This window comes from Jatrophihabitans sp. (assembly GCA_036389035.1).
Lineage (GTDB): Bacteria > Actinomycetota > Actinomycetes > Mycobacteriales > Jatrophihabitantaceae > Jatrophihabitans_A.
This window is the reverse complement of the sequence record DASVQQ010000001.1, coordinates 115,344-173,014: the sequence shown is the minus strand read 5'-3', so window position 1 is coordinate 173,014 and position 57,671 is coordinate 115,344. Positions and strand designations below refer to the sequence as shown.

General features: G+C 70.7%; 36 protein-coding genes (2 of these 36 cut by a window edge). 19 read left to right on the top strand and 17 right to left on the bottom strand.

Going from position 1 to position 57,671, the window contains the following annotated elements; translation table 11 throughout:
• Positions 1 to 532 carry the beginning of an AMP-binding protein gene (locus tag VF557_00675; GenBank protein HEX8078701.1) on the bottom strand. It extends 1,067 nt beyond the left edge of the window, so only the first 532 of its 1,599 coding nucleotides appear in the window; the start codon lies at positions 530 to 532; the stop codon falls past the left edge of the window.
• Between the two features lie 302 nt (positions 533 to 834).
• Between VF557_00675 and VF557_00670 the strand changes: the two genes are divergently transcribed.
• The 6 genes from VF557_00670 (at position 835) to VF557_00645 (ending at position 6,693) form a co-directional block, all read left to right on the top strand.
• Positions 835 to 2,121, top strand: coding sequence for an SGNH/GDSL hydrolase family protein (locus VF557_00670; protein HEX8078700.1), 1,287 nt, complete (start codon positions 835 to 837; stop codon positions 2,119 to 2,121).
• Positions 2,122 to 2,207: 86 nt separating this feature from the next.
• Complete coding sequence (locus tag VF557_00665; GenBank protein ID HEX8078699.1) at positions 2,208 to 2,531, top strand: hypothetical protein; 324 nt, start codon at positions 2,208 to 2,210, stop codon at positions 2,529 to 2,531.
• Positions 2,532 to 2,541: 10 nt separating this feature from the next.
• A complete protein-coding gene (locus tag VF557_00660; GenBank protein HEX8078698.1) occupies positions 2,542 to 3,483 on the top strand; it encodes an alpha/beta hydrolase in 942 nt (313 codons plus the stop codon).
• Complete coding sequence (locus tag VF557_00655; protein HEX8078697.1) at positions 3,480 to 4,571, top strand: alpha-hydroxy acid oxidase; 1,092 nt, start codon at positions 3,480 to 3,482, stop codon at positions 4,569 to 4,571. The genes VF557_00660 and VF557_00655 overlap by 4 nt, the downstream gene beginning before the upstream one ends.
• Positions 4,568 to 5,899, top strand: a complete 1,332-nt coding sequence (locus VF557_00650; GenBank protein HEX8078696.1) for a PLP-dependent aminotransferase family protein — start codon at positions 4,568 to 4,570, stop codon at positions 5,897 to 5,899. Before VF557_00655 ends, VF557_00650 begins: the two co-directional genes overlap by 4 nt.
• Positions 5,896 to 6,693 (top strand): methyltransferase domain-containing protein, encoded by a 798-nt coding sequence (locus VF557_00645; GenBank protein ID HEX8078695.1) that lies wholly within the window; start codon positions 5,896 to 5,898, stop codon positions 6,691 to 6,693. The genes VF557_00650 and VF557_00645 overlap by 4 nt, the downstream gene beginning before the upstream one ends.
• Here VF557_00645 and VF557_00640 read toward each other — a convergent pair.
• The 8 genes from VF557_00640 to VF557_00605 are packed head-to-tail and all read right to left on the bottom strand — an operon-like array spanning position 6,683 to position 13,952.
• On the bottom strand, positions 6,683 to 7,651 hold the full coding sequence (locus tag VF557_00640; GenBank protein ID HEX8078694.1) for a transketolase C-terminal domain-containing protein: 969 nt from the start codon (positions 7,649 to 7,651) through the stop codon (positions 6,683 to 6,685). The genes VF557_00645 and VF557_00640 overlap by 11 nt on opposite strands.
• 59 nt (positions 7,652 to 7,710) lie before the next feature.
• Positions 7,711 to 8,706, bottom strand: a complete 996-nt coding sequence (locus VF557_00635) for a thiamine pyrophosphate-dependent dehydrogenase E1 component subunit alpha (protein HEX8078693.1) — start codon at positions 8,704 to 8,706, stop codon at positions 7,711 to 7,713.
• Positions 8,699 to 9,619 (bottom strand): aminoacyl--tRNA ligase-related protein, encoded by a 921-nt coding sequence (locus VF557_00630; GenBank protein HEX8078692.1) that lies wholly within the window; start codon positions 9,617 to 9,619, stop codon positions 8,699 to 8,701. Before VF557_00630 ends, VF557_00635 begins: the two co-directional genes overlap by 8 nt.
• On the bottom strand, positions 9,613 to 10,377 hold the full coding sequence (locus VF557_00625; GenBank protein HEX8078691.1) for a 4'-phosphopantetheinyl transferase superfamily protein: 765 nt from the start codon (positions 10,375 to 10,377) through the stop codon (positions 9,613 to 9,615). The genes VF557_00630 and VF557_00625 overlap by 7 nt, the downstream gene beginning before the upstream one ends.
• A complete protein-coding gene (locus tag VF557_00620; GenBank protein ID HEX8078690.1) occupies positions 10,374 to 11,330 on the bottom strand; it encodes a hypothetical protein in 957 nt (318 codons plus the stop codon). The genes VF557_00625 and VF557_00620 overlap by 4 nt, the downstream gene beginning before the upstream one ends.
• 7 nt (positions 11,331 to 11,337) lie before the next feature.
• Positions 11,338 to 11,607 (bottom strand): phosphopantetheine-binding protein, encoded by a 270-nt coding sequence (locus VF557_00615; protein ID HEX8078689.1) that lies wholly within the window; start codon positions 11,605 to 11,607, stop codon positions 11,338 to 11,340.
• Positions 11,608 to 11,641: 34 nt separating this feature from the next.
• Complete coding sequence (locus tag VF557_00610) at positions 11,642 to 12,571, bottom strand: 3-oxoacyl-[acyl-carrier-protein] synthase III C-terminal domain-containing protein (protein HEX8078688.1); 930 nt, start codon at positions 12,569 to 12,571, stop codon at positions 11,642 to 11,644.
• A gap of 13 nt (positions 12,572 to 12,584) precedes the next feature.
• Positions 12,585 to 13,952, bottom strand: a complete 1,368-nt coding sequence (locus tag VF557_00605) for a condensation domain-containing protein (GenBank protein HEX8078687.1) — start codon at positions 13,950 to 13,952, stop codon at positions 12,585 to 12,587.
• Between the two features lie 267 nt (positions 13,953 to 14,219).
• On the opposite strand from VF557_00605, the gene VF557_00600 reads away from it, so the two are divergent.
• The 5 genes from VF557_00600 to VF557_00580 are packed head-to-tail and all read left to right on the top strand — an operon-like array spanning position 14,220 to position 18,952.
• Positions 14,220 to 14,546: a hypothetical protein gene (locus tag VF557_00600; protein ID HEX8078686.1), complete on the top strand. Its 327-nt coding sequence runs from the start codon at positions 14,220 to 14,222 to the stop codon at positions 14,544 to 14,546.
• Entirely contained in the window at positions 14,543 to 15,739 is a 1,197-nt protein-coding gene (locus VF557_00595) for a glycosyltransferase (protein HEX8078685.1), read from the top strand. Before VF557_00600 ends, VF557_00595 begins: the two co-directional genes overlap by 4 nt.
• Complete coding sequence (locus VF557_00590) at positions 15,732 to 16,751, top strand: ATP-binding cassette domain-containing protein (GenBank protein ID HEX8078684.1); 1,020 nt, start codon at positions 15,732 to 15,734, stop codon at positions 16,749 to 16,751. Before VF557_00595 ends, VF557_00590 begins: the two co-directional genes overlap by 8 nt.
• The gene (locus VF557_00585) at positions 16,748 to 17,563 is read left to right on the top strand and encodes an ABC transporter permease (GenBank protein HEX8078683.1); all 816 of its coding nucleotides are present in this window, start codon (positions 16,748 to 16,750) and stop codon (positions 17,561 to 17,563) included. The genes VF557_00590 and VF557_00585 overlap by 4 nt, the downstream gene beginning before the upstream one ends.
• Positions 17,564 to 17,569: 6 nt before the next feature.
• Entirely contained in the window at positions 17,570 to 18,952 is a 1,383-nt protein-coding gene (locus VF557_00580; protein ID HEX8078682.1) for a condensation domain-containing protein, read from the top strand.
• A 74-nt stretch (positions 18,953 to 19,026) separates the two neighbouring features.
• Here the strand turns inward: VF557_00580 and VF557_00575 are convergent, their stop codons facing one another.
• The 6 genes from VF557_00575 to VF557_00550 form a co-directional block, all read right to left on the bottom strand.
• Positions 19,027 to 19,578: a hypothetical protein gene (locus VF557_00575; GenBank protein ID HEX8078681.1), complete on the bottom strand. Its 552-nt coding sequence runs from the start codon at positions 19,576 to 19,578 to the stop codon at positions 19,027 to 19,029.
• Between the two features lie 109 nt (positions 19,579 to 19,687).
• Positions 19,688 to 20,443: a GAF and ANTAR domain-containing protein gene (locus VF557_00570; protein HEX8078680.1), complete on the bottom strand. Its 756-nt coding sequence runs from the start codon at positions 20,441 to 20,443 to the stop codon at positions 19,688 to 19,690.
• Positions 20,444 to 20,561: 118 nt separating this feature from the next.
• Positions 20,562 to 21,437, bottom strand: coding sequence for an LLM class flavin-dependent oxidoreductase (locus VF557_00565; GenBank protein ID HEX8078679.1), 876 nt, complete (start codon positions 21,435 to 21,437; stop codon positions 20,562 to 20,564).
• A 462-nt stretch (positions 21,438 to 21,899) separates the two neighbouring features.
• On the bottom strand, positions 21,900 to 23,474 hold the full coding sequence (locus VF557_00560) for a DUF3352 domain-containing protein (protein HEX8078678.1): 1,575 nt from the start codon (positions 23,472 to 23,474) through the stop codon (positions 21,900 to 21,902).
• A gap of 273 nt (positions 23,475 to 23,747) precedes the next feature.
• Positions 23,748 to 23,939: a hypothetical protein gene (locus VF557_00555; GenBank protein ID HEX8078677.1), complete on the bottom strand. Its 192-nt coding sequence runs from the start codon at positions 23,937 to 23,939 to the stop codon at positions 23,748 to 23,750.
• Positions 23,940 to 24,143: 204 nt separating this feature from the next.
• Positions 24,144 to 25,091, bottom strand: a complete 948-nt coding sequence (locus VF557_00550; protein HEX8078676.1) for a hypothetical protein — start codon at positions 25,089 to 25,091, stop codon at positions 24,144 to 24,146.
• 411 nt (positions 25,092 to 25,502) lie between these two features.
• Between VF557_00550 and VF557_00545 the strand changes: the two genes are divergently transcribed.
• A complete protein-coding gene (locus VF557_00545) occupies positions 25,503 to 26,621 on the top strand; it encodes a hypothetical protein (GenBank protein ID HEX8078675.1) in 1,119 nt (372 codons plus the stop codon).
• A gap of 29 nt (positions 26,622 to 26,650) precedes the next feature.
• Here VF557_00545 and VF557_00540 read toward each other — a convergent pair whose 3' ends face one another.
• Positions 26,651 to 28,519 carry a condensation domain-containing protein gene (locus VF557_00540; GenBank protein ID HEX8078674.1) on the bottom strand — a complete coding sequence of 623 codons (1,869 nt, stop codon included), beginning with the start codon at positions 28,517 to 28,519 and terminating at the stop codon, positions 26,651 to 26,653.
• A gap of 269 nt (positions 28,520 to 28,788) precedes the next feature.
• On the opposite strand from VF557_00540, the gene VF557_00535 reads away from it, so the two are divergent.
• From VF557_00535 to VF557_00525, 3 genes are all read left to right on the top strand, one after another.
• Positions 28,789 to 29,046 carry a phosphopantetheine-binding protein gene (locus VF557_00535; protein ID HEX8078673.1) on the top strand — a complete coding sequence of 86 codons (258 nt, stop codon included), beginning with the start codon at positions 28,789 to 28,791 and terminating at the stop codon, positions 29,044 to 29,046.
• Between the two features lie 60 nt (positions 29,047 to 29,106).
• Entirely contained in the window at positions 29,107 to 30,717 is a 1,611-nt protein-coding gene (locus VF557_00530) for an acyl-CoA ligase (AMP-forming), exosortase A system-associated (GenBank protein HEX8078672.1), read from the top strand.
• A 62-nt stretch (positions 30,718 to 30,779) separates the two neighbouring features.
• Positions 30,780 to 31,997, top strand: a complete 1,218-nt coding sequence (locus VF557_00525; protein ID HEX8078671.1) for a pyridoxal-dependent decarboxylase, exosortase A system-associated — start codon at positions 30,780 to 30,782, stop codon at positions 31,995 to 31,997.
• On the opposite strand, the gene VF557_00520 is transcribed toward VF557_00525, so the two are convergent.
• Complete coding sequence (locus VF557_00520) at positions 31,931 to 33,340, bottom strand: condensation domain-containing protein (protein ID HEX8078670.1); 1,410 nt, start codon at positions 33,338 to 33,340, stop codon at positions 31,931 to 31,933. The genes VF557_00525 and VF557_00520 overlap by 67 nt on opposite strands.
• A gap of 420 nt (positions 33,341 to 33,760) precedes the next feature.
• On the opposite strand from VF557_00520, the gene VF557_00515 reads away from it, so the two are divergent.
• From VF557_00515 to VF557_00500, 4 genes are all read left to right on the top strand, one after another.
• Entirely contained in the window at positions 33,761 to 42,277 is an 8,517-nt protein-coding gene (locus VF557_00515; GenBank protein HEX8078669.1) for an SDR family NAD(P)-dependent oxidoreductase, read from the top strand.
• Positions 42,278 to 42,319: 42 nt separating this feature from the next.
• Entirely contained in the window at positions 42,320 to 47,839 is a 5,520-nt protein-coding gene (locus tag VF557_00510) for a type I polyketide synthase (GenBank protein ID HEX8078668.1), read from the top strand.
• Positions 47,840 to 47,935: 96 nt separating this feature from the next.
• Complete coding sequence (locus VF557_00505; GenBank protein HEX8078667.1) at positions 47,936 to 52,750, top strand: beta-ketoacyl synthase N-terminal-like domain-containing protein; 4,815 nt, start codon at positions 47,936 to 47,938, stop codon at positions 52,748 to 52,750.
• 8 nt (positions 52,751 to 52,758) lie between these two features.
• A protein-coding gene (locus VF557_00500) for an SDR family NAD(P)-dependent oxidoreductase (GenBank protein ID HEX8078666.1) crosses the window boundary here: on the top strand, positions 52,759 to 57,671 show its 5' portion. It continues 4,624 nt past the right edge of the window; only the first 4,913 of its 9,537 coding nucleotides appear in the window; its start codon is at positions 52,759 to 52,761; the stop codon falls past the right edge of the window.

Here is a 57,671-nt window from a genome sequence, read left to right as displayed (position 1 = left end):
TCTGGGCGTAGAAACCCTGCTTGTGATGCACCAGCTTGGGGGTGCCTGTGGTGCCGCTGGTCTGCAGGAAGGCTTCCGGCTGGGGCGTGGAGGTCGCTGCGGATGGGGTGGCTGTGGAGGGAGTTGCGGAGCCAGTTGGTCGCGGGCTGCTCAGGTCCGTTCCGGCGCCGATGCGATACACCGGGACCGAGGGTAATGCCGCGGTGATCTCACGGCCCACCTCGCTGGGACTTCGGGTGTCGTAGATGAATAGGTCAGGTTTGGTCAGTTTCGTGAATTCCACCATTTCACGCCGAGAAGTCACCGGCGCAATCCACATGGAACGGCAGCCGAGCAGGTGCAGCGACAAGTGCAGTATCGGGCCCTCGACCGAATTGGTGACCATGACCAGCGCCGCGCTGCCCGGTTCGACCCCTTGGTCCACCAGGGTCGCGGTCATGTCCAGCACCGCCTGACGCAGCTCGGTGAAAGTCAACCGCCGGGTGCTGTCAACCAGGGCCTGCCGGTCCCCGAACTCCTCGAAAAGCCGCAAAGCTGCCTGTACATAGTTATCCGATTCGCCGGATCCGGGCAGCATGGCACCTCCGCGCGCGACGTCGTTTTGCGCGCCTGACTCTACGAGAAATAGTTGGTCCGGGTACGTCAGACATGAAAATAATTGTTTTTTCACATTGCTTGACTATAGAAGACCACCCGGTCTACGTTTCGTCACCATTGACCAGGCGCGCCGTCTGTTCCACATTCGGGGGTTCTAGCGCAGCGCCGTGTGGAGGTTGAAGTCGTATGCATATGTTTCCGTCCAAATTGAAGGCAACCGCAGTCACGAGCACCCTGGTGCTGGTTGGCTCCCTGGCGGTGTTGAACGGCTCCGGCGGTTTCGCCTCGGCCAGCTCACCGGCCGCCTCACCGCAACCCGTCCAAGGCCGGCAATGGGCCAACACCTGGATGGCGGCGACCACCCATGGCAACCTCGCCGGCTCGACGAATGCCGGTTTCAACAACCAGTCGGTACGGCTGATCGTGCACACCACGGTCAGCGGCTCGCAGCTGCGCATCAGGCTGTCGAACGAGGACGGTGACCAGGCCGTGGCGGTCGGCAACGCCACGGTCGCCAAGCCTGACCTGAGCACGCCCTCGGTCGCCGACATCGACCCGTCCTCGCTGCGCCAGTTGAGCTTCAACGGCCGGTCCTCGACGGTCATGAACAAGGGCGCTGAGTTGCTCAGCGACCCGGTCGACCTGGCTGTCGAGCGCGAGCAGGATCTGGTCGTCACGGTGTACTTCCCGACGCCGACCGGGCCCACCACCTTCCACGGCACCTCGCGCCAGAACAACTTCGTCGGCGCCACAGATCTCACCCAGGACGTCAGCGGGGCCGGGTTCACCATCACCCGCACCTGCTGCTGGTTCTTCATGTCCGGCGTGGACGTGCTGCGCCACACCAACTACGGCCCGGTGGTGGTGCTCAGTGACTCTCTCGGCGATGCCAACGGCAGCACCCTGAACGCCAACAAGCGCTGGGCGAACCTGCTGTACGCCCGGCTGGCCGAAGCCCGCGGCAACAACGCGCCGGCGGTGCTCAACGCCAGCCTGGCCGGCAACCGCCTTAACCATGAGGGCACCGAGCCCGGCGCCGCCGGCTTCCCAGGCTTTCCCGAGCTGGGCACCAACGCCCTGGCACGGCTGGACGACGACGTCTTCGACCTGATCGGGCCCCGAACCGTCATCACCCACCTGGGGATCAACGACATCTGGATGTCCGACGACTCGGCGGACGCGATCATCACCAGCCTGCGCCAGCTGAACCAGCAGATCAAGGAGCGCGGCATGCGCAGCCTGGTCGCCACCATAACGCCGTACAAGGGCAACGGCGGCCCCGGCGTCTGGACGCCGGCCAAGGACGCCACTCGGCAAGCCGTCAACGCCTACCTGCTCAGCAGCAGCGAGTTCGACGGCGTGATCGACTTCGACAGCGTGCTGCGCGACCCGGCAGATCCGGCGCGGCTGCTACCGGCCTATGACTCGGGAGACCACATCCATCCCAACGACCTGGGTAACCAGGCGATGGCGGACGCGATCTCATTGTCCGCGCTGCTTCGGGGTCCGGATTCGGTACCGTAACCCGGCAGGACACCGTAACCTGTGGAGGTCCTCAGTTCACGACCGGCGAAGCGGGCGGAGCCGACTGTCTGAAGGGATTCAGCGCCGTGACCGCCGATGCGATCCTTGCCGAGTTGCTGACTGAGCCCGCTCGGGCCGATCCGTATCCGCGGTACCGGGCCCTGCGGGAACTGGGGCCGATCGCGCCACTGACTCAGGGGGTAGCCGGGGCGACGCCGTTCGCGGCCGTCGCCACCGGCTACCCCCTCGTCGACGAGGTGCTGGTCTTCACACCACGCCGGCTGGCGGCGATCGAGCCGGTGGTCGAAGAGGTCGTGCAGCGGCTGCTGGACCAGCGGCGTCGGCGCCGCCGTGGCGACCGTGGACTCTTCCTTCGTGGCATGAGTTCCGTGCCGGTAACGCTGAGCTGAGGCGGCGCGAATGCCCCTGGACCCGCAGGTACGACAATGGCGCGAGCGCCGGATCGCCGATCAGGTGCGCCCGCTGTACACCCAGACCCTCGCCGAGGCGCGGGCGGCCGATCTTGCCGAGATCCAGGCCGGCGGCGGAGACCCTGAACCGGTTCACGAGGTGCTGGACCTGCAGCTGCCCGCGACCGGCGGCCCGTTGCCGCTGCGGCTGTACCGACCCGCCGGCCCGGCCCGGCAACCGGCACTGGTCTACTTCTTCGGCGGCGGTTGGACGCTGGGCCAGATCGACACCTGTGACGGCATCTGCCGCACGCTGGCAAACGCCGTGGGGTGCGTGGTGATCGCCGCCGGCTACCGGCTGGCGCCGGAGCACAAGTTCCCGGGCGCGGTCAACGACTGCTACGACGCCGTCAGCTGGATCGCCGAGCACGCCGAGGAGCTCGGGATCGACCCGGGACGGCTGGCGGTCGGCGGCGACAGCGCCGGCGGCAACCTGGCCGCGGCCGTCACGCTGCTGGCCAGGCAGCACGGCGGCCCGCCGCTGGCAGCGCAACTGCTGGTCTATCCCAACACCTGCTACGACGCCGACACCCCGTCGCTCCGGCAGAACGACGACCCGAGCATGTTCAACCGTCGCTCGGTGGACTGGTACTGGGGTCACTACCTGTCCTCACCGGATGACGGCACGAACCCGCTGGCCTCGCCGCTGCTGGCCGATGACCACTCCGGCTTGCCGGCCGCGCTGGTGATCACCGCCGAGTACGACCCGCTTCGCGACGAGGGCGAGCAGTACGCCCACCGGCTTCAGGAAGCCGGCGTGCCCACCGAGCTGTGCCGTTACGACGGCATGATGCATGGCTTCTTTCTGATGTACCCGATGCTCGAAGGCGGTCGGCGGGCCGTGGATCACGCCGTGGGCTTCTTGCGCGCGCAGTTCGGGCTCGACCGGTGACCGGCCCGGCGCCGGTGTCGCTGCTGGATTTCGAGGCCCGCGCGAAGTCGCTGCTGACGCCGGAGGTCTGGGATTTCATTGCCGGCGGCAGCGGCTTCGAGATCACCATGCGGGCCAACCGCCAGGCGCTGGATTCGGTCTCGGTCTACCCGCGAATGCTGGGCGGCGCTCTGAGCGGGACCGAAACAAACCTGCTGGGCACCCCGATGTCGATGCCGATCGCGGTGGCCCCGATGGCCTACCAGCGCCTGGTGCACCCGGCCGGTGAGGTCGCGATGGCCGAGGCCGCCTGCCAGGCAGGCATTCCGCTGATGCTCAGCGCGCTGAGCAGTTGCCCGGTCGAGGAGGTGGCGCGCACCGGTGCCAAGATCTGGTTCCAGCTGTACTGGATGCGCGAGTGGCTCGCGCTGGAACAGCTGATCGAGCGAGTGGAGGCGGCCGGCAGCACCGCTCTGGTGGTCACCCTTGACGTGCCGATCATGGGTCGGCGGCTGCGCGATGTCCGCAACCAGTTCGCGTTGCCCGCCGAGGTGGTGGCCGCCAACCTCACCAATGGCCGAGCCGGCACAGCGCATCGGGCCCGGGCCGGAGAGTCCGCGATCGCCGCGCACACCCTCGAGCTGATCGGGTCGGGGCCGACCTGGTCAGATCTGGAACAGCTTCGGAGCCGAACGAGCTTGCCCCTGGTGGTCAAGGGGATCCTCGATCCGCGTGACGCGGCGCGCGCCGTCGGGATCGGCGCCGACGCGGTGGTGGTGTCCAATCACGGCGGCCGTCAGCTCGACGGGGCGCCGGCGAGCGTCACCGCGCTGGCCGCTGTGGTGGCCGAGGTGGGCCAGCAGTGCCAGGTGCTGCTGGACAGCGGTATCCGCAGCGGCATGGACGTGCTGCGCGCGCTTGCGCTCGGGGCGTCCGGGGTGCTGGTCGGCCGGCCGCTGCTGTGGGCGCTGGCGGTAGGCGGGGCTGCCGGAGCGGCGCAGGCCCTGTCGCTGCTGAGCACCGAGTTCCGTGAGTCGCTGATCCTGGCCGGTTGCCCGGACCTGGCCGCCGTCCGGGACCTTCGCACCGACCAGGGAGTGGCCCGATGAGCACCACCGCCGACAGCCTGCGGCTGGGCCAACTGCACACCGCCCAGCTCTTCGGCGCCCTGGAGGATCCGGCGCTGAACTCGATGAACTTTCTCAACGAGATCTCCCACCGGTACCCGGACGCGGTGTCGCTGGCAGCCGGCCGGCCGGTCGAGCAGTTCTTCGAAACCGACGCCCTGCAACGTTACCTGCGCAGGTTCTGCCAGTACCTGGAAGCCGATCTCGGCTACTCCGAGGAGGAGGTGCGCCGCACGCTGTTCCAGTACGGCCGGACCAAGGGAGTGGTGCACGGCCTGATCGCGGCGAACCTTGCCCAGGACGAGGGGATCTCGGTCGACCCGGAGGCGATCGTGGTCACCGTCGGGTGCCAGGAGGCGATGTTCCTGGTGCTGCGGGCGCTGCGCACCTCGCCGTCGGACGCGCTGCTGGCGGTGACCCCTACCTACGTCGGGCTCACCGGCGCCGCCCGACTGGTCGAGATGCCGGTGCTGCCGGTCGCGGCCGGCTCCGGCGGGGTGGACCTCGACGACCTGGAGAACCAGATCCGGCAGGCGCGAGCCAGCGGTCTGCGGCCCCGTGCCTGTTACGTGATGCCTGACTTCGCAAACCCGTCCGGCGTCAGCATGAGCCTGGCCGATCGCCGGCGACTGCTGGCGATCGCGGCCGCCGAGGGCATCCTGTTGCTGGAGGACAACCCGTACGGGTTGTTCTCCCATGCCGATGAGCAGCGTCAGCCCACCCTCAAGGCCCTGGACGAGCATCGAAGCGTGGTCTACCTCGGTTCGTTCGCCAAGACGGCGATGCCCGGCGTCCGGGTCGGTTACCTGGTCGCCGATCAGCCGGTACTCGATTCCGTGGGCGGCCGAAGCCTGCTCGCCGACCAGCTCTCCAAGATCAAGAGCATGCTGACGGTGAACACCTCACCGATCACCCAGGCCATCGTGGGCGGCAAGCTGCTCGAGAACGACTGCAGCCTGCTGCGCGCCAACGAGCGCGAACGTGCCGTCTACACCCGCAACATGCGGCTGATGGTGGACGGCCTGGCGCAGCGGTTCCCCGATCCGGAACGGGGTGTCACCTACAACGTCCCGGTCGGTGGGTTCTTCGTGGTGATCACGGTCCCGTTCGGCGTCGACGACGCCTTGCTCGAGCGCTCGGCGGCCGAGTACGGCGTGCTCTGGACGTCGATGCACCACTTCTACGAGCCGGGTGTCGAAGTGAACGCGCTGCGACTGAGCTGCAGCACCGTGACCCCGCAGCAGATCGAGATCGGGCTCGATCGGATGGCGCGGCTCATCAACGACGAGCTGCGGGCCAGCCAGCGATGAGCGAGGCCGGTTCGCGCGAAGCCGACCAGCCGGATCCGTTCGCCGACTGGAACTGGGAAGACCCAGCCGGGCTCAACCAGGTCATGGACGAGTTCACGGCCAGCCTGGCGACCGCGCACACGTTGGAGAGGGTGGCCAGCGCGCCCTACAGCGCGGCCCAGCTGGCCACGCTCGGCATCACCGGAATCGAGTTCGCCGCGTTCCGCACTACTCATTCCGCGGGCCTGGGCGCTGATCTGGTGGGCCTGCGCGCTCCGGGGGCGAGCACCGAGCCAGGCCACATCTACCGGGTCGACAGCGAGTGCTACTTCACTCAGCTCGACATCGCCGAGCCACTGCCGGTGGCCGACGCCGCCCTCGACTGGGTCTACGCCGAGCACCTGATCGAGCACGTGTCGCTGCCGACAGCGGTGCACTGGCTCACCGAAGTGCGCCGGGTGTTGGCACCGGGTGGCGTGCTGAGGCTGACGACTCCGGATCTGGCCAAGTACGTCGCCGGGTACCTCGACGGCGACCCGTTCTTCGCCAAGCACCGCCGGCGGGTCGGGCAGGCCATCCGGGTCGCCCCGGCGATGCCGGCCCGCAAGGCCTTCATGTTCAACCAGCTCTTCTACCTCTACGGCCACCGCTGGCTCTATGACCTGGCGGAGTTGCGCCACGTGCTGGGCGAGGCCGGCTTCGCGGCTTCCGAGGTCCGGCTCTGCGGCTATCGCAGCGGATCGCGCGACGACATCGCCGAGCTGGATCAGAAATTTCGAAGCGATGAGACCATCTACCTCGAGGTCAGCCCTTGAGCACCGCGCTGATGGCGCTGGTCAGCTGCTGCCGGGTGGGCAGCAGGCCGGCGTCCAGGTCGGGCGAGGCTCCCACGATCGCGGCATCGGGCCGGCTGATCCGCCGGGGTGCGGCCACCAGGTGCATCTGCTCCGCCGCGGTGGCCAGCACCTCCGCTCCGAGACCGGCGAACCGGTTTCCGTCGTCAAAGACGACCAATCTGCCGGTCCGCTGCAGCGACTCAGCCAGGGCTGCCCAGTCGAAGGGATAGATCGTCCTGGGGTCGAACACCTCCACCGACACCTCACCGGCCAGCTCGTCGGCCACCGCGATCGCGTCATGCACGAGCTGTCCGACCGCGACCACGGTGACGTCGGTGCCGCTGCGGTGCAGCCGCGCCTCTCCCAGCGGAATCGGCAACAGGTCGGCGTAGTCGACGTCCTCCCTGACGCCCATGCAGGCCAGCGGCCCGAAGAAGATCACCGGGTCGTCGTCGCGGATCGCGGTGATGAGCAGGCCGTAAGCGTCGGTGGGCGTTGCCGGCATCACGGTCTTGACACCCATGTGCGCGAACAGGCTGTAGGGCTGGTCCGAGTGCTGTGCCCCCCAGCCGGTCCGCACCCCGGACGCCGGCATCAGGTAGGTCACCGGCACGCTCGTCTGGCCGCCGCTCATCAGCCGGAACTTGTTCGCCTGGTTGGTGATCTGCTCGAACACCAGCAACAGCAGGAACGGGATCTGGAACTCGACCACCGGCCGCCGGCCGGCCATCGCCGCGCCGGTGGCGAAGTTGGTGAAACCCTGTTCGGACAACGGCATCTCCAGCACCCGTTGTGGTCCGAACCGTTGCAGGAAGCCTGCGGTGACGTTGGTCAGCGCGAAGTTCATGTCCTCGCCCATCACGAACACCGACTCGTCGGCATCCATCTCATCGCCTAGGGCCCGGTTCAGCGCCTTGAGGTAGGACAGTCTGGGCATCGTCGCACCGTTTCATTCATGGGCCGGCCGCGAAGCCGGTCCGGACGCCGCAAGCGTCATCAGAGGGCACCGGCGCGCGGCTGCGGCCCGGTGGTGTAGGTGTATTCCTGCGCGTCGGCCGGGTCGAGCCTGGCGCCGTCCAGGGCGAACCGAACCGCCTCGTCCAGCACGGCCTCCACGTCGGCATCGATCTCCGAGCGAACCTGTGGCGACACCCGGCCGGCCGCGATCTCCAGCGGGTCGCGGCACCGCCAGCGAGCCAGCTCATCCTCGCTTCGGTAGTCCAGCCGGACCTTGAACTCGAAGGTGTGGTGGCCGAAGTAGCGGTAGGTGTCAGCCTCGATCAACGTAGGGCCGTCTCCGGCGCGAGCTCGCCGGACCGCGCCGGTCATCGCCGCCAGCACCACCTCGACATCCTGGCCGTCGACGGTGACCGACGGGATTCCGAAGGCCTCGCCGCGCCCGGTGATCGTGCCGGCGACCGCGGCGCCCACCGGAAGGCTCGTCGCGTACTGGTTGTTCTCGCAGATGTAGATGACCGGAAGCCGCCAGAGCGAGGCGAGGTTGAAGCCTTCGAGCAGGGCGCCCTGGCTGACCGCGCCATCGCCGAAGAAGCAGGTCACCACCTGGCCGGTGCCGGCCTGGGCGACCGACCACGCGGCGCCGGCGGCGATTGCCGCGCTGTGCCCGACCGTGCCGGTGGCGTTGTAGATGTTGCGGGTGAAGTCTGACGGGTGGAAGGACCCGCCGCGACCCCGGTCGATCCCGTTGGCCCGGCCCAGCAACTCGGCAAGAAATGTCGACGGGTCGCTGCCCTTGGCCAGGAAATGGCCGTGGCCACGATGACTGCTGAACATGATGTCCTCGCCGTCCAGCGCGGCGGCCACTCCGGTGGCCACCGCCTCCTGCCCGATGCACGGGTGGATGCCGCTGACCAGGTCACCGGACTTCACCAGGTCCAGGCAGCGCTCCTCGAACCGGCGGATCAACCGGATCGTGCGGTACAGCGAGTCACGCCGGCTCTGCTCCAGCTCGATGTCCTGGCACTCAGTCATGTTCGGCTCCCTCGCCGACGAGCGCGGATCGGACCTCGGTCGGCCATCGGTCCATTCGCGGCCCGTGCGCATTGATCAGGGCCAGCGCGAGCCGCTCCATGCCGAAGGCCATGCAGGCGGTGTGCCCGACCTCGCCCTCGACGGTGAAGCCGAAGGTCTCGCCGAAGTGGTCCTTGTGGTAGTTGGCCGACGCCACTGCCTGAACCCTGTCGGCCGACACCGCGACCTTCAACTCGTACTTCAGTTCCTGCACGCGCTGCGCTGCCTGGTACAGCTTGCGGCCGGGACCGAAGAACGGGTCATCGGCCACCTCGACGCTGACCTGCAGCCCCAGCGCCGTCAGCCAGTTCCGCACCCGGTCCAGCCACCGGCCGCGCCAGCGCACGCTCTGCTCGGCCGTCGCGACAGTCACCAGCTCGACCATCCGGAACGAGCGCAGCCGGCCCACCTCGCTGGTCGCCTCCTGCCGGAAGCAGTTCGCCGCCACCGCGAACCTGGCCGGCTCGGCAAGCGTTGCCCCGGTCAGCATGGCGTACACCGGGTAGCAGGCTGCCGGCAGCAGCACCAGGTCGCTGATCCGCTGCTCGGCATGCCACGGGCCGCCCTGCTCGACCAGCGGCGCCAGCTGGGCCCATTGCCTGCCGTCACCGGCATAGCTGTGCACCGTGCCGAGCAGCTGCGGAAAGGTCTTGACATAGCCGGCCCGCTCGATGACGTGGCGCGAGATCACCGGTGGAATCGCCAGTCGTCGAAAGGGCTCGCCGGCCGCCAGCGCGGCGATGCCGTGGCGCAGAGCCAGGATCACGTCCTCGAAGGAGCCCGGGTACAGGTACACCCCCGCGACGCCGGTCGGCAGCGGCAGGCCGTCGTCAGCTGCTGGGTTCTCGGTCAGGTCGAGCCGGTTTTCTAACATGTGGCCACCGCCATTCGGTCAGGGTCCTGCCAGCCGGTGAGGTCGGCGGTGGGCGCCCACCAGTACTGCGCCAGTGGGAAGTCGAGGTCGCCGGCCACTGCCACCGCCGCTGAGTACCCGGCCGGCGCGGGCACATCCCGCACCGTGCAGGGCTCTATCAGCTCACGCGGATCGCTGACCTGGAAGCAGCCGGCCCCCGCGCCGGGCAGCCCCGCCGACAACCGCAGGCTGGGCACCAGCCGGCTGCCGGCCATCTTCACGCAGGCTTCCTTGCGGCACCACAGGCCGGTGAACCGGGCCGCCCGCTCGCTGTCGCCGACGGCGGCCCGGACGTAGCCGGCCTCGTCAGCGGCGTAGTACCTGGCAGCCATCCGGACCAGGTCGACGTCCGAGCGCCATCGCTGGATGTCGATGCCGACCGGCGGCCCGGCGGTCACCGCCAGCGCGGCCAGCCCGCCGGAGTGGGAGAGGTTGCAGCGCAGCGCCGTCGCCGGATGTGCCAGCTCAGGCTTGCCGTGGCTGCCGACCGACCAGCGCAGCGACGCCGCCGGCACGTCGAGCAGGTCGGCGAGGATCAGCCGCACGACACCGTGCGTGACCACGAACTCGACGTGCTGCTGCCGGTGGGTGAAAGATCCGGCCCGGTGTGCCTGTTCGGTGTCGAGCAGGCGAACGAGTTCAGCTGTGACGCTGTCCGGCTGCGCGGCGGTGAAGAACCAGACCGCCACGGTGCCCGGGTCCGGCAGCCGGTACGTCATCGCACGCCGCCCGACACCCGCGCCGCGCTCGCCGCGGCGACAACGGCGACGTCGGTGAAGTCGGCCGCGCAGAGCGACAGGTAGCGCAGGACCGGATCGTAGTCGGCCAGCAGCACCAACCGCTGCCTCGCGGCCCAGCCGGCCAGGCCGCCGGCCAGTTCCCACCAGGCGCCGGTGTTGGGCAGTCCGGCCGGTGCGACAAGGACTTCCTCGACGGCCGCCGGCAGCTCCAAGCTCGCGGCCAGGCCGGCCAGGCCGGTCCCCAGGATCAGCGTCGTCGCACAGCCGCGGTCGCCGACCAGCTGGCCGAGCTCGGCTGCGACCAGCGCCGGCGCCGCGTGCGGGGTGACGTCGGTGTGCTGCCGGACCGGACCCAGCGCGGCCGGTCCGGTGTCGTCGAACAGCACCGCGACCGCGGCGTGCCGGTCCGGCATTGCCACGGGGACGGGCAGTTCGTAGTGCAACCCGGACTGCTCGGCCACCAACAGCAGCGCCCGCCGGCACTCTCCGGCCCTGGCATAGGACTGGATCAGGCGCAACGCGCTGAACGCCGCGGCGGCGCCCTGGTCGCAGAGGCTGAAGGACAGCGCCGCGCCGGGGCAGAGGTGACTCAGGTAGGTAGCGGTGCTGCGCCCGGGCTGGATGTCGTGCATCGAGTAGGCCAGCACCACCAGATCGAGCGGCTCGGCCTCGGGTGGCGTCAGCGCGGCGACCAGCGGATCGGCGAGCTCGCCGAAGGCGTGGCCCGCGCCGCTGCTCAGCAGGTCCTCGCGCACCGCCAGGCCGTAGGGCCGCACCAGATCGTGGATGAAGCCTCGCAGCCGCGGGTCCAGGGCGGTCGCGGAGCTGCCCTCGAGCTCCAGCCGCTCGGCTGCCCTGATCCGCGGCAGCGTCACCGGCACGCCGGCTGCCGCCAGGCCGGCTGAACCGCGCGAGGATCCACCGGAAAACACGGCCGGATCAGTCCTCCGCCAGCGTGTGGCTGGCCACGAAGCTGGCCAGGGCGCCGATGGACTCCAGGTCCTCACGGCTGATGTCCTCGACATCGATCTGGACCTCAAGCACGTCCTCCAGCTCGAGCAGCAGTTCCAGGGTGCTCGCCGAACTCAGTCCGAGCTCGTCGAAGAGACTGGCGCTCTCTGATATCACTCCCAGGTCGCGCTTGAGCACCCGTGGCAGCAGCACGGCGATACTGTCCAGAACCCGCTGCCGCAGGTCTGTGTCGATCACTGGCGCCATAGTGACATCTCCTGTCGTTGCCCTGTCAGTGCTGGAAGATCATTGCCGAGAACACCGCGCCGAGGCCGGCGGCGACCAGGAGGTAGTGCTCTCCCGGTCGCAGCAACCCGAGATCGGCAGCGGTGCGGTAGTTGATGAAGGCATCCGCGGCGAAGCAGTGACCGGTCAGTGGCACGTTGTCCAGCAGCACCTGTCGCACCGGGTACCCGAGCTGCTTGCACACCTGTCGCCAGGACACCTCATTGACGTTGTGCGGCAGCACCAGGCCGATCTGGTCGAGGGTCAGACCGGCCTTGTCCAGCGCTGCCAGCATCACCTGCGCCACGCAGTGGGAGTACTCCTTGTTGAACCTGGCAGCGAGCGCGTCCGGCTCGGCCAAGGTCGAGTCGAAGTCGCCGCGCTGGTGGGTGACGTAGCACAGCAGCCGATCACGAGGTCCGGCCATGCTGATCAGGCAGGCGCCGGCGCCCTCGCCGAAGAGCGAGGTGCCCGGGATCAGCTGGGTGTCCCTGGTGAACGCCTTCTCACCGGTAAGCACCAGCGCGAGAGCATCCGGATCGCCGTCATCGGCAAGCAGCCGGCCGGCCAACTCGATGGCCAGCAGCGCGGTGGCGCAGGCGTGATGGGTCACCGTGAACGCCATTGCCTTTTCCAGGCCCAGCGTGGCGCACAGCTCGTGCAGCGGATTGAGCGGGTAAGGCACCACGGCCGGGGTTCCGCGTCCGTACACCACGTAGCGCACCCGGTGCTCGTTGCCGCGCAACTCGGTGAGGTTCGCGGCGGCGGCACTGAGCAGGTCCAGCAAGGTGCCGGCGTCGCGGCACACCGTGCCGAGGCCGTGGAAGCGCCGGAACACCTGCACCTCCCGGTCGCTGAGCTCCAGTCCGTGGGCGAGGTCCTCGATCGGCACCCGGCTCTCGGGCAGGTAGGAAGCCACGGCAGCGAGCGCGGTCACGGCCGCAACCTGCTCACACCCCCGCCGGCACTGACCGGACCTCGGTGAGCGCCGTGGGATCGTGGGCTGCCTGGACCGCGGCGGCCTCGATGTCGTACGCCAAGGCCTGCATTCCCGGCATCGGCAGGTAGCGGGTGTCGGCGGACAGTTGGATGATGACGGCGTCGGAATCGTCGTCCACGCTGAGATAGAGCCGTTCCTGGATCGCCTCCACCGGGATGGACCAGTGGTGCTGGGTGAGCGTCACGGCGTCCTCGATCTCGCGCATGGTCGGCACCGGCACGTCGCGCAGGTCCCGCTGCTGTCGCCGGTCGCTGAAGAAGCACGACATGTCCAGGGTCTCACCCCGCTCCTCGGCGATCCGCTTGGTCAATGCCAGCCGTTCCGGCGGGTCGTAGTAGGCGTACTTGTAGGCCCGCATGGCCGCCTGCCGGGTGCGCCCGATCGCTTCGGCGAACGTGATGCCGGCAAGGTCGACCATGCACGGGCTGGACTGCACGACCACGCTCACCGAGGCGGCCAGCCCGGGTCTGAACCGGTTGCTCACCCCCAGCATCACCACGAACGGATTGCTTCCGGTCAACCGGGTCAACGCTATGCCGAACAGGCACAGCAGCACCTGCGAGCTGTCGGTCGCGAAGCGATCCGAGAGCAGCCGGATGGCAAGCCGGATAGCGGGGGAGCGCATGTCCAGCATCGGGTAGGACGGCTCCTGATCCGGCTCGGCCGGCTCGGGGAATCGCTGTGCGGGCATGGTCCGCAGCACACGTTCCAGGTGCCGCAACGACGCTTGCGACTGCCGCACGGCAGCCGGCGTCTGCTGCAAGCGGGCCTGGTCCAGCGGCTGCATCGCCTCCGCCGGAGCGGCGCCTTCACCGGTGACCGGATCCAGGGTGGCCAGGTCTGCCATCAGCGCTTGCAGGCCGAGCGCGTCGATGTAGAGGTGCAGGTACGTCGCCGCCAGGTGGGTGGGCACGCCATCGCGCAGGATCACCGCCATCCGCACCGGCCACTCGGATTCATAGTCGAAATCCTCGCGCTCGAAACGCTCACCGACAGTGGCGGCGACGGCTGCCGGATCGTCGGCGCCGGCGTCGATGATCCGCAACGGTATGACGCCGGACTCCGACACCACCTGCAGGATCGTTGCGTCCGGCTCGAAGCGCAACCGGGTTCGAAGGGCCGGATGCCGGCTTACCGAGAACCGCAGCATGGCGGCCAGCTCCGCCACCGTCCGCCCGGGCCGCAGGGGCGAGACGCCACCCATGGTGATCGAATTGCCTTCCTTGACGATCAGGTTCCAGATAGCCTTCTGACCCCAGGACAGCGGACCGACACCGGCGCCCGGACCGTGGAAGGGGACGAGGATGTGATCCTCCATAGATCGCTCCTCACCTGCTCGGCTCGAGCAAGCCGTGAGCCCGCGAACCGTGGGTATATTCTTGGCAGTGTAGACAAACCTGTCAATAGCAGGGCCTATACGAAAACGCGTATATACAACGGCAGTGGTATTAGCTCGGGTAGGAATTAGTCGCACCCGCTCATAGTTTGTCGTGACTGTCCGCCTCGTTCCGGGTACTGTCCGGCCCAGCCCATCAGCTTTGCCACCATCCGTTCCATTCCGGGGAGAGGCGCCTGAGAAGTGACGGTGAACTACCCGCGCGCCGTGGGGGATGACCGGCAGTCATTTCTGGAGCTGGTCGAAATTCTGACCGCAGTCTCCGGCGAGGGCCCCGCCTGGGCCGGCGCAGTCACACCCGAGTCCCGGTTGGAAGGCGACCTCCGGATGGAGAGCCTGGAACTGGCCGCGCTCGATGACGCCCTGCGGGCCCGGTACGGGACGCGCATCGATCTTCAGGCATTTCTAACGGAGTTGGAGTTAGACGAGCTGGTCGGCTTGAAGGTCGCCGACCTGCTGGCCTACCTGGCCAGCCGTCAGACATCGGACGCCGGCACTGGACCGGCTTGCCGATGAGCCGGTTCCTGTTCGTCTCGCCTCCGTTGCTGGGTCATCTGAATCCGGCTCGGACGGTGGCGGCCGTGCTGACCGAGCACGGCCACGAAGTGGCCTGGGTCGGGTCCGAGGCCACCCTGCGCCCGTTGCTCGGCGCCGAGGCCACCATCTACCGGACCGGCACCAAGCTGCACCGCCCGCAGGCCGATCAAGGCCTGGAGTCGGTGAAGTCGGTCTGGGAACGGTTCATCGTGCCGTTCACCCGCTTCACCCTGCCCGCGGTGGAACGGGCAGTCGCCGACTACCGGCCCGACGTGCTGGTCAGCGACCAGATCACTCCGGCCGGCGCGCTGGTCGCCCACCGCCACCGGCTGCCCTGGGCCACGCTGGTGTGCTCGACCCTGGACCTGTGCCGGGCCTATCACAGGTTTCCCAAGGTCGAGCGGTGGATGAGCGACCAGCTGGCGATGCTGTGGGCCTCGGCCGGGCTGCCGGAATCCGAGCTGATCGACGTGCGGTTCTCCCCGTACCTGGTGATCGCCTTCACCGGTCGGGAGTTGACCGGCCCGCTGATGGCGCCTGCCGACGGCAGCCAGGTGCGACTGGTCGGCCCCGCCATCGGACAGCGAGCCGATGACCCGGAATTTCCGTGGCATTGGCTCGATCCGAGCCGTCGGCACGTCCTGGTCACGATGGGAACGCTGGCCTCCGAACTCGCGCAGAGTTTCAACACCCGAGCGATGGCGGCCTTCGCGCCGATGGCCCGCGATGTTCAGGCGATCGTGCTGGGAGAGGCGGACACCGTTGCCCAGCACGCTGAGAACGTGCTGATGCTGCCCAGGGCTCCCGTGCTGCGGCTGTTGCCGAAAATGGACCTGGTGGTGTCTCACGGTGGCTTGAACACGGTGTGCGAGTCGCTGGGGCACGGGGTGCCGCTGGTGGTCGCCCCCATCCGGCATGACCAGCCGGTCAATGCCAGGCAGGTCGTCGAGGCCGGCGCGGGCGTCCGGGTTCGGTTCGCCCGGGTGAGCCCTGCCGAGTTGCGGGCGGCGGTCCGCACGGTGCTCGACGATGCCCGCTACCGCGAGGCGGCCGGCCGGATTGCCGAGTCCTTCGTGGCAGCCGGTGGCGCGGCCGCCGCGGCCCAGAGCCTGCGACAGTTGGCCACCACCCAGCGAATCGGTGCACAGATGCCGGCCTCCTCCCATGCTTGACGCGCTCGGAATCGCTGACGGCGACCGGCCGCCCGACCCACACCCGGAGTCCTTGATGATCGAGACCAGGGGGCTGCGCAAGACGTTCAGCCTGAAGAGCAAACGCAAATCCGTATCGGTGCAAGCCGTTCGGGGCATCGACCTCTCGGTCAAGGCCGGCGAGATCTTCGGCTTCCTGGGCCCCAACGGCGCCGGCAAGACCACCACGCTGCGCATGCTGTCGACCTTGATCGTCCCCGACGGCGGCCAGGCCACCATCGCCGGCGCCAACCTGCTCACCGAACCGGCCGAGGTGCGACGCCGGATCGGCTACGTGGCCCAGGGCGGTGGCACCAACGAGGAGGTGACCGCCCGTGAGGAGCTGGTGCTGCAGGCCAGAATGCACGGTCTGAGCAAGTCCGAGGCGCAGCACCGGACATCGACGGCGCTGGCGGCCTTCGAGCTGACCGACTACGCCGACCGGCACTGCTCGACCTATTCCGGCGGCCAGCGACGGCGGGTGGATGTCGCTCTGGGTGTCATCCACAGTCCGAAGCTGCTGTTTCTCGACGAGCCGACCGCGAGCCTTGACCCGCAGAGCCGGGCCCGGATGTGGGAGGAGGTGCGGCGGTTGCGCGCCGAGGGCATGACCGTGTTTCTCACGACCCACTATCTCGAGGAGGCCGACGCGCTGTGTGACCGCATCGCGATCATCGACAACGGTGAGATCGTCGCCGAGGGCACTCCGGACCAGCTCAAGCACGAGATCTCCGGTGACGTCGTCACGGTCGGCCTCAACGGCTCCTCACCGTTGGCGGCCGAGGTGCTGCGCGACATGGCCTACGTGCGCCAGGTCGAGGTGAGCGAGGAAGTGGGGCTGCGGCTGTACGTCGACGACGGGGCGAGCGCCATCCCGCAGATCTTGCGGACCCTGGACGGCCACGGCATCGAGTTCGGCCGGATGGAGCTGCAACGGCCGAGCCTTGATGACGTCTTCCTGGCCAAGACCGGCAGATCGCTGCGGGAATCATGAGCGCCGTCACGATGACCGGCCACCGCGCCGGATGGGCGTCGGCCGCTGTCAAGTTCAGCCGTGAGGTGTGGCTGGTCTTTCAGCGCCAGATGCTCATCGTGACCCGCACGCCGGTCCGGCTGGTGATCGGCATCGTGCAACCGATCGCCTACCTGGTGCTGTTCGCGCCGCTGTTGAAGCCCGCGCTGGCCTCGGTCGGCGCTCGCAGCACCGCCGACGCCTACCGCATCTACGTGCCCGGCCTGCTGGTCGTGCTGGTGTTGCTCAGCGGACTGTTCACCGGCTTCGGACTGCTGGCCGAACTGCGGGCCGGAGTCATCGAACGGGCCCGGGTGACGCCGGTCAGCAGGTTCGCGTTGCTGATGGGCCGCGCGTTGAGCGAGGTCGCCACCCTGATGGGCCAAGCGGTGCTGATCACCATTCTTGCCATACCGTTCGGCCTGACGGTGCGCATCGGCCCGTTGCTGCTGGCCTACCTGCTGCTGATCATGATGGGCCTGCTGGCCACCTCGCTGTCCTATGTCGCGGCGCTGCTGATCCGCAACCCGGCGGCGCTGGGCCCGCTGATGAATACCGTGGCGCAACCGCTGGCATTGCTCTCGGGCGTGCTGTTGCCACTCACGCTGGCCCCGGAGTGGTTGCTCGACATCGCGCGGTGGAACCCCTTCTACTGGGCGACGAACGCCAACCGGGCACTGTTCGGCGGCCAGCTGGATGACCCGGTGGTGTGGCAGGGAATGCTGCTGGTGATCGTCATGATGGTGCCCGCGATGATGTGCGCCATCCGGCTGTTCGCGCGCAGGGTGCGCTGACGGTCGATGCCGACTGATCGGGGGACCGGCGCGCGCGTACAGCAGATCCTCGTTCGGTTCGAGGGCGAGGGCGAGGGCAGCGAGGAGCTGACCTGGAGCCAGGTGGCCTTCTGGCACTGCATCCGCGACACTGGCCAGTCCGCGACCATGGGCGGGGTGGCTCCCATGCCAGCCGGCACCACGGTCCAGCGGATGGCCGACATGCTGGCCTACCTGATGGGTCGTCACCAGTCACTGCGGACCCGACTCTGGTTCGGGCCGGACGGCCAGGTCCGGCAGGTGTGCTCGGCCTCGGGCGAGGCGGCGCTGTCGGTCGTGGAAGCCGGCGAGGCCGACCCCGCCGAACTCGCCGAGCAGACCCGTCAGCGCTGTGCCGAGCAGAACTTCGACTACGTCAACGAGTGGCCGTTCCGGATGACGGTCATCACTCAGGCCGGCGCGGTCACCCACCTCGTCGTGATGTACCTGCACCTGGCGCTGGACGCCGGCGGCCTGGCCGTGATGCTGAGCGATATGTTCGCCCGCGACCCGGTGACCGGCGCCCCGGCAGGCCCGCTGACCGCGATCCCTCCGATGGAGCAGGCCAAACGGCAACGCGAGCCGGCTGCCCGGCGCCAGTCGGCTGCCGCCCTCAAGCACCTGGAGCAGGTGATGCGGGCGGTGACGCCCGGCTGGTTCGGCCCACCGCGGTTGCCCGGCCCGCCCACCTTTCAGATGATCCGCTTCAGATCACCGGCCCTGGCGCTGGCGATCGAGCGGATCGTCGCCCAGCAGAGCGTGAACAGTTCGGCGGCGTTGCTGGCCATGTTCGCGGTCGGGCTGGCCCGCCATACCGGAGACAACCCGGCAGTGGCGATGGTGATGGTGGGCAACCGGTTCCGGCCCGGCCTGACCGAGTCGGTCAGCTGCCTGGTGCAGATCAGCCCGTACCTGATCGATGTGGCCGGCATCAGCCTGGGTGAGGCGGTGGCCAGGGCGAGCAGCAGCCTGCTGCACACCTACAAGAATGCCTATTACGACTCCATCGACCAGGAGCTGCTGATCGACCGGGTCAGCCGAGAGCTGGGCTATGACTTCGATTTCTGCTGCCTCTACAACGACCGCCGCAAGGACACGCCGCCCGCCGAGCCCAGGCTGCCGGCCGGCGATCAGCAGATTCTGGCCGCCGTGGCGCACAGCAGTTGGGCCTGGGAGGAGCAAGCGGACATGTCCACCCGCAAGCTGTTCGTCAATGTCGATGACTCGGCCACGACGATCGATCTGGTGATATCGGCGGACGGCCGTTACTTCGACGTCACAGACCTGCACGGGCTGTTCCACGCGATCGAGGCGGCGGCGGTGACGGCTGCCCTCGATCCCGGCGAATCGACCGGCGTCCCAGCCGGATAGAACCAGGGTGCTCAGCCGGCTCGCCGACCCGCGCCGATCGGCCTGAGCCGGTCGGCGCGAGCCGCCTACTCAGCTCAGCGAAGCGGGTCGCCGTCGGTGCGATCACCTCGCACGGTGCGGTCATCCTGCACGGTGCGGTCTTCATGCACGACACGGTCACCCTGCACCGTGCGGTCCTCACGCACGGTGCGGTCCTCATGCACGACACGGTCGCCCTGCACGGTGCGGTCATCCTGCACGGTGCGGTCGCCCTGCACGGTGCGGTCGCCCTGCACGGTGCGGTCATCCTGCAGGCGGGGGTCCAGGGTGCTGGCCCGCTCCTGCAGCCGCTGGGCCTCGGCCCGCTCACGCTCGGCCTCGGCCATCCGCTGCTGGGCGTCGCGTTCGTTGTCGGACGCCCGCAACTCGGCCTCGGCGCGCTCGCGGCGGGCTCGTGCGGCCTGCTCCTCGGCCGCGGCCTGCGCCGACTCGGCCCGGACGGAGCGCTCGTTGGCCTCTTCCAGGTGCTGTTGAGCCTCGACCCGCTTGCGCTCGGTGGCCCGGCCGCGCACCCGGGGGAGCACGACCAGCGCGAGGATGGCGAGCACGACGAGCACCACGATGATGACGATAATGAGCGTTTCCATAGCAACGTCCCTTCTGGTTGACAAGACGTTAACGTCAAGCGCCGTCAGACGCCACCATAGGGGTGCCGGTCACCGTGATCGCCGCGGCGGCGATCCGGTCGGATGAGGGCTACCCGATGGGCAGCACTCCGGTGCGGCACAGCTCGTCGCTGACCGTCCGGAGCTTGGTGTGGGTGCGCTGGGAGGCCTTCACCAGCAGCGCGAAAGCCTCATCCTGGGTCACCCGGTAACGCTCCATCAGGATGCCCTTGGCCTGGCCGATGACATCGCGGCTGGACAGCGCGACCGTCATGTTGCGCCGCCACTCCTGGTCGGCCAGGGCGATCGTGGCGTTGGCGGCGAAGACGGCGGCCAGCACCCGGGACTCCTCGTTGAAAGCATCCGGCCGGCCGGAGGCCAGGCTCAGCGAGCCGTAGTTGCGATCCTGGGCGATCAGCGGCGTGCACATCATGCTGCCCACCCCGAGCCGGGTGGCCTCGGCGGTGAACAGCGGCCAGCGACTCTCGGCTGCCACGTCGCTCACCCAGACCGGGCCCAGTTGGCTGACCGCGTCCAGGCAGGGCCCCTCGCCGACATCGTTCTGCAGCGCGATCACCTCAGGGGTCAGCGGTCCCGAGGTGGCCCGTGCCTCCAGCCGGCCGGGACCGGCCGGAATGACCAGAGCCGAGAACTCGGTGCCGGGGATGAGGTCCACCGCGCACTCGGTGATCATTGTCAACGGATCGGCGGCACCGCTGTGGACGTTCAGCGCCAACTCGGCCAGCGCTGTCGCGAAGGCGTTGGCGTCGCCACCCGGCCGCCCACCGGCCCGCCGGCGCTGCTGACCCTTATCCGCGGGCGGTGTCTGCTCAAGCAATTCAGACATGTTTCCTTCCTTGGGCTGGACACGTCCCAACCCCAAACTGACCGGATAATGATGCCTTAATCACAGGGAATTGGCACATCCGACAGGCCGTGAGGCGGGCCACCCGGCGCCGCGGCGGTCAGGGCCCGGCTTCGATCCGCTCGCGCATGGCCGCCAGCGGCCAGGGGCGGTCCTCCGCCCAGCCGTAGCGCCAGGGATGCACCGCCTCGACCCACCAGGTGGCTCCGGCGTCGCGATGCTCGGCGTAGCGCTCGAGCCGGCCGGGGTCACCGCCCTCGGTCTCACCCGGGACGGCGAGGTCATAGGGCGCGTCGGCGCCACCTGCCGGACCGGTGCGCAGCGAGGCCATCCGGGCCGCGACCGCCGCGGTGTCGGCCACCTCCCAGTTGCCGTCCAGGCGCATCGGCACCACGCCGTCCCAGCGCGCGGCCCGGCGGAAGGGCCTGGTTCCGGGCCAGGTGCCTCCTACCCAGATCGGGATGCGGGGCTGCTGCAGCGGTGGCGGGTAGCAGACGGCTGACCAGTCCGGGCCTGCCACCCGGTAGTGCCGGCCCTCGTGGTGAACCGGCTCACCGGTCCACAGCCGCTCCAGCAACTCCAGATGCTCATCGAGCATCTGGCCGCGGGCCACCGCGTCGGGCTGCTCGCCGCAGTAGTCCCATTCGAAGGGGCCGCCGCCGATTCCAACCCCCAGCACCAGCCGGCCGTGGCTGAGCCGGTCCAGGGTGACGCTCTGGCGCGCCACCACGAGCGGGCGGCGCCGGGGGAGCGGCGTGACCAGGGTGCCCAGCCGGATGCGCCGGGTGGCGCAGGCCGCCGCGGTCAGCGCGATCCACGGATCCACCACGTCGACCGGGCCCGGGGAGAAGGCGAACAGGTGGTCCCACAGGAAGAAGCCGTCCCACCCGGCAGACTCCGCCGCGACCGCCCAGTCGGCCACCAGAGCGGCGTCCAACCCGGTTCCGAAGCAGGGGACCGACACACCATGGCGCATCGGGCGAACCTACCGCGCGGCTGGAAGAGGGGGCGAGAGGGAAACGCCGGGTCAGGATTCGGTGTCGGCCAGCCGGACGTCGTTCTGCCGCTGCCGGAAGTCACACGATCCCGGATGCCGCTCGGGAAGCAGGCAGATCCGGCCGCTGGCCAGGTGGGTCATGCCGCAACGATGGGCCTGGGCCGCGGCCGTGTTGATCTGGCTGTTGTGGCTCTCTGCGCGTATCGGGCTCGGACGAGGGGAAAGCTTGTCAGGAGAAGTCATGGCGAGTGCCGTTCTGCCGCTTTTTGGACTGGCGCAGCGAAGCTCGGAACCAGCGCGATAGCTGGCATCCGGGATGCCCTGCGCGGCGGTCAGCCTAATCCGCGGCAGGTTGCGACCAGGTGAGCAACAGGTCTCCAGTTGCGCACAACAGCCGGTAGGACGGCAGCGGCTGTGCTGCTGGCGGCGGAAATCGCCCCGCTATCGGGTGGTCAGCCGGAAGTTGATCCGGCTGCCGTCCGAGGTCGGGACGACGCTCAACCCGAGGGCGCCCACGTGCTTCCAGTCAGCCTTGTCCTTGGCAGAGGCGTGCTTGTCGGAATCGAGGATGGCGCCGAGGTTGAGGTATCCGATCAGGCCGGCGTCGGCCCGGTCGGGCACCGCCTTCTGAAATGCCGGATCCGCCCCCAAGGTCCGGGCGCCGGCCGTCGACCGCGGGTCATAGCCGGCGCTGTTGCTGACCAGGTAGCCATCGGCGGTGGCTCGGGTGTGCAGGCTGTCGGCGGGAAAGCCGAACGGGCGTCCCAGCGAGTCCACTACTCGCATTGCCCTGCCGGCGTCGTCGGTGGTGACCTGGGCGGCGATCTCGGGGTCCCCGCTGGCGCCCTGCGGCAGCCGGAGCGAGAGGGTGGCGTCGCTGCCGAACAGCGCCACCAGGTCCTCGGGCAGTCGCAGGCCGGTCTCTTCGAGGAAGTCCTCCAATTCCCCACCCAGGCCCAACGCCGTCGATGCGCCCGCCCAGGCCTGCTTGAATGCCTCGCCCAGACCGGTGACCTCCAGCGCCGCGCTGGTGTCAACCGCGCCCAGCCTGGCCAGGGTCCCGTTCACCGGCTTTCCGGCCAGCCGCGGCTCGCCGCTGACCACCCGCTGGCGCGAGACGGCTGAGATCTCGAGGTAGTCCGAGCTCGCGTGGGCTCCGATGACGATCCGCCCCTTGGCCGCTGCCAGCGTGTCAAGGCGATCAAGGCCCTGCCACCTGGAGCTAGATCCTGATCGGGTGCCGGCCTTCAGCGCCGCCACGGTGGCCTCGAGGTCAGCCCAGCCGACCGCGAGCTGGTCACCGTCGAGTGCCTTGAGGTCGGCGCGGTAGTGCTCGGCGCCGGCCAGCGTCGCGCGCCGCACACCGGCCAGCACCGCCTCGGCATGCGGTTGGCTGTCGGTGACCAGCGCGTAGCCGTCGATGGTGACGTAGCCGAAGGCCCGCTCGGTCCGGGCGACCTTGCTGAACGCGGCCTTCATCTTCGCCTCGTCGGTGTAGGCCACCGCGAGAACCGGGTCCAGGCCGGCCTCGCTGGCCGGGTTGGGCACCGCCGCCACCGCGATCCGGTCACCGAGCCAGGGCTTGATCTCGGTGGCGTAATCCAGCTCGCTCTGCTTGTCGAAGAATTCCGACAGGATGGCGTCCCTGGCGCCGTCGAGATCGGACGCGCCCTTGGAGATCGCCGGGAACTTCTTCGACAGCCGGTAGGCCGCGACCTTCTGGCCGGCGGCCGGATCGAGGTCCAGTTTGACGAAAGCGACGGTATTGGCAGGAAGAACTCGTTCGGGCTGAATTCCACTGCTGGCCAGCATCGTGTAGGCGTAGGCCGCCACCGCGCCGCCGGCCGCCACCGCGGCCAGGGTGAGGCCGGCGATGATCTTCTTGCCATGGCCGCCCTTTCGGGGCGGCGGTGGGTAGGCGTGGGGCAGGTAGACATCAGGGTGCTGAAAGGCCTCGGGCGGCAACGGCGGCGCCGAGTACTCCGGCTGGTCCGGTCCATAATTCGAATGCGTCATGAACCGCTTCCGGCCTTCCGTCGATCTGCGTCCCCGATCCTGCATCAATCGACCAAGGGTGGCAGGATCTTAATTCTGGCCACTGACCGGTTTCGAAGCTGGTGGACCGACTGCTGATTCGAGGTGTTCCGGAGAAACGTTCACCCGGACCGCAGTGATAGATCACTGCGGCCCGGGGAACACTCAGCGCGGCGCTGCGGCCGTCATATTCTCGTCGCGATTGCCTTCATCGTCTCCGGGTGAACGCTGTCACGATGGCCCGGAGCAGGGGTTCTACCAGTGAAAGCCGTCGTCCTGGGTCGACTGTCCGGAGCTGCTTGCGATTACCGCGTGCTGGGACGTGCCGGCGGTCGGAGCGGCGGCGGCATCAGGCGCCACGCTCAGGGTGCACACTGCCAGGAACGCGGCGATGAGCCCGGTGGTGGTGACGCGGACGGCCTTGATGTTAAGTGCCGATGTAAACATGAGAACTCCCGGATTTAAGTAGAAACCCCTTTGGGCCACTGCGCAATTCCTGTCTGCTCAGGAAGGCGAGCCGCAAAGTCGTGCGATGGGAGAACTGTGTCAGGAAATCAAGAAGATAAGGAGAAATCTACGTGTCATAGAACTGCTTCGGCAACATGCTGACACGAACGCTTGAACCCATATTGCAGTCATGGCCGGGCCGCACTATTCGGGTGGGCGCAGCCATCCGCGCATGGCGGCCTGCATGCCGGCCTCGAAGCGGGAGCCGGCCTCCAGCCGCACCATGAGGTCAGCGATCTGGCGCCGGACGGTGCGCACCGACACCCCGAGATGCCGGGCCGCTGCCTCGTCCTTGACCCCCATGCTGAGCAGCTGCAGCAGGATCCGGTCCAGGTCGGTCGGGCCTTCGGCGCCGGCTGTCTCGATCCGCGGCGGCAGGCTGTCGCGCTCCTCGGCGGTGGCCTGGGACCACACCAGGTCGAAGCTGAGCACGAGCATCGCGGCGACGCCTTCGCCCTCCAGGCGCAGCGCCGCTCGCCGGTTGTCGGCGGTGTGGCTGGGGATCATTCCGGCCTGCCGGTCGAAGACCAGCAGCCGGGCGGGCACCACCTTGGCGTAGCGGACTTCGGCGCCATGCTTGGTCACTGTCTGGTGGTAGGCCCGCACCGCCGGGTCGGTGCGGCAATCCTCCCGGTACACCGAGCGGATCTTGACGCCTCGGGCCAGCGCCGCCACGTCCATGGCCTGGGCAGAGGCCAACTGCTCGGCGGTGTAGGAGGTGTCCGGGTGCAGGGCGAGCACCTCGCGCTGCACCTTCTGGCTCCAGGTCTCCAGCTCGCGCTGGATCGCCTCCCGGCCCACCAGCTCCACGACCTCGCCGGCCATCGAAGGCTGGGAGGTCGCCTCCAGGTAATCGCTGAGCAGCGACTCCAGCCCGAGCCGGGACTCGGCCAGCTCCTCCTGCCGGTGCGCCAGCTCGGTCTCCTGCCGGCGCAGCGCCGCGTCCAGCAGCAGCTGGGGATTGCCGAAGGCGATGCCGCTGTCGTCGTCCCAGGAATCCCGGATCAGTCCTGCCTGGATCAGTTGGGCGCGAGCCGTAGTCACCTCGGTGACCGGAACGCCCAATTTATGCGCGGCGACGTCATCGCCCACCATCGGCTCCTGCAGCAGAAACCGATACAGAGTTTCAGCGGCCTCAGAGAAACCGAGTGACTCCAGCATGCACTTCTCCGACTGACCCCGTTGTGTCCGAGTGTGCGGAATACACGCACCCGACCAGCATCCCACAAAGAGCTCGAAGATTTGGCCTGAACTCGTTTCAGTAATTCTTTGCAGAGGCAAAGGTTTCGTATGAAAACCAAGAATCGTTTTCGGAAGGCGCGGCAGCCAGGCAGCGCCGATGACTGATCAGGGCCGTTGACCAGGTTTGTCACGGCAACACCCTGCCATGGCAGCCGGTGCGGCTTACCGGATCTGTGGTGAGGCGATTAGCTGTAGCAGAACCCCCGGGTGCCGCGGTCCAACAACGGCAACGAGCACTCGCGGTGCGAGGAGGCGAGCACTGTGAGCAGACCAGTGGCAGTCCTGGACGGCATGGCCGCGGCGACGGCACGTGCCTCGGGCAAGCTCCGTGACGGCCGGCGGAAGGCCGGCGCCTTGCACCAGGTGCTGGACCGGACCAGGGAACGCTCGCGGGTCGCGAACATCCCCGACGCGCACGTCGACGGGCTCTATCGTTACGCGCTGGCCCATGGCGGCATCGTCACCGAGGAGGCCGCCGGCGCCGAGCTGGGCCTGACCCCCGCGGAGGTGACCGCGGCTGTCGAGCAGCTGCTGTCCTGCCGGCTGCTGCGGGAGGAGAGCGGCGAAAGTGACTGCCTGGTAGCGGTGGACCCCGAGATCGCGGCAGCTCTGGTGGTCACGCCGATGGAGCAGGAGATCGCCCACCGGCGCGAACTCATCGCCCAAGTCAGGCAGCGCACCGAGACGCTGCGCCAGGACTACGCCGAGAGCAGCCAGCTACCGGGCGCGCCCGCGACGATCGAGCACGTCACCGGCTGTATGGAGGTTCGGGGCACCCTGAAGCTGGCCAGCGACACCTGCCGCGACGAGGTCATCGTGCTGCTGTCCGGGCACCAGGAGGACGGCCAGTTCACCGACTACCTGCGGGTCTGCGGGCAGCTGCTCGAGCGGGGCGTCAACGTCCAGATCATCTGCCAGCACCGCAGCCGGGCGGACCTGGTGACCCGGATGAAGATCAAGCAGGTGATCGACGCCGGCGCGCGGGTGCGCACGGTCAGCCACCTGCCCCGGGCAGCCGTGGTGTTCGACCGGTCGCTGGCTGTCCTGCTCGGTTCGGCCAACGGCGAGGGAACCGCGGCCCGGGTACGCGATGACGGCATCGTGCAGTTCCTGCTGGACATGTTCGACCACATGTGGGACGGGGCCATGCCGCTGGACTCCTTCGAGTCCGGCTACGCCGAGGCGGCCGGTGACCTGCGCCAGACCATCGCGGGCCTGATGGCCAAGGGCTACACCGACGAGGTGCTGGCCCGCAAGATGGGCATGTCGGTGCGCACCTGCCGGCGCCACATCGCCTCGCTGATGCACGATCTGGACGCGGTCAGCCGCTTCCAGGCCGGCGTGCTGGCCGCCCGCCGCAGCATCGTCGAAGGCGCCTGACCCACCGGCTTGGGCCGGCCCCGAGTGACTCAGGACGTCGGGGTCAGGTCGGGCGCCAGCGCCAGGAGCGGTCGGGCGCCGGCAAGCTGATGCAGCGACACCCCGTCCCAACCGCGCCGGCGCAGTTCCTGCAGCACCTGGGGGATCCGCAGCACCCGGCCGCCGGCCACGGTGTAGCTGTCCGACAGGTCCAGCTCGCCCAGCCCGTTCACCAGCCGCACCGCTGCGGCCAAGGCCTGTTCGCCGGCTGACACCGGGGCCACCGGCTCGCCGCTGCGCCCGTCGCCCGCGGTGCGGCCGATCGGCCCGTCAGCGGCCGGCCAGCAGATGTCGAACCAGTCCGGGCACCGAAGGCCCGCGTGGTCATAGAGCTGGGAGAGCAGGTGCGTCCGCAGTCGCGCGGCGCTGACCGGCCGGTCGGTGGTGACGTCGGCGACCAGCCGCCCCGAGTCCTCGGACAGCCGCGCCCCGGTGACCGCCGGATGGCGCAGCAGCACCGTCTCGGCGGCGCCCAGATCGGGCCCGGTGGCCGATCGCGTCCCGGAGTCACCAGCGGGCGGAGCGTCGAAGCCGGCCAGCGCGGCCACCTCGCTGAGCCGCGGCTCGGCAGCCGAACCGGCGCAGGCCAGCAGCACCGTCTCGTACCCGCGCAGAAACCGCTCGACCGTCTCGGCGTCGAGCACCGTGGACAGCGCGTTCAGTCCCAACACCACCGCGTCCCGCAGCTCATAGATCCGGAAGTAGCTCTCGGCGCCGGACGCTGCCCAGGCGGTAGGCGGGGCGTTCTGAGTGAACCTGGTGCGCCGGGCTCCGCTGGTGTGCGAGGCGTGGCTGAGAAAGTTCAGCTCCGAGCCGATCCGGACTGCCTCGCCCCGGTGAAAGCTCTGGGCCGAGACGAGTTCGACCAGCTCGTCGTAGGGCGCCTGGTCATCGCCGCCGCTGAGCTGGAAACGCCGCTCCACCCGCCGCAGCACCTCGGTGAACGTCGGGTCGTCGTGGCAGTCCAGCGACACCAGCAGCGGCGAGAACTCACACGTCATCACGTCGGCGTAGTCAGCCCGGTCGCGATTGCCGTTGAAGGACAGGAAACTCACCTGCGGGCTGCCGGTGTAGGCAGCGAGCAGCATGGCGTAGCCGGCAAGGTGCACCAGCGACGGCCACACCTGGTGGCGCCCGGCGATCCGCCGGGCCGCCGCCAGCAAGGCAGGCGAGGTCAGGGTGGCGCTGCAGGCGCTCGGCGCGTCCGCGGGCCGCCTGCGCGCCCGAAAGGTGTCGGCCGGCAACTGCTCGATCTCGGCCCGCCACCGGGCCATCGCGCGGTCCTTCACAGCGATGGCGGCCGGACTCGCTTCGTGCCGGGCCAGATCCAGCGGCTGGTGCCGGACCGGTTCCAGCACCGCCGGGCGACCGGCGGCGATGGCGGCGCCCACCACCCGCAACTCGCGCTCCAGCATCTCCACGGTCCAGGCGTCGAAGGCCATGTGGTTGAGCACCAGCACCAGCTGCCGTGGCAGCCCGCCGGTGGTGACGACACAAGCTCGGACCGGCCACTCCGACGCCAGGTCGAACTCGGCGAGGGTGAGCCGTTCGACCGCCTCGGACGGGCTCTCGGCGCCGTCCCGCTCGCTGGTCACGATGACCAGCGGCAGCCCGGCCGGCGGGTGCACCTGCTGCCGGGGATCAGCCCGGTCCAGGTGATAGGTGGTCCGCAGCGCCTCGTGCCGTCGCACCAGGTAATTCAGCATCAGCCGCATGCCGGCGACCGTGGCGCCATCGGGAAGGTCGAACCGGCAGAGGATGTGCGCTTCGTGACGGTGCTCGCTCGGCAGCTGGTGGTGGCGCAACCAGATGTAGCGCTGACCCCAGCAGAGGTCCGCGCTCTTGTGCTCGGGCGGCATGCGCGGACCTCCGTCGTTCGCTGTGCCACGCCTGGCGCGGGAAGTTCTCGAGTGAGCCCCATCCTCGCCTGCCCGGCGCCGGCATTCAATGCGAGCCCGGTGGCAGGTTTTGGACGGCAGAACTGTCCACCGGCGGAGCCGTGGCAACCGTTGACTGTCACTGCGCCGCCCTTGATCCTGAAGTCAAACCGCATGGTGTCCCGCGGTGTGCTTCGGCGGTTCCGCTCGCTCGGGCGGGACGTTCGGCATCGGCCTGAGGTGGGTGAGGTGTGACGGCGATACCCCTGGCATTCGAGGACATCCTGCGCCCCTTCCTGCCTTTCGCCGACTCGGGTGAGCTCTCGGAGTCCAGCGAGCTCGGCGCTCTGGGCCTGGACTCGATGAGCATCGTCGCGCTGCTGGCCGACATCGAGGATCGTTATGACATCGAGCTTCCCGACGAGATCCTCAACGAGGCCACCTTCGCCACCGTCGGGTCGCTGTGGCAGACGCTGTCGGTGTTGCTGCCCGAGAACGTCAGCACGTGATCCGTCCCGGCCGCTGGACGGCGGGGATCCGAACGTCGGCGCCAAGGCGCTGACCCGCAGGTGAGGACTACGGCGATGCTGACCCGGCTCGACGATCTGCTGAAGCACGGCAAGCCCGAGCGTCCCGCTCTGACCTACCGGGAGGAGACCCTCAGCTACGACCAGCTCCGGACGCGGGTGGGCCGGGCGGCAGCCGGATTCCACCGGGCCGGCCTGCGTCGCGGCGACCGGGTGGTCATCTACCTGGACAAGCGCGTGGAGACGGTGGTGGCGATGCTGGCCGTGTCGGCCGCCGGTGGCGTGCTGGTTCCGGTGAACCCGGTGTCCAAGCCCGCCCAGGTCGCCTACCTGGTGGCCGACTGCACCGCCCGGTTCCTGGTGACCACGCCCGAGCGCTACCGGAGCCTGCTGCCCGAACTGGGCGCCGACGCCTTCGCCGCCCGGCTGGTGCTCATCGGCCTGGACGCTGACCGGCAACCTGGGCAGGACGGCGGACCGACTCCGTGGCAGGGCACCAGTTGGGAGCAACTGTGCGGCGGGCCGGCCGAGCACGACCGGGAGCCGGTGATCGACACCGACCTCGCGGCCATCTTCTACACCTCGGGCAGCACCGGCGGCCCGAAGGGCGTCGTGCTGACCCACCGCAACCTGATCGCGGGCGCGCAGAGCGTGGCCGGCTACCTGGAACACAGCCAGGACGACGTGGTGCTCTCGGTGCTGCCGCTGAGCTTCGACGCCGGCTTCAGCCAGCTCAGCACGGCGCTGGCCACCGGGGCGCACCTCGTGCTGGTGAATTACCTGCTGCCCCGAGAGATCGTGCGGCTGTGCGCCCGGCATGGCGTGACCGGCCTGACCTGCGTCCCACCGCTCTGGCTGCAACTCAGCACCCAGGTCTGGCCGGAAGAGGCGACAAGCCGGCTGCGCTACTTCGCCAACACCGGCGGCGCGATGCCGCGAAGCACGCTGAGCCGCCTGCGCGAGGTGTTCCCGGCGGCCAAGCCCTACCTGATGTACGGGCTGACCGAGGCATTCCGCTCCACCTACCTGCACCCCGACCAGATCGATACCCGGCCCGACTCGATCGGAAAGGCCATTCCGAACGCCGAGGTCCTGGTGCTGCGCCCGGACGGCTCGCCCTGTGATGCCGGTGAACACGGTGAGATCGTGCACCGGGGCGCCCTGGTGGCCTCGGGATACTGGAACGACGCCGAGCGCACCGCCCAGCGGTTCCGGCCGATCCGCGGCGGCGCCGATGAGCAGTTCTCCGAGAAGGCCGTCTGGTCCGGTGACGTGGCCTACCGCGATGACGAGGGATTCCTTTACTTCGTCGGGCGAACCGACGACATGATCAAGACCTCCGGATACCGGGTCAGCCCCACCGAGATCGAGGAGGTCGTGTATGCCAGCGGCCTGGTCAGCGAAGCCGTGGCATTCGGTGTCGCCGACGAGCGGCTGGGACAGCAGATCATCCTCGCGGTGACCGGCGAGCCGGACCCGGACACGTTGCGCAAGACCCTCGAGCGTGACCTGCCCAGGTACATGTTGCCGCAGCGGATTCTGCTGCTGAGCGAGCTTCCGCGTTCGGGTAACGGCAAGTTCGACCGTGGCGTGCTGCGCCAGCGGGTGATCGGTGACCAGAAGGAGCCGGTCTTGCTGGGCAGGCCCTCGTGAGCACGACCGGGACGAGCACGACCGGAACGAGCACGACCGGGACGAGCACGACCGGGACGAGCATGGCCGCGACGGCCTGGGACCGGCAGCTCGACGGGGAGCTGGCGCCCGGTGGGATAGCGGTGCGACGGCTGGCCGCGCGGGTCGGCAGCACGCCGTTCTTCGCCTATGACCGGCAGGCGGTCGACAGCCGGATCGCCGCGGTGCGCGCCGCGCTGCCCGATGACATCGAGCTGAACTATGCCGTCAAGGCCAATCCGATGCCGGCCTTGCTGCAGCACCTGAGCGGGCGGGTCGACGGGTTCGACGTGGCGTCGGGGTTGGAGCTGCGCCATGCCCTGGACACCCCTGTCCCGGCGTCCCGGGTGAGTTTCGCCGGGCCGGCCAAGCGGATCGAGGAGCTGAGCCAGGCGATCGCGGCCGGCGTCACCATCGAACTGGAGTCCGAGCAGGAGGTCGCCCGGGTGCGGGCGGCCAGCGCCGAGCTGGGCATCGCGGCCCGGGTGGCGGTGCGGGTCAATCCCGATTTCAGCGTGCACGGCTCGGGGATGCGCCTCGGCGGCGGGCCGCAGCAGTTCGGCGTCGACTCCGAGCGCGTTCCGCAGTTGCTGGCGACGCTGCGGGACCCGCTGCTGGACTTTCAGGGCTTTCACGTCTTCGCCGGCTCGCAGAACCTGCGTGCCGAGAGCATCTGCCAAGCCCAGTCGCTGACGGTCGAGCTGATTCTCGGCTTGCTCGACGCGGCGCCGGCGCCGGTGTGCTACCTCAACCTGGGCGGCGGTTTCGGCATCCCGTACTCCAACCGGGACCGGCCGCTGGACCTGGAGCTGGTAGGGCAGAACCTGCATACCCTGATGGCCGAACTGATCCGGCCTCGACTACCCGGCGCTCGGGTGGTGCTGGAGCTCGGCCGCTACCTCGTCGGTGAGGCCGGCGTCTACATCACCCGCGTCGTGGACCGCAAGCAGTCGCGGGGCAAGACCTTTCTGGTCGTCGACGGCGGGATGCACCACCAGCTGGCCGCGTCGGGCAACCTCGGCCAGGTGATCCGGCGCAATTACCCGATCGCGGTGGCGAACCGGCTGGACGAGCCGGCGGTCGAGACCGTGACGGTGGTCGGGTCACTGTGCACCCCGCTGGACCTGCTCGGCTCCGATGTCGAGTTGCCGCACGCCCGGATAGGTGACCTGATCGCGGTGTTCCAGGCCGGCGCCTACGGCCTGACAGCCAGCCCGACGGCCTTTCTCAGCCACCCGGCGCCGGCCGAGATCCTGGTCTGAGCGGGGCCGCCCGGCGGGAACAGCGCGGCCGGCAAATCCTCGCCGCGGCTGTCGCGAAGGTCGGCGAGACTGCTTGCCGGGTTCGAGGCAGCCAGCGCGACGCCCTGGCACACCGTGCGCAGCACCCCTGCCAGCGCCTCGGCCGGCATGATCTGAGGATCGGCTCGCAACGCGATGCTGGTACGGCCGCCACGCACCGTGACCCGCACGTCCACCGGCTGCCCGTACTGCCGGGCCGACGGCTCCCAGACCAGCTCCGCGGGGGTACGCCGGGCAGGGTCCAACGGCTCGGCATCCAGTTGCAGGTAGTTGAACCAGCAGCGGAACAAACCGTTGAACCCACTGTGGGCGCCGCTCTCGGCCGCGATCGCCAACACCTGGTCCAGGTCATAGCTGGAGTACCGGTAGGCCGAGGCGGCCGCCCAGTGCACCCGGGTGATGTGCTCGGCCAGCGACGAGCCGGGTTCGACCCGCACCAGTACCGGGATCAGCTGGTTCATCGTGGTGACCAGGTGCCGGTGCTCTGCCGCGAACCGGTTGGACGACATCAGGTTCACCGTGATCGGCTCGGCGCCGAGGTGCTCCGACACCGCCGCGGCGGTGATGGCCAGCAGCACCGCGGGCGGGGTGACACCGTGGGTCCTGGCCACCTTCGCCGCCAGCACGCCGAGCCGGTGCGAGTGCAGCGTCGCCTGGATCCGGTCCTGCCGCACGCCGCTGGCAAGGGCCGGCAACTGATCGGCGGGCTGGGTGGCCAGCAGCCGGCGCCAGTACCGCTCGGTGGCCGCCTGGCGGGTCCTGGTCGAGTCCTGGCGCTGCTGGCAGGCCAGCTCGCGCGGTGCCGGCTCGACGGGGTGCGCCGGCTGGGCGTCGGCCGAAGCGAGCAGGTCGTTGAACTGGGTCTGCAGTTCGAGCACCGACCAGACGTCGAGGATGAGGTGGGAGAACGACAGCGACAGGTACATCGGCGCGCCATCGGAGCTGACCTGCACCCCGCGCCAGCAGAGTTCACCCGTCATCGGAAAGCCGATGCCGATCAGCTCGGCAGTGTTGCGGTCCGGCTCGCCGGCATCGGTGATGACCCGGTCGAGCAGTTCCACCGGCACCGGCGGGTCGGCGTGGATCCGCTGCACCGGAACGCCGTCTCGCAGGTGGTAGGTGGTGCGCAACGGCTCATGCCGTTGGACCAGCTGTCGCAACGCCAGCTGGACCTGATCGAGGGTGGAGCCCCGCAGGTCCCAGGTGGCCGGAAGGTTCGCCTCCTGCTTGCCGTCGGACGGGTAGGCGTCGATCTCTCGCCAGCTGTAGAGCTGGCCGAAACTGAGCGGTGCCTCGACGAACACGGTGGTTTGCCTCCATTGCCATAGTGCACAGAGCAAAACTTCAACGGTGCGCATCGCGGTGCGGAATGGGCCGGCGTTCGGCTCGGGACGGAACCCCTCATTCTCCTGCGACGTTAGACACCCGCCCCGCCGCAGGTCAACCGAGTCCGATGGCAGCTTGTTTTCGCTAGTTCCTGCCACTGTCACACCTGGTATTCCGGCCGTCAGCACTGGAAAAGTACTGCTCGTCTGCTTCAACACCCATTCGACGATCGTGTGTCGATTGCTCGAATCGAACTCGCAGGCCATCGCTGTCGAACGAGACGGACCGGCATCTGCCGCACGGCACCTGCCGCATCGCACCACGAGGCACCCGAAGCTAGAGAGGCCCATCGAATGGCTGGTGAGTGGATTCGGCCGGTTGGCACGTCTGCCGAGGACGTGAACCGGTCACTGGTGCGCGACCACACGCCTGCCTCAGCCGAGCCGATCGCCATCGTGGGGATGTCCTGCCGGTTGCCGCAGGCCGCTGATCTCGACGCGTTCTGGCAGTTGCTGCACGACGGTGTGGACGCCGTGACCGAGGCGCCTGAGGACCGGTGGCCGATCGGCTCGGCCGAGGGCTACCGGCGGGCCGGGTTCATCGCCGGCGTCGACGGTTTCGACGCCGACTTCTTCGGGATCTCACCGAACGAGGCTGCCGCCATGGATCCGCAGCAGCGGCTGGCCCTGGAGCTCTCGTGGGAGGCGCTGGAGCATGCCCGGCTGATACCGGCAGACCTGCGCGAGAGCGATTGTGGCGTGTTCCTCGGCACGATGTCCCACGACTACGCCACCCTGCTCGACCGGCTGGGCTCGGCGGAGCTGGGCCCGCACTCCTACCCCGGAACCTCCCGCGCGATCATCGCCAACCGGATCTCCTACCTGCTCGGCCTGCGCGGTCGCAGCATGAGTGTCGACGCCGGCCAGTCCTCCTCGCTCATCGCGGTCCAGCTGGCCTGTGAGAGCCTGCGCCGCGGCGAGAGCCGGCTGGCCCTGGCCGGCGGCGTGAACCTCAACCTGCTGGCCGAGACCACCGCCGCGATCGGCAGTTTCGGGGCGCTGTCGCCCGAAGGCCGCTGCCACGTCTTCGACGAGCGGGCCAACGGCTACGTGCGGGGCGAGGGCGCCGCTTTCGTGGTGCTGAAGCCGCTGTCTGCCGCGCTGGCCGACGGTGACACCATCTGCTGCCTGATCCTCGGCGGCGCGGTGAACAACGACGGCGGCGGCACGAGCCTCACCGCGCCGAGCCAGCGCGCCCAGCAGGATGTCATCGAGCGGGCGTGCGCGCAGGCCGGCGTCACCCCCGACGCCATCCAGTACGTGGAGTTGCACGGCACCGGCACCCCGATCGGCGACCCGATCGAGGCAGCCGCGCTCGGCGCGGCGCTGGGCGCCGAGCGGCCGGCCGGCCAGCCGCTGCTGGTCGGTTCGGTCAAGACCAACATCGGCCACCTGGAAGGCGCGGCCGGGGTGGCCGGATTGGTCAAGCTGGCACTGAGCCTGCGACACCGCCAGGTGCCCGCCAGCCTGCACTTTCGCACCGCCCCCGCGAAGATCCCGCTGACCGAGTTGGGACTCCAGGTCGTGCAGGACACCCGCGACTGGCCCAGCCCGGACCAGCCGCTGGTCGGCGGCGTCAGCTCGTTCGGCATGGGAGGCACCAACTGCCACCTGGTGCTCGGCGAGGCGCCGGCGCTGACCAGCCCGCAGCCGGCGGCCGGCCGGTCCGACCTGCCCTGGCTGCTGTCGGCCCGCTCGGGACCGGCGCTGCAGGCACAGGCCCAGCGGCTGCGGGCCCGGATCGCCGCGCAGCCGGTAGAAGCCGGCCAGGTCGCACTGGCGCTAGCCACCAGCCGGAGCGCGTTCGAGGACCGGGCGGTGATCCTGGGCGAGGACGCCGAGGCGATGCTGGCCGGCCTGGACGCGCTGGCGGCCGGAGCCCCGAATCCCTCGCTGGTCACCGGCACGGTGATGCCCGGTCGATGCGCGTTCGTCTTTCCCGGGCAGGGCTCGCAGTGGCCGGAGATGGCCCGCGCGCTGCTGGCCGAATCCAGCGACTTCGCCGACCGGATGGCGGCCTGCGAGCAGGCGCTGGCGCCGTTCGTCGACTACTCCTTGATCGACGTCCTGCGCGGCGAACCGGGCGCGGCCGACCTTTCCCGGGTGGACGTGGTGCAGCCGGCGCTGTGGGCCACGATGGTCTGCCTGGCCGAGCTGTGGCAGGTCAACGGGGTGCGGCCGGACCTGGTGATCGGGCACTCGCAGGGTGAGATCGCGGCGGCCACCGTCATCGGCGCCCTGTCGCTGTCCGACGGCGCCCGGGTCGTGGCCCTGCGCAGCCGGGCGCTGGCCGCGGTCGCCGGCAGCGGCGGCATGATGTCGGTCGCCGCGCCGCGGGACGAGATCGAAGGACTGCTGCGGTCCCGATCCGGACAGGCCACCATCGCAGCGGAAAACAGTCCCCGCTCGGTGGTGGTCTCCGGAGCCGACCAGGTGCTCAGCGACCTGCAGGTCGAGCTTGGCGCAGCCGGTTACCGCACCAAGATCGTGCCGGTGGACTACGCCTCGCACTCGGCCGCGATGGAGCAACTGCAGCAGGAGCTGTCCGAGGCGCTCGCGCCGGTGCGGCCGGTGTCGGTCAGCACCACGTTCCTGTCCACCCTCACCGGCCAGCCGATGGACACCGCGGGTCTGGACGCCGAGTACTGGTACCGCAGCCTGCGCCAGAGAGTGCGGTTCGGAGAAGCGACCCGGCTGGCGCTGGCCGAGGGCTGCCGGGTGTTCCTGGAGTGCAGCCCGCACCCGGTGCTGGTCGCCGCGGTGGAGGAGACGATCGAGGACGCCGAGCAGCAGGCCCTGGTACTGGGCACCCTGCGGCGCGAGCACGGCGGCCCGGCGCAGTTCCGCCGGGCGCTGGCCGAGGGATACGCCGGCGGGCTCGGGGTGGACTGGACCGGTTCGGCCCGGCAGTCCCGGGCCGAGCTGATCGAGCTGCCGACCTATGCCTTCCAACCGCGCCGGCACTGGCTGGCCGGCGTTGCCGGCACGGCGAGCCGGCCGGTCCGGACCGAATCGCCCGCGCAGGCCGTACCGGCTGCGCGGCTCGACCCGACTGCTCCGGCCCACCCGGCCGTCGCCCGGACCCGGGGCGCGCTGCGGGACCTGGTGCTGGCGCTGACCGCCGAAGTGCTGGGCCACGACAGCCCGGCCGGCCTGTCGACCACCCGCACCTTCAAGGAGATGGGCGTCGGCTCCGACGCCGCCGTCACGTTGCGAAACCGGCTGCGGGCTGCCACCGGGCTGCCGCTGCCGACCGGCCTGGTGTATGACTACCCGACTCCGGACCAGCTCGTCGACCGGCTCCGATCGGTTGCCGGCACCGAGGAATCCACTGGTGCGGTGGTCGCGTCCCAGGCGCTCGACACCCCGCTCGAGAACGACCCGATCGCCATCGTGGCGATGGGCTGCCGCTTTCCCGGCGGGGTCGGCTCACCGGCTGACCTGTGGAACCTGCTGCGCACCGGCTCGGAGGCGATCACCGAGTTCCCCGGCAACCGCGGCTGGGACATCGACGCGCTGTTCGCCACCGGGACCGACCGCTCCGGCACCAGCGACACCCGGCTCGGCGGCTTCCTGCACGACGCCGACCAGTTCGACGCCGGCCTGTTCGGCATCAGCCCGCGCGAGGCCCTGGCGATGGACCCCCAGCAGCGGGTGCTGCTGGAGGTCTGCTGGGAGACCCTGGAACGGGCCGGCCTGGATCCCTGGGGCCTGCGGGGCAGTCAGATGGGCGTGTTCGTCGGCGCGATGGCGCCTGAGTACGGACCCCGACTGCACCAACCGGGCGGCTCGGCCGATGGCCACCTGCTGACCGGCACCGCGCTCAGCGTGCTGTCCGGCCGGATCGCCTACACCTTCGGGCTGGAGGGTCCGGCGGTCACCGTCGACACCGCCTGCTCCTCATCGCTGGTCGCGATTCACCTTGCCAGCCAAGCGCTTCGTCGTGGTGAGTGCTCGGCGGCGCTGGCCGGCGGCGTGACCGTGATGGCCAGTCCCGGCATGTTCGTGGAGTTCAGCAGGCAGGGCGGGCTCTCGGTGGACGGCCGGTGCAAGCCGTTCTCGGCCGAGGCCGACGGCACCGGCTGGGCCGAAGGCGCCGGCGTGGTGATGCTGGAGCGGCTGTCCGACGCCCGGCGCAACGGCCGGCAGGTGCTGGCCGTGCTGCGTGGCACGGCGGTGAACCAGGACGGCCGCAGCAACGGCATGACCGCGCCCAACGGGGTGGCCCAGCAACGGGTGATCCGGCAGGCGCTGGCCGATGCCGGCCTGCAGCCGGGCGACATCGACGCGGTCGAGGCGCACGGCACCGGCACCTCGCTGGGCGACCCGATCGAGGCGCAGGCCCTGCTGGCCACCTACGGCGAGCAGCGCGACCCCGACCAGCCCCTGTGGCTCGGTTCGATCAAGTCCAACATCGGCCACACCCAGGCCGCGGCCGGGGTCGCCGGAGTCATCAAGATGGTGCTGGCGCTGGGATCGGCGACGCTGCCCGCCAGCCTGCACGCCGAGAAGCCGAGCCCGCAGGTGGACTGGAGCGGCGATTCGGTACGGCTGCTGGCCGACCCCATGCCCTGGCCGCACCGCGACCGTCCGGCCCGGGCCGGCGTGTCCGGATTCGGCATCAGCGGCACCAACGGCCACCTGATCCTGGAGCAGGCGCCGGCCGCCGAGCAGGCGCCGGCACCGGCCTCGGAGCTGCCGCTGGTGTGGGTGCTCGCGGCCCGGACCGAGCAGGCACTGAGCGCTTACGCCAGCCGGCTGCGCGCCTACGCCGAGAAGGCCTCGGACCAGGACCTGCAGGCCACCGGCCGGAGACTGGCCCGCCGTGCCCGGTTGACCCACCGGGCCGTCGTGGTGGCCGGTGACCGTGCCGAACTGCTGGCAGCGCTGACCGCGCTGATCGAAGGAAACCCGCACCCGGCCCTGCTGAGCGGCCAGGCCGAGGACGTCCAGCCGGTGTTCCTCTTTCCCGGCCAGGGCTCGCAGTGGGTCGGAATGGCCGTCGAGTTGCTCGACAGCGGGACCGACTTCGCCGCCTTCGCCGACCGGCTGGCGGAGTGCGACGCCGCCCTTCGCCCGCACACCGGCTGGTCGGTGACCGACGTCCTGCGGGGGAGCCCGGGCGCGCCGGAACTGGCCGGCTCCGAAGTGATCCAGCCCGTCCTGTTCGCGGTGATGGTGTCGCTGGCGCAGCTGTGGCGCTCGTGGGGAGTCGAGCCGGTCGCCGTCGTCGGCCACTCCCAGGGAGAGATCGCCGCCGCCTGTGCCTCCGGCGCGCTGTCGCTGCCGGACGCGGCCAAGATGGTCGCGCTGCGCAGCAAGTCGTTGATGAGCCTGACCGGCACCGGCGGGATGCTGGCGGTGGCGCTGCCGGCCGAGCAGGTGCGCCAGCGGATCGCCGAGTGGCCGGACCGGCTGTGGGTGGCCATCGGCAACGGCCCGCAGAGCACCGTGGTGGCCGGGGACATCGACGCGCTGGAGGAGTTCCAGGCAGCGTGCGGCGAGGCCGTGCAGGTCCGCCGGATCGCCACCGACTACGCCTCGCACACCCCGCACATCGACCGGTTGCGCTCGGAACTGCTCGAGCTGCTGGACGGGGTGCGGCCGCAGCCCACCGAGATCGCCTTCTGCTCGGCGCTGACCGGCGACTTCGTGCCACCGACCGAACTGGTCGCCGACTACTGGTACCGGGTGCTGCGCGACCCGGTGCGCTTCCAGGACGCGGTGCAGGCCTTCGGCGGCTATTCCCGGCCGCTGTTCGTCGAGGTCAGCCCGCATCCGGCGCTGATCGGCCACGTCCAGGACACCCTGCGCGAGGCCGGCCTGGCCGGTGACGCGATCGGATCGCTGCGGCGCGGCGAGGGCGGCCCGCGGCGGATCCTGATCGCCGCCGCCGAGGGCTTCGTCCGGGGCGCGACCATGGACTGGGCGGCAGTGCTGGGCTCCGGGCCGGCACCGAGCGTCGAGCTGCCCAGCTACCCCTTCGAGCACCGCAGGTACTGGCTCGAGGGCTCCACGACGATGACCGGTGGCGCGGGCGGCGCGGCCACCTCCAGCCATCCGCTGCTGAGCACGGTCACGCCGCTGGCCGGCGGTGACGGTTACCTGCTGACCGGACGCCTGTCCCGCGGCAGCGCGCTGTGGCTGGGCGACCACGCCGTCAACGGCACGGTGCTGCTGCCGGGCACCGCCTTCCTCGAGTTGGCCCTGGAGGCCGCGACGGTCGCCGGGTGCGACCTGGTCGAGGACCTGACGCTGCAGGCGCCGCTCTACCTTCCCGAGCTGCTGGACGGGGTGCAGCTGCAGATGAGAGTCGGCGGCCTGGACTCCGACGGCAGCCGCGACCTGAGCCTGCACAGCCGGCCCGCGCACGAGCCGGAGGCCGAGTGGACCCGGCACGCGGCCGGCCGGCTGGGCACCGCCGCTGAGCCCGCACCCGTCGACGAGCTCGCCGAGTGGCCCCCGGCCTCGGCCGTCGAGGTCGACCTGGCCGACGTCTACAGCCGGTTGCGCGATCTGGGCTATGAGTACGGCCCGGCCTTCCAGGGCCTGAGCCGGGCCTGGCGGACCGAGACCGACAGTTACCTGGAGGTGGCGCTGCCCGAGGCGGTGCGCCCGGACGCCGGCCAGTTCTACCTGCACCCGGCGCTGCTGGACGCGTCCCTGCACCTGCTCGTGCTGGACGGCATGTCCGGGCCCGATCAGCTGGAGTCCGGACCCTTGCTGCCCTTCTCGTGGACCGGCGTGCGGGTACTGGCCACCGGCGCCGACGAGCTGCGGGTGCGGATCACCGACACCGGTCAGGACCAGCTGTCGCTGTCGCTGTTCACCGGCGCCGGCGAGCAGCTGGCCAGCGTACGGAGCCTGAGCCTGCGCAGGGTCGCCAAGCAGGCCGGTCCGACCGGCCGGCGCTCGGACAGCCTGCCGCACTCGGTGAGCTGGGTCGATCCCGGCGTGGCCGGCCTCGAGCTGGGCGAGCAGGGCTGGGCGGTGATCGGGGACGACAGCTCGACCGCCGAGCTGGCCGCCGAACTGACCTCGGCCGGCGTGAAGTTCAGCTGCTACTACGACCTTCCTTCGCTGGCCGAGATGACGGCCGGCAACGCGCCGGCCACCGTCCTGGTGCCCGTCACCGCCGAGCTGGACCCCGACGACCTGCCCTACACCGTGCGGGAGGGCATCTACGAGGTGCTCGAGCTGGTACAGAGCTGGGCCGGCGATGACCGTTTCACCGACTCGCAGCTGGTACTGCTGACCCGGGGGGCCGGCTCGGACGCCACGGCCGATGGGCTGGAGACCCCGGGCGCCGAGCACGCCCTGCTGAGCAACCCGGTCTGGGGACTGCTGCGCGCGGCCCAGGCCGAGCACCCCGGGCGCTTCGCCCTGGTGGATCATGACGGCGAGGCGGCCGACTGGGCCGTGATCGCAGCCGCGCTGGCGGCCGGCGAGTCACAGCTGTCGGTCCGTCACGGCCAGCCGCGGGCGCCCCGACTGGCGCGCCGGGAACTTCCCGAGACCGGTTTCACCTTCGACCCCGAAGGCACCGTGCTGGTCACCGGCGGCACCAGCGGCCTCGGCGCCCTGGCGGCGCAGCAGCTGGCGGCGGTGCACGGCGTGCGCAACCTGGTGCTGATCTCGCGGCGCGGGCCCGAGGCCCCCGACGCGGCGGAGCTGATGGCGGAGTTGCGCGCGCTGGGCGCGCAGGTCACGGTGCTGGCGTGCGACGTCTCGGACCGCCGCGCGCTGCGCGCGGTGCTGGACTCGATCCCGGCCGAGCATCCGCTGACCGGCGTGGTGCATTCGGCCGGCGTGCTGGACGACGCGACCGTGGACGGGCTCTCGACCCACCAGTTCGACACGGTGTTCGCCCCCAAGCTGGACGGCGCCTGGCACCTGCACGAGCTGACCCGGGACCTGCCGCTGTCCACCTTCCTGATGTTCTCCTCGGTCGCCGGCGTGCTCGGCAATGCCGGGCAGGGCAACTACGCGGCGGCGAACGCGTTCCTGGACGGGCTGGCCGGCCACCGGCACCGGCTCGGGCTGCCGGCCGTCTCGATCGACTGGGGACTGTGGGAGATCGAGACCACCACGACCGAGGCGGTCACCGCCGCTGACCGGGCCCGGTTGGCTCGCACCGGCATCGCGCCGCTGAGCACCGAGGCCGGCCTGAACCTCTTCGACACCGCCCTGAACTGGCCCGAGCCGGTGCTGGTCGCCGCCCGCTGGGACACCGCCGGTTTGCGCTCCCGAGCCGAGGACGGACCACTGCCGCCGCTGCTGCGCGGCATGGTGGCCGCGCCCCGGCGGGTCGTGCCCAGCGGTCCGGCCAGCCGGGCCACCACGGCAGGCTCGTCGCACGACCTGGTTCAGCAACTGGCGAGCAAGCCGCCGGCCGCCGGCCGGCAGCTGCTCATCGAGCTGGTCCGCTCGCACGTGGCGGCGGTGCTGGCCTACCCCGACGTCAACGCCGTCGACGCCGATCAGGGTTTCAGCGAACTGGGATTCGACTCGCTGACGGTGGTGGAGCTGCGCAACCGGCTCGATCAGGCGATCGGGTTGCGGCTGCCGGCGACGCTGGCCTTCGACTACCCGACCGCGACCGCGCTGGCCGAGCACCTGCTGCGCACCCTGGCGCCGGCGCCGCCGTCGCCGGAGGAGAACCTGCGGGCCGCCCTGGACGCGGTGCAGCAGGCGCTGACCGGTCAGGACGACGCGACCCGCGGCAAGATCGCCGCGATCCTGCACAGCACGCTGGCCCGCTGGGAGCTTCCACCGGCCGAGACACCCGGGCTCCAGGACGAGATCCGCTCGGCGTCCGACGAAGAGATCTTCGCTTTCATCGACAACCAACTCTGATTTCCGCTTCCCGATATAGCTAAACCGAAAGGGCTTTGACCGATGGCGACCGAAGACAAACTGCGCGAGTACCTCAAGCGTGTGACCGTCGACCTCACCGAAGCACGCCGTCGGCTGGGGGAGTTGGAGGACGGTCGCCACGAGCCGATCGCCATCGTGGGCATGGCCTGCCGGTTCCCGGGCGGGGTCAAGTCACCCGAAGGCCTGTGGGACCTGGTCGCCTCTCGTACCGACGCGATCGGGGAATTCCCCGCTGACCGCGGCTGGGACCTGGAGGGTCTGTACGACCCCGACCCGGACGCGCAGAACAAGTCCTACACCCGCCATGCCGGCTTCCTCTACGACGTGGCCGACTTCGACGCCGGCTTCTTCGAGATGAGCCCGCGCAGCGCGCTGGCCACCGACCCGCAGCACCGGCTGTTCCTGGAGACCTGCTGGGAGACCTTCGAGCGCGCCGGCATCGACGCCACCTCGATGCAGGGCAGCTCGACCGGAGTCTTCGCCGGAAGCATGTACAACGACTACGGGATGCAGTTCATCGGCGCGATCCCGCCCTCGGTCGAGGGAATCCTGTTCACCTCCAACGCGTGCAGCGTGCTGTCCGGCCGGATCGCCTACACCTTCGGGCTCGAGGGGCCGGCGCTGACCGTCGACACCGCGTGCTCGTCCTCGCTGGTGGCGATCCACCTTGCCGCCCAGGCGTTGCGGGCCGGCGAGTGCTCGCTGGCGATCGCCGGCGGGGTCACCGCGATGGCGACCCCCGACTCCTACGCCGAGTTCTGCCGGCAGCGGGCGCTGTCCCCGGACGGCCGGTGCCGGGCGTTCTCGGCTTCGGCCTCGGGCGCGGCCTGGTCAGAGGGTGTCGGGGTGCTGCTGCTGGAGCGGCTGTCCGACGCCCAGCGCAACAACCGGCGCATCCTCGCGGTGCTGCGCGGAACCGCCATCAACCAGGACGGCCGCAGCAACGGCATGACCGCGCCGAACGGCCCGGCCCAGGAGCGGGTCATCAACCTGGCGCTGGCCGACGCCGGCCTGGACACCCGCGACATCGACGTGGTGGAGGCGCACGGCACCGGCACCAAGCTGGGCGACCCGATCGAAGCGCAGGCGCTGATGGCCACCTACGGCCAGAACCGGCTCAAGGACCAGCCGCTGTGGCTGGGCTCGGTCAAGTCCAACCTCGGCCACACCCAGGCCGCGGCGGGAATGGCCGGCGTCATCAAGATGGTGATGGCGATGCAGCACGGCGTGATGCCGCCCACCCTGCACGCCGAGGAGCCCACCCCGCACGTCGACTGGTCCGGCGACACCGTCCGGCTGCTGACCGAGGCGCAGAACTGGCCGCAGCACGGCCGGCCCCGCCGTTCGGGCGTCTCCTCCTTCGGCATCAGCGGCACCAACGCCCACGTGATCCTGGAAGAGAGCCCGCAGGAGCTCGGCGCGCCGGTCGAGGCGGTGGCCGGCGACCGGCACACCGGCCCGCTGGCGTGGCTGATCAGCGCGCGCAGCCCGAAGTCGCTGCACGCCCAGGCCCAGCGCCTGCTCGACTTCGTCACCGCGGCCAACACGCCCGAGGCGGTCGACGTGGCGCTCTCACTGGCCGCCAGCCGCGCCCTGTTCAAGCACCGCGCCGTCGTCCTCGGTGAGGACCGGGAGAGCCTGGTCGACAACCTGCGCCAGTACCTGGCCGACGCGCCGGCTGCCGACGTCGTGCACGGCACGGCCCGGGAGATGCCGAAGCTGGCCTTCTTGTTCACCGGCCAGGGTGGCCAGCGAGCGGGCATGGGGCGCGAGCTGTACGCGCAGTACCCCGTGTTCGCCGAGGCATTGGACCAGGTCTGCGCCGAGCTCGACCAGCACCTGGACCGGCCGCTGCGCGAGATCATGTGGGCCTCACCCGACACCCCGGACGCCGAGCTGCTCAACGAGACCCGCTACACCCAGCCTGCCCTGTTCGCCTTCGAGGTGGCGGCGTTCCGGTTGCTGGAGTCACTCGGCGTCAAGGCCGACTGCGTCGCCGGGCACTCGGTCGGTGAGTTCGCCGCCGCGCACGTCGCCGGCGTCTGGTCCCTGACCGACGCCGCCAGGCTGATCGCCGTCCGCGGCCGGTTGATGCACGCGCTGGAGGCGCCCGGCGCGATGGTGGCCATCGAGGCCTCGGCCGACGAGGTGCTGCCGACGATCTCCGGCCAGGAGTACCTGGTCCGGATCGCGGCGGTCAACGGCCCGACCAGCGTGGTGGTCTCCGGCGACGAGCGGACCTGCCTGGCAGTGGCCGAGCAGTGGCGCGAGCTGGGCCGGCGCACCCGGCGGCTGCAGGTCAGCCATGCCTTCCACTCGCCGCTGATGGAGCCGATGATCGACGAGTTCGCGGCGGAGTTGAAGAACACCGACATGCACCCGCCGCGGATCCCGGCCGCCACCAACCTCGGCAGCGACGCCGGAGACCTGGCAGACCTGACCTGGGCCCAGCCGGAGTACTGGATCGAGCAGATCCGCAACGCCGTCCTGTTCCACGACACCATCGCCCACATCGAGTCGCGCGGGATCAGCGCCTACCTCGAGGTCGGGCCGCAGGCGGTGCTGTCGGGAATGGTGCACCAGTGCGTGGCCAGCTCCGATGCTTCGATCATCGCCCTGTACCGCAAGCAGCGCTCGGAGCCGGCAGCGTTGCTGAGTTGCCTGGCCCAGGCCTGCGCCGCGGGTGTCACGGTGAACTGGGCCGCGCTGTTCAGCGCCGGCACCGGTATCGGTCCGGACCTGCCGGTGTACGCCTTCGACCGCCAGCGGTTCTGGCTGGAGCCGCCCTCGCACGGCCCGGATGTGGCCGCCCTCGGGCTGACCGGGGTGGAGCACCTGATGCTCGGCGCCGCTGCCCGGATCGGCGACACCGGCGCCGTGGTGCTGACCGGCCGGCTCGCGCTCGGCGAGTTCCCGTGGCTGGCCGACCACCTGATCTCGGGCGCCGTGGTGGTGCCCGGCGCCGCGCTGCTCGACATCGTTCTGGAGGCCGGCGCCCAGGTGGGCTGCGACACCGTCGAGGAGTTGCTGTTCGAGGCTCCGCTGGTCATGCCGGCCGAGGGCGAGTTGTTCCTGCAGGTCGTGGTGGGCCACGGTGAGCCCGGGGCGCCCCGCGAGCTGCGGGTCTTCTCCCGCTCCGGCCTGGACGACTGGGTGCGCTGCGCCAGCGGGGTGCTGGTCGCCGGCGGCATCACCGGCGCGGTCTGTGACTGGGCCACCGCCTGGCCGCCGGCCGGTGCGACGGCTGTCGATGTCGCCGAGGGCTACAGCCGCCTGCTCGATCTGGGCTATGACTACGGCCCGGCGTTCCGCGGCGTGTCCGCGGCCTGGACTTCTGGCCAGGAGCTCTTTGCCGAGGTGACGCTGGGCGAAGGCCTGGAGGTCAAGGGCTTCGGCATCCATCCGGCGATGCTGGACTCGGCCTTCCATCCGATGATGCTGGCGCACGGCTCGGAGGAGTTGCGGCTGCCGTTCGCCTTCCGCGGCGTGAAGCTGACCGCCTCGATGGCGACCTCGATGCGGGTTCGGCTGGCGGCGACGGGTGATGACGTGGTGGTCGAGGCCGCCGACGTGTCCGGCCGGCTGGTGTTCGGCATCGAGTCGCTGCGGGTGCGCACGGTGTCGCGCGAGTCGCTGATCTCGGCCGGCGAAGCCGCCGGCCCGGTGGCTTACGGCCTGGACTGGGTGGATGTGGTCGCGGCCGGAGTCGACGGCTCGCGCTGGGTCAGCCTGGGCGAGCAGGTCGACGGGCTGACCAACTTCAGCACCGCGGAGGAGCTGTCCTTGGCGGTGGCGGCCGGTCAGCCGGCGCCCGACTACGTGGTCCTGTCCTGCACCGGGGACGGCCAGACCGTGCCGGCGCGGGCCCGTGACCTGCTGACCGACGTGCTGGCGACGCTGCAGCGCTGGATCGGCGACGAGCGGCTGGGGTCCTCGCGGCTGGTCCTGCTGACCCGCGGCGCGGTGGGCCCGGAGGTCACCGATGTGGCCGGCAGATCGGTCTGGGGCCTGGTCCGCTCGGCGCAGGCCGAGCATCCGGGCAGGTTCGTGCTCGCCGACGTGCCAGAGGACTTCTGCGACTGGGCCCTGCTGGCCGGGGCGGTGGCCGCCGACGAGTTGCAGGTCGCGGTGCGCCATGGCGCGTTGCTGGCGCCCAGGCTCTCGCGGCGGCAGGCAGTCGCGCCGCAGCCCGAATCCGGTTCTGCCGTCGAGCCGATCCTCGATCCGTCCGGGACCGTCCTGATCACCGGTGGCACCGGCGGCCTCGGCGCGCTGGTAGCCGAGCACCTGGTCCGCCAGCACGGGGTCAAGCACCTGCTGCTGGCCTCGCGCCGCGGGATGCAGGCGCCGGGCGCCGCTGACCTGGTGCGCCAGCTGGCAGAGCTGGGCGCCGAGGCCATCGTGGCGGGCTGCGACGTCTCGGACCGGGACGCGGTGGCCAAGCTGGTTGACGAGGTCTCGCCCGCCCACCCGCTGACCGGCGTGGTGCACTCGGCCGGCGTGCTGGACGACGCCACCATCGAGGGCTTGTCGACGGCGCACGTGGACACCGTGTTCGGGCCCAAGGTCGACGCGGCCTGGCACCTGCACGAGCTGACCCGCGACCTGCCGTTGTCGATGTTCATGCTGTTCTCCTCGCTGTCCGGGGTGGTCGGCAACGCCGGACAGGGCAACTACGCGGCTGCCAACGTGCTGCTGGACGGGCTGGCCGCGCACCGGCGGCAGCTGGGACTGCCCGCGGTGTCGGTCGCCTGGGGCCTGTGGGCCGGCGAGACGATGGCCGGCGGCCTCAGCAAGGCCGACATCGCCCGGGTCGCCCGGTTCGGCATCGCCGCGCTGAGCGCCGAGCAGGGTTTGAGCCTGTTCGACCTGGCGATGGTCTCGAAGGAATCGCTGATGGTCGCGGTCCGCTGGGACAACGCCGGTCTGCAGTCCCGCGCCGAGGACGGCGCGCTGCCCTCGGTGCTGCGGGGACTGGTGCGCGCGCCGCGCCGGGCTGCCGTGGGCGCCGCGGCGATGGTCGGCAGCTCGGGACTGGTGTCGCGACTGGGCGCCATGACCGAGCCGGAGGGCCGGCGGACGCTGACCGACCTGGTGTGCGCTCACGTGGCGGCAGCGCTGGCGCACTCCAGCGCCGACGCGGTCGACGTGGACCGGACCTTCAGTGAGCTGGGCTTCGACTCGCTGACCGCGGTGGAGCTGCGCAACCGGCTCGACCTGGAGACCGGGCTGCGGCTGCCGGCGACGCTGGCCTTCGACCACCCCACGGTCGCGGCGCTGGTCAACCACCTCTACCGGGCCCTGGCGCCGGCGCCGCCGACCGCCGAGGAGACCCTACGGACCGGCCTGGACCGGGTGGGAACGATGCTCGGCGATGACGACGCCGCCCGCGGCAAGGTGATCGCGATCCTGCAGAGCACCCTGGCCCGCTGGAGCACCGGCTCCAACGCGGCGGTGGACGAGGCGGTGCAGTCGGTGGCCGACCAGCTGGACCTGGCCTCGGACGAGGACATCTTCGCCCTGATCGACGCGGCGTTATGACCGCCGCACGGGGGTGCGGCGGCTGAGCGCCCACCGCACCCCGCAACCGGCATTCCCCTGTAGGACAACCGAGAAATCCCCTGAGAGGCATTCCTGATGGCGACCGAGGAAAAGCTGCGCGAGTACCTCAAGCGCGCCACTGTCGACCTCACCGAGGCGCGCCGCCGGCTGCAGGAGACCGAGGACGGCCAGCACGAGCCGCTGGCCATCATCGGGATGGCGTGCCGCTATCCCGGTGGTGCCACGGTGGAGGACTACTGGGAGTTGTTGCGCACCGGAGGCAGCGGGGTCGTCGAGGTGCCCGCCGAGCGCTGGGACGTCGATCAGCACTACAACGCCGACCGCCGGGTGGTCGGTGGCGTCTACACCAAGCACGGCGCCTTCCTGGACGACATCGCCGGCTGGGACGCCGAGTTCTTCGGCATCTCGCCGCACGAGGCGCTGCGGATGGACCCGCACCAGCGGCTGCTCATGGAGCTGGTCTGCGAGGGCCTGGACAACGCCGGCCTCGCCGCCTCCCGGGTGGCCGGCAGCCGCACCGGGGTGCTGGTCGGGCTGATGGACTCCAGCCAGTACGGCCGGTTGCAGATCGAGAAGTACGGCCAGGACGTCGTCCGCGACCCGTACTTCGGGCAGGGCGTGGCGCCCAGTGTGATCGCCGGCCGGCTGGCCTACCAGTTCGACCTGCGCGGGCCGGCCATCACCCTGGACACGGCGTGCTCGTCCTCGCTGGTCGCGGTGCACCTGGCGGCCCAGGCACTGCGCCGCGGCGACTGCGACCTGGCCGTCGCGGCCGGGGCGTACCTGATCATGCACCCGGACACCTACGTGCAGACCTGCGCGACCTCGATGCTGGCCGCCGACGGGCGCTGCAAGACCTTCGACAGCGACGCCGACGGCTACGTGCTGGGCGAGGGCGCCGGCCTGGTGGTCCTGCAGCGGCTGTCCGACGCGCTGCGTGAGGGCAGCAGGATCCGGGCGGTGCTGCTGGGCTCGGCGGTCAACCAGGACGGGCACAGCAACGGCCTGAGCGCGCCCAGCCGCGGCGCGCAGGTCCAGGTGATCCGCCAGGCGCTGGCCGACGCCCGGCTCGACCCGGACGAGGTCGACTACGTCGAGGCGCACGGCACCGGCACCCGGCTCGGCGATGCCATCGAGCTGTCCGCGCTGCACGACGTCTTCGGCGGCCGGTCCCCCCGGCGGCCGCTGCACGTCGGCGCGGTGAAGACCAACATCGGCCACACCCAGTCCGCGGCCGGGGTGGCCGGCCTGATCAAGACCGTGCTGCTGCTCGAGCACGGGCAGGCGCCGACGAACCTCAATACCGACCAGCCGGCCACGGCGGTGCCGCAGGACGGCACCATCCAGCCGCTGACCAGCTCCGTCTGGCTACCCGAGGGCGGCCGGTCGGTCGCCGGGGTGAGCGGGTTCGGCTGGTCGGGCACCAACGCGCACCTGGTGGTGCGGGCCGCGCCCGCGCAGCCGGCCGACCAGCCCGAACCGGCGGCCGACCAGCCCGAGCCGGCGGCCGACCGCCTCGCGCCGGCGGCGTACGCGCTGCCGGTGTCCGGCGCCAGCGAGGCGGCGCTGCGGGCCCAGCTCACGCAGCTGGCCGACCGGTTGGCCGAGCAGCCCGAGCTGGCGCTGGCCGACGTCGCGCACACCCTGAGCACCGGGCGCACCGAGCACGACTACCGGCGCGCGCTGGTCTGCACCGACACCGCCGACGCCGTCGGGCGCCTCGCGGCTGCCGTGACCGGCTCGGCAGCCGGCCGGGCCAGGTCGCGCCCGCGAGTGGCGTTCCTGCTGGCCGGGGTCGGTGACGAGTACGCCGGCCTGGGTCGCGAGCTGCACGCCGGCGAGCCGGTCTTCGCCGCCGCGGTGGACGAGTGCATGGCGTTGTTGGAGCAGCGCTCCGGGGTGGACCTGGCCCCGATGTTCTTCCCGCGCGAACGGCAGTTGCCGGCCGCCGGTGACCTTGCCGCCCTGCTGGGCAGGACCGGCGACCAGCCGTCGGCCGAACCCGGTGAGCACGCCGAAGTCTCACATCCCTTTATGTTCACGGTCGAGTACGCGCTGGCGCGGTTGCTGGCACACCGCGGCGTCCGGCCACACGTGCTGGTCGGCTACAGCCTCGGCGAGTACGTCGCGGCCTGCCTGGCCGGGGTGTTCACGCTGTCCGACGCGCTGTACCTGGTGGTGGAACGGGCCCGGTTGATCGCCGCCGCGCCGGCCGGCCGGATGCTCTCGGTCGCCGCCGGCGAGGACGCCGTCCGGGCGGTCATCGCCGACAGCGACGCCGATGTCGACATCGCCGCCATCAACGGCCCGTCGATGACGGTGCTGAGCGGGCTGGCCGGGCCGATCGAGCAGATCGGCCGGCTGCTGACCGCCGGCGGGATCGCCTGCCAGCCGCTGCGCACCGCGCACGCCTTCCACTCCTCGCTGCTCGAACCGGCCCGCGACAAGCTGGCGGCGCTGGTCGACAGCGTGCCGCGGCAGGCGCCGAGCATCCCGATCGTCTCCAACCGCGCCGGGGTGCAGCTCACCGACGAGCAGGCCACCAGCCCGCAGCACTGGGCCGATCACCTGGTGAACCCGGTGCGGTTCGCCGACAGCGTGCGGCACTGCCAGAGCCTGGACGTCGAGGTGTTCCTCGAGCTCGGGGCCGGCCAGACGCTGGGCGGCCTGGCCCGGCAGAACCTCTCGGGCTCGGCCGGCACGGCGTTGCTGGGCACCCTGCCCGCGCGCTGGACCGCCCAGGAGCGCCCGGACGAGCAGGCAGAGCTGCTGGCCACCTGCGCCCAGCTCTGGGAACTCGGTGTGCCAGTGGACTGGACGGCCACCCGGGCGCCCGGCGCGCGCATCGTCACGCTGCCGAGTTACCCCTTCCAGCGCACCAGGTTCTGGCCGGAGTCCGACGCCGGCCAGCCCACCCAGCTGACCCAGCCCGCGCCGGCCGCCGCCGAGCCGGCAGACCTGTGCTACGCCCCGGCCTGGCGCCAGGACGACACCGGCCCGCTGCCCAAGGCGCTGCCGCTGCCCGGGCCGCTGGTGATCTTCGCCGACCGCGACGGGATCGGCTCGGCGCTGGCCGAACTGGCCGCCGCCGCCGGCACGCCGGTGCTCGAGGTGCATCCGGGCGAGCAGTTGCGGCGCGACGGTCGCCAACTGGTCATCGACCCGCGCGAGCCCGCGCACTACCGCGAGGTGTTCTCGGCGCTGGCCGGGCAGGGACCGGTGCGAGTGGTGCACCTGTGGAGCCTGCTGGGCGCCGCCGCAAGCGCCGGCTACGCCGGTGACGAGGAGCTGCTCGAGTCGATCCGGCACGGTTACGACACCCTGCTGCTGGCGATCCAGAACTTCGGCGAGCTGCCGGCCGGGGACGGGGTCGCGCTGCTGACGGTGAGCCGGGGCGGGGTGGAGGTGCTGGGCAACGACGTGCCGGCGCCGCACCGGGCTGCGGTGCACGGGCTGGCCCGGGTCGCCCAGCACGAGTACGCCGGCCTCAGCTGGCGCGGGGTGGATATCGACCCGGAGCCGGTCGGAGCCCGGCTGGCGGCGGCCCACCTGGCGGCTGAGCTGCTGCACGAGCAGGTCGAGCCGTACTCGACGATGGCAGCCTGGCGGCGAGCCCGCCGGTGGCTGCAGGACTGGGCGACGGTGGCCACCCCCGAGACCGGCGAGCCGGTATGGCGTGCCGACGGGGTCTACCTGATCACCGGTGGCACCCGCGGCCTGGGACTGTCGCTGGCGCGCCGGCTGGTCGGGCTCGGCGTCCGCCGATTCGCCCTGGTCAGCCGCGGCTCGCACTCGCCGACCGTCGAAACAGAATCACCTGAGGGATCAACGGCAAACCCGAACGATCGGGCCGCCGCGACCAGCCGCGCGCTGGCTGAGCTGCGCGCGGCCGGCGCCGAGGTGCTGCTGCTCAGCGCCGACGTCGGGGTGCCCGCTGAGCTGCGCGAGGCGCTGCGCCGCTGTCGCGAGCATTTCGGCGCGCTGCACGGTGTGGTGCACGCGGCCGGCGCGCCGGCCAGCGGCATGGTGGCGCGCCAGAGCGTCGCCGGAGCCGGCGCCGTGCTGGCGCCCAAGGTGCTGGCGATGGGACCGCTGGCCGAGCTGGTGGGCCCGGGCACGCCGGCCGAACTGCGTCCGGAACTGCTGGTGCTGTACTCCTCGGCGATCACCGTGTTCGGCGGCATCGGCGAGGGCGACTACTGCGCGGCCAACGCCGTGCTCGACTCCTACGGCGCGGCGCTGGCTGCCAGCGCGCCGTCCACCAGGGTCGTGACGGTCGGCTGGGGCCCCTGGCAGCACGACGACTGGCAGGCAAGCGGGCGTCCCAGCGGCCTGGCCGAACGCGCCGGCGCCTACCGCAAGCGGTTCGGCTTCACCGACGAGGCCGGCTGCGCGTTCCTGGATCGCCTGGTGCGGACCGGGCGCGGCAGCGTGGTCGCGGTGCGCCAGCCGATGCAGGACTCCATCCGGGACTGGGGCGCGATGCTCGACATCGACGCACTGGTCGGCGCCGGCTCGGCAGCCCCGCCCGGGCAGCGGTTCCCGCGGCCCCGGCTGCGGACCGAGTACGTCGCTGCCCGCACCGAGCTCGAAATTGTCATCGCCGAGGTCTGGCAGGCCTATCTGGGCATCGATCAGGTGGGCGTGCACGACCCGTTCTTCGACCTCGGAGGCAACTCCCTGGTCGGTATGGCCATGGTTCACGCCGTGGAAAGCAAGCTGGACGCTCAGATCGCGCCCGCGGTGCTCTTCGAGCACCCGACCATCGCCGAGTTCGCCGCGGCCCTGGAGCGCACCGACGCCCATGACGACACCGTCGCGGAACTGCTCACCACCAGCTCGGATCGAGGCCAGCGCCGGCGTCGCGCTCGATCCGGCACGCGGAAATGACGGGTGACATGACAGACCAGACCGATTTCGAGATCTCCAGCACCGACATCGCCATCGTCGGCATGTCCGGGCGGTTCCCCGGCGCGGCCGACGTCGCCGAGCTGTGGGCCAACATCCGGGCGGGCCAGTCTGGCATCACCCGCTTCAGCGACGCCGAGCTGCGCGAGGCCGGAGTGGCCGAGCACCTGCTGGCCGACCCGAGCTATGTCAAGGCCGCGGCGGTGATCGAGGGCATCGAGGACTTCGACGCCGACTTCTTCGGGGTCGGTCCGCGGGAGGCGCAGATCCTGGACCCGCAGCAGCGGCTGTACCTGGAGCACAACTGGCAGGCACTGGAGGACGCCGGCTGTGACCCGACCCGCTTCGACGGAGCGATCGGGGTGTTCGGCGGCAGCGCCTGGAGCTCCTACCTGCAGCACAACCTGATGCCCAACCCGATGGCCAACGCCATGGGCGAGATGGTGGTGGGGCTGGCCAACGACAAGGACTCGCTCACCACCAGGGTGGCCCACACCCTCGGCCTGACCGGTCCGGCCTTCAGCATCCAGAGCTACTGCTCGACCTCGCTGGTCGCGGTCTGCGTTGCCTCGAGCAGCCTGGCCAACTTCGAGTGCGATCTCGCGTTGGCCGGTGGCGTCGCGGTGAACGTCCCGCATCGGGTCGGCTACCTCTACTCCGAGGGCGGCATCGCCCCGTCGGACGCCGAGTGCCGGGCCTTCGACGCCTCCGGTCAGGGCGCGGTGCTGGGCAGCGGCGTCGGCGTGGTCGCGCTGCGCCGGCTGTCGGACGCCCTTGCAGCCGGGGACCGCATCTACGCGGTGATCCGCGGCTGGGCGGTCAACAACGACGGCGGCCGCAAGGTCGGCTTCACCGCCCCCGGCGTGCAGGGCCAGGCAGCCGTGATCGCCGAGGCGCTGTCCAGCGCGGACCTCGGCGCCGCTGACATCGACTACGTCGAGGCGCACGGCACCGGCACCGCCCTCGGCGATGCCTCCGAACTCGCCGCCCTGCAGCAGGTGTTCTCCGGCGAGGACTGCCTGATCGGCTCGATCAAGACCAACCTCGGCCACCTGGACCGTGCCGCGGGCGTCACCAACCTGATCAAGACCTCGCTGGCGTTGCACAGGTCCGAGATCCCGCCCACCCGCAACCTCCTCACTCCCAACCCGCAGCTGTCGGCAGGCGATGCCCGCCTGGAGGTCGTCACCGAGCTGCGCAGCTGGCCGCGGACGGCGGCGCGCACCCGGCGGGCCGGCGTCAGCGCGTTCGGCATCGGGGGCACCAATGCCCATGTGGTGCTGGAGGAAGCCCCGGTCACCGAGCGGCCCGAGCCGGCGGCTCGTCCGGAGTTGCTGGTGTGGTCGGCTCGCACCGCCGCCGCGGCCGAAGCCCGGACCGCCGGCCTGGCCGAGCACCTGGCCGACAGCGCGACCGGCGACCGGCTCTGCGACGTCGCCCACACCCTGCAGAGCGGGCGACGGGCCTTCGAGCACCGCCGGGTCCTGGTGGCCTCGACGCCCGCCGAGGCGGCGCAGGGCATCGACACCGGCCAGGTGCTGGCCAGCACCGAATCCCGTACCGACCGTCCGGTCGGATTCCTGATCGCCGGCACCGGCGAGCAGTACCCGGGCATGGCCGCTGACCTCTACCGCGACGAGCCGGTGTTCCGGTCGGCGCTGGAGCAGTGCCGCCAGATCCTGATCGAGCGGCTGGACGGGCTGGACCCGCTGGAGGACATGCTCGCGCCGCGGCTGACGGGTTCGGACAACCTCAGTCGGCTGCTCGGCCGTGAGCCCGATAGCGCCGCCGCGACGCCGGCCGGAGACCGGACCGACCGGTTGCAGCCGGCCACCTTCGCGGTGGAGTACGCGCTGGCCCAGCTGGTGCTGTCCTGGGGCATCAAGCCCACCGTGCTGGCCGGCTACAGCGTCGGCGAGTACGTGGCGGCCTGTCTGTCCGGGGTGCTCAGCCTCGAGTCGGCGCTGGCCCTGGTGGCCTACCGCGCCACCCTGATCAACACGCTGCCGGCCGGCGCCATGGCCGCGGTGTCGCTGTCGCCGACCGAGCTGGCGCAGAGCCTGCGCCGGGCCGGGATCGATGGGATCGACATCGCCGCGGTCAACGGCGCCCAGCTGACGGTGGTCGCCGGCGAACCGGCCTCGATCGCGGCGTTCCGGGCGTTCCTGGAAACCGAGTCGGTGCCCTGCCGGCTGCTGGCCACCAGCCACGCCTTCCATTCCCGGATGTTGGAGCCGATCAAGGACACCCTGACCGCCTGGGTCGCCGAGCGGATTCCGCTGGCCGCGCCGGCAATCCCGTACCTGTCCAACGTCACCGGAACGTTCGCCACCACCGAGCAGGTCACCGACCCGGCGTACTGGGCCGAGCACATGTGTGCCCCGGTGCTGTTCGAGGCGAGCCTGAAGACCCTGCTGGAGCAGGGTGATCTGGCATTGCTGGAGATCGGTCCGGGGCAGTCCCTCGGGGCGATGGCCCGCGGGCACCAGGACTGCGCGCAGGAGCGCTGGCGCCGGGTGGTGGCCTCGCTGCCGGCAGCCAGCGACCCGCGCCCGGCCGGCACGGTGCTGACCGAGATGGTCGGCCGGCTCTGGCTGGCCGGGGTAGCCGTCGATTGGGCCGGCTACCAGCAGGATCGGCCGGTGGCCAAGGTCGGCCTGCCGGGTTACCCCTTCCAGCGCGAGCGGTACTGGATCGACGCCCCGGCCGCCGCCGAGCAGCCGGCGCTGTCGCCGGTCGCCGTGGCACGGCCCGCTGTCGCCGCCGACGGCGCCGGAGCCGGTGGGCCGGACAGCGAGGACCACGTCCAGCTGCTGACCCCGCGCTGGCTGCCCACGCCGCTGTCGGGCTCGGCGGCCGCTCCCGCGCGCCACATCCTGCTGGCCGACGGCGCCAGCGCCGACGGCGTGGCACAGGCGCTGGCAAACCTGCTGCGCCAGAACGGCGCCGAGCCGGTCCTGGCCCGCGACGAGTCCGGCCTGGCAGAGCTGGTGCGAACCGCACCGGACGGCCTCAAGGCCACCGTGCTGGACCTCAGACTGCTCGACCGGGGACCCGAGCTCGACGGCCGCGACCTGGTGCCGATGATCGCCGACCTGATCAACGCCTGCGGCAGCGACGGCGCCAGCGATGCCAGCGTCGTGCTGGTCACCCGCGGCGGCCAGCTGGTCAACCCGGGGGAGAGCCCGTTGCCCGGGCACGCCGCCGTGGCGGTGCTGCCGGTGGTGGCGAACATGGAGTACCTCAACCTCGAGTGCCGCGCTGTGGACCTGGACCCGGCGGCTGACGCCACCGCGGCCGCTGCCGCGCTGGCAGCCGAGCTGGCGCATCCGGCGACCGAGGTCCTGGTCGCCTACCGGGACGGCCTGCGGCACCTGCGCGAATTCGCCGCTGCCGCCGACGACCCGGCCGCCCTGCCGGCGGTGCCGGTGCGCTCCGGTGGCACCTACCTGATCACCGGCGGCCTCGGCGGGATCGGGCTGGTGCTGGCTGAGCACCTTGCCTGGGCCGGCGCCCGCCGGCTGGTGCTGACCAGCCGGTCCGGCGCGCCGACCGGCGCCACCGACCCGCGCCAGCGCGACCTGGAACGGCTGCGCGAGCTGGGCGTCGAGCTGGTGCTGGCGCGAGCCGACGCCGGTGACGCCGACGCGATGCGCGAGGTGATCGCCCAGACGCTGGCCACCGGCCCGCTGCACGGCATCGTGCACGCCGCGGCGCAGGTCGGCCGGGACACCTTCCGGCCGCTGCGCACCGTCGATGTCGAGTCCACGGCGGTGCACTTCGAGGCCAAGGTGGGGGGCGCGCAGGTTCTGCAGACGCTGCTCGCCGAACTGCCCGCCGAGCAGGCCCCGGACTTCTGCGTGCTGTTCTCCTCCACCTCGGCGGTGCTGGGCGGACTGGGCTTTGCCAGCTACGCCGCCGCCAACGCCGCGCTGACCGCGATCGCCTGCCGCAACGCCGCCGGTTCGACCCGGTGGATCGCGGCCAGCTGGGACACCTGGGCCAACACCCTGGAGCAGGCCCAGGACGGCACCGGCGCGACGATGCTGGCCCATTCGATGACCAGCGAGCAGGGCCTGAGCGCCTTTGACCGGCTGCTGTCCCAGCCCCGGGCCAGCGTGGTGGTCGCGGCGGCCGGGCTGGACACCCGGCTGCCCCGACTGACCTCGGCGATCGAGGAGCCGGTGGCCAGTGACCGCCGCTTCCCCCGTCCGGAGCTGCCGCAGCCCTACAGCCCGCCGCTGACCGCCACCGAACGAGCGCTGGCCGAGGTCTGGGCCGGCGTGCTCGGTGTCGAGCCGGTCGGAACCCGCGACAACTTCTTCGACCTCAGCGGCAACTCGCTGCTGGCGTTGCAGATGCTGGCGCTGGTCAAGAAGCGCTTCGGCGTCGCGGTCGCCTCGGTGACGCTGTTCGAGGCGCCGACCGTGCACGCGCTCGCGGCGGTGCTGGACCAGCAGGGCGGCGGCCTGGCCAACCGGCCTGCCAGCAGCGTTGCCGGCCAGCCGGTTGCCCGCACCACGACAGCCGTACCCACCGCTGCCAACGGCTCATCGGCCGATGTCCTGCCGGCAGTGCGGCCGGTGCCCCTGGCGCCCGCCGCCCGGACCGCGCCGACCCGCTCACACCGGGCCGGGTCGGCCGTCGATGACGACGACCGGCGGATCGCGGTCGTCGGGATGGCCGGCCGGTTCCCCGGCGCCGGCGATGTCGGCACCTTCTGGCAGAACCTCTGCAACGGCGTGGAGTCGATCAGCTTCTTCTCCGAGGAGGAGCTGCTCGCCTCCGGCGTCAGCAAGCTCGAGCTGTCCCATCCCAGCTATGTGCCGGCTCGTCCGGTGCTCGATGACATCAGCGGCTTCGACGCGGGCTTCTTCGGCATCAGCCCCCGGATGGCGGCGCT

What these genes read in the sequence shown, in the direction of transcription:
- VF557_00525 (HEX8078671.1), top strand. Translation starts at nt 30,780, where the DNA reads ATGGCCGCGACGGCCTGGGACCGGCAGCTCGACGGGGAGCTGGCGCCC.
- VF557_00625 (HEX8078691.1), bottom strand. Translation starts at nt 10,377, where the DNA reads ATGACGTACCGGCTGCCGGACCCGGGCACCGTGGCGGTCTGGTTCTTC.
- VF557_00630 (HEX8078692.1), bottom strand. Translation starts at nt 9,619, where the DNA reads ATGTTAGAAAACCGGCTCGACCTGACCGAGAACCCAGCAGCTGACGAC.
- VF557_00645 (HEX8078695.1), top strand. Translation starts at nt 5,896, where the DNA reads ATGAGCGAGGCCGGTTCGCGCGAAGCCGACCAGCCGGATCCGTTCGCC.
- VF557_00510 (HEX8078668.1), top strand. Translation starts at nt 42,320, where the DNA reads ATGGCGACCGAAGACAAACTGCGCGAGTACCTCAAGCGTGTGACCGTC.
- VF557_00575 (HEX8078681.1), bottom strand. Translation starts at nt 19,578, where the DNA reads ATGGAAACGCTCATTATCGTCATCATCGTGGTGCTCGTCGTGCTCGCC.
- VF557_00580 (HEX8078682.1), top strand. Translation starts at nt 17,570, where the DNA reads ATGCCGACTGATCGGGGGACCGGCGCGCGCGTACAGCAGATCCTCGTT.
- VF557_00635 (HEX8078693.1), bottom strand. Translation starts at nt 8,706, where the DNA reads ATGACTGAGTGCCAGGACATCGAGCTGGAGCAGAGCCGGCGTGACTCG.
- VF557_00570 (HEX8078680.1), bottom strand. Translation starts at nt 20,443, where the DNA reads ATGTCTGAATTGCTTGAGCAGACACCGCCCGCGGATAAGGGTCAGCAG.
- VF557_00540 (HEX8078674.1), bottom strand. Translation starts at nt 28,519, where the DNA reads ATGCCGCCCGAGCACAAGAGCGCGGACCTCTGCTGGGGTCAGCGCTAC.
- VF557_00590 (HEX8078684.1), top strand. Translation starts at nt 15,732, where the DNA reads ATGCTTGACGCGCTCGGAATCGCTGACGGCGACCGGCCGCCCGACCCA.
- VF557_00595 (HEX8078685.1), top strand. Translation starts at nt 14,543, where the DNA reads ATGAGCCGGTTCCTGTTCGTCTCGCCTCCGTTGCTGGGTCATCTGAAT.
- VF557_00565 (HEX8078679.1), bottom strand. Translation starts at nt 21,437, where the DNA reads ATGCGCCATGGTGTGTCGGTCCCCTGCTTCGGAACCGGGTTGGACGCC.
- VF557_00560 (HEX8078678.1), bottom strand. Translation starts at nt 23,474, where the DNA reads ATGACGCATTCGAATTATGGACCGGACCAGCCGGAGTACTCGGCGCCG.
- VF557_00505 (HEX8078667.1), top strand. Translation starts at nt 47,936, where the DNA reads ATGGCGACCGAGGAAAAGCTGCGCGAGTACCTCAAGCGCGCCACTGTC.
- VF557_00650 (HEX8078696.1), top strand. Translation starts at nt 4,568, where the DNA reads ATGAGCACCACCGCCGACAGCCTGCGGCTGGGCCAACTGCACACCGCC.
- VF557_00585 (HEX8078683.1), top strand. Translation starts at nt 16,748, where the DNA reads ATGAGCGCCGTCACGATGACCGGCCACCGCGCCGGATGGGCGTCGGCC.
- VF557_00640 (HEX8078694.1), bottom strand. Translation starts at nt 7,651, where the DNA reads ATGCCCAGACTGTCCTACCTCAAGGCGCTGAACCGGGCCCTAGGCGAT.
- VF557_00660 (HEX8078698.1), top strand. Translation starts at nt 2,542, where the DNA reads ATGCCCCTGGACCCGCAGGTACGACAATGGCGCGAGCGCCGGATCGCC.
- VF557_00605 (HEX8078687.1), bottom strand. Translation starts at nt 13,952, where the DNA reads ATGGAGGATCACATCCTCGTCCCCTTCCACGGTCCGGGCGCCGGTGTC.
- VF557_00555 (HEX8078677.1), bottom strand. Translation starts at nt 23,939, where the DNA reads ATGTTTACATCGGCACTTAACATCAAGGCCGTCCGCGTCACCACCACC.